The sequence below is a fragment of the Cobetia sp. BMC6 genome (assembly GCF_029991385.1).
In the GTDB taxonomy this organism is placed as follows: Bacteria; Pseudomonadota; Gammaproteobacteria; order Pseudomonadales; family Halomonadaceae; genus Cobetia.
The window spans coordinates 113,585-170,762 of sequence record NZ_JAKUMF010000004.1; the positions used below are offsets into that span (position 1 = coordinate 113,585).

At 59.8% G+C, this 57,178-nt stretch carries 51 protein-coding genes and 3 pseudogenes (1 of these 54 only partly in view); 17 read left to right on the forward strand and 37 right to left on the reverse strand.

Features of this window, described 5'->3' with window-relative positions; all coding sequences use genetic code 11:
- On the forward strand, positions 1-230 hold the end of the coding sequence (locus MKZ40_RS10020; protein WP_175088991.1) for an aminotransferase class I/II-fold pyridoxal phosphate-dependent enzyme. The gene continues 922 nt to the left of window position 1, outside the view; 230 of the gene's 1,152 nt are visible here — the last part of the coding sequence; its start codon lies off the left edge, out of view; it ends in the stop codon at positions 228-230.
- Positions 231-254: 24 nt separating this feature from the next.
- A complete protein-coding gene (locus MKZ40_RS10025) occupies positions 255-1,340 on the forward strand; it encodes a DUF4105 domain-containing protein (protein WP_175088990.1) in 1,086 nt (361 codons plus the stop codon).
- 34 nt (positions 1,341-1,374) lie between these two features.
- On the opposite strand, the pseudogene MKZ40_RS10030 reads toward MKZ40_RS10025, so the two are convergent.
- A pseudogene (locus tag MKZ40_RS10030) lies at positions 1,375-2,076 on the reverse strand (ATP-binding protein); the annotation flags it as partial.
- Positions 2,077-2,265: 189 nt separating this feature from the next.
- On the opposite strand from MKZ40_RS10030, the gene MKZ40_RS10035 reads away from it, so the two are divergent.
- The 4 genes from MKZ40_RS10035 (at position 2,266) to MKZ40_RS10050 (ending at position 8,212) form a co-directional block, all read left to right on the forward strand.
- On the forward strand, positions 2,266-2,898 hold the full coding sequence (locus MKZ40_RS10035) for a TnsA endonuclease N-terminal domain-containing protein (protein WP_225347472.1): 633 nt from the start codon (positions 2,266-2,268) through the stop codon (positions 2,896-2,898).
- Positions 2,891-4,819 (forward strand): Mu transposase C-terminal domain-containing protein, encoded by a 1,929-nt coding sequence (locus MKZ40_RS10040; protein WP_175088988.1) that lies wholly within the window; start codon positions 2,891-2,893, stop codon positions 4,817-4,819. The genes MKZ40_RS10035 and MKZ40_RS10040 overlap by 8 nt, the downstream gene beginning before the upstream one ends.
- Complete coding sequence (locus MKZ40_RS10045) at positions 4,816-5,700, forward strand: TniB family NTP-binding protein (protein WP_175088987.1); 885 nt, start codon at positions 4,816-4,818, stop codon at positions 5,698-5,700. The genes MKZ40_RS10040 and MKZ40_RS10045 overlap by 4 nt, the downstream gene beginning before the upstream one ends.
- Positions 5,701-7,306: 1,606 nt before the next feature.
- Complete coding sequence (locus MKZ40_RS10050; protein WP_175089071.1) at positions 7,307-8,212, forward strand: hypothetical protein; 906 nt, start codon at positions 7,307-7,309, stop codon at positions 8,210-8,212.
- A 136-nt stretch (positions 8,213-8,348) separates the two neighbouring features.
- Here the strand turns inward: MKZ40_RS10050 and MKZ40_RS10055 are convergent, their stop codons facing one another.
- The 4 genes from MKZ40_RS10055 to MKZ40_RS10070 all read right to left on the reverse strand — a co-directional run bounded on the left by MKZ40_RS10055 (position 8,349) and on the right by MKZ40_RS10070 (position 13,676).
- Entirely contained in the window at positions 8,349-9,206 is an 858-nt protein-coding gene (locus MKZ40_RS10055) for a L,D-transpeptidase family protein (protein WP_345947313.1), read from the reverse strand.
- A gap of 252 nt (positions 9,207-9,458) precedes the next feature.
- Entirely contained in the window at positions 9,459-10,985 is a 1,527-nt protein-coding gene (gene lnt, locus MKZ40_RS10060) for an apolipoprotein N-acyltransferase (RefSeq protein ID WP_175088984.1), read from the reverse strand.
- 4 nt (positions 10,986-10,989) lie between these two features.
- Positions 10,990-11,493, reverse strand: a complete 504-nt coding sequence (gene lspA / locus MKZ40_RS10065) for a signal peptidase II (protein ID WP_175088983.1) — start codon at positions 11,491-11,493, stop codon at positions 10,990-10,992.
- Entirely contained in the window at positions 11,490-13,676 is a 2,187-nt protein-coding gene (locus MKZ40_RS10070) for a heavy metal translocating P-type ATPase (protein WP_175088982.1), read from the reverse strand. Before MKZ40_RS10070 ends, lspA begins: the two co-directional genes overlap by 4 nt.
- 86 nt (positions 13,677-13,762) lie before the next feature.
- On the opposite strand from MKZ40_RS10070, the gene MKZ40_RS10075 reads away from it, so the two are divergent.
- Positions 13,763-14,221 carry a helix-turn-helix domain-containing protein gene (locus MKZ40_RS10075; protein ID WP_175088981.1) on the forward strand — a complete coding sequence of 153 codons (459 nt, stop codon included), beginning with the start codon at positions 13,763-13,765 and terminating at the stop codon, positions 14,219-14,221.
- A 28-nt stretch (positions 14,222-14,249) separates the two neighbouring features.
- On the opposite strand, the pseudogene MKZ40_RS17215 reads toward MKZ40_RS10075, so the two are convergent.
- The 4 genes and pseudogenes from MKZ40_RS17215 to MKZ40_RS10100 form a co-directional block, all read right to left on the reverse strand.
- A pseudogene (locus MKZ40_RS17215) lies at positions 14,250-15,032 on the reverse strand (ZIP family metal transporter).
- Positions 15,033-15,143: 111 nt separating this feature from the next.
- Complete coding sequence (locus tag MKZ40_RS10090; RefSeq protein ID WP_175088980.1) at positions 15,144-16,133, reverse strand: M23 family metallopeptidase; 990 nt, start codon at positions 16,131-16,133, stop codon at positions 15,144-15,146.
- The gene (locus MKZ40_RS10095) at positions 16,133-16,810 is read right to left on the reverse strand and encodes a thioredoxin domain-containing protein (RefSeq protein ID WP_175088979.1); all 678 of its coding nucleotides are present in this window, start codon (positions 16,808-16,810) and stop codon (positions 16,133-16,135) included. Before MKZ40_RS10095 ends, MKZ40_RS10090 begins: the two co-directional genes overlap by 1 nt.
- A gap of 113 nt (positions 16,811-16,923) precedes the next feature.
- Complete coding sequence (locus MKZ40_RS10100) at positions 16,924-17,838, reverse strand: cation diffusion facilitator family transporter (protein ID WP_175088978.1); 915 nt, start codon at positions 17,836-17,838, stop codon at positions 16,924-16,926.
- A 204-nt stretch (positions 17,839-18,042) separates the two neighbouring features.
- On the opposite strand from MKZ40_RS10100, the gene MKZ40_RS10105 reads away from it, so the two are divergent.
- A complete protein-coding gene (locus tag MKZ40_RS10105) occupies positions 18,043-18,963 on the forward strand; it encodes a bile acid:sodium symporter family protein (RefSeq protein ID WP_175088977.1) in 921 nt (306 codons plus the stop codon).
- A gap of 110 nt (positions 18,964-19,073) precedes the next feature.
- Here MKZ40_RS10105 and MKZ40_RS10110 read toward each other — a convergent pair whose 3' ends face one another.
- The 3 genes and pseudogenes from MKZ40_RS10110 to MKZ40_RS10120 all read right to left on the reverse strand — a co-directional run.
- Positions 19,074-19,763, reverse strand: coding sequence for a hypothetical protein (locus tag MKZ40_RS10110; RefSeq protein WP_175088976.1), 690 nt, complete (start codon positions 19,761-19,763; stop codon positions 19,074-19,076).
- Between the two features lie 113 nt (positions 19,764-19,876).
- Positions 19,877-20,848 (reverse strand): hypothetical protein, encoded by a 972-nt coding sequence (locus MKZ40_RS10115; RefSeq protein WP_175088975.1) that lies wholly within the window; start codon positions 20,846-20,848, stop codon positions 19,877-19,879.
- An 80-nt stretch (positions 20,849-20,928) separates the two neighbouring features.
- A pseudogene (locus MKZ40_RS10120) lies at positions 20,929-21,774 on the reverse strand (magnesium chelatase domain-containing protein); the annotation flags it as partial.
- A 1,137-nt stretch (positions 21,775-22,911) separates the two neighbouring features.
- On the opposite strand from MKZ40_RS10120, the gene MKZ40_RS10125 reads away from it, so the two are divergent.
- A complete protein-coding gene (locus MKZ40_RS10125; RefSeq protein ID WP_217485823.1) occupies positions 22,912-23,190 on the forward strand; it encodes a hypothetical protein in 279 nt (92 codons plus the stop codon).
- A gap of 92 nt (positions 23,191-23,282) precedes the next feature.
- Here the strand turns inward: MKZ40_RS10125 and MKZ40_RS10130 are convergent, their stop codons facing one another.
- Complete coding sequence (locus MKZ40_RS10130) at positions 23,283-23,657, reverse strand: accessory factor UbiK family protein (RefSeq protein WP_175088973.1); 375 nt, start codon at positions 23,655-23,657, stop codon at positions 23,283-23,285.
- A gap of 437 nt (positions 23,658-24,094) precedes the next feature.
- Between MKZ40_RS10130 and MKZ40_RS10135 the strand changes: the two genes are divergently transcribed.
- The 3 genes from MKZ40_RS10135 to glnK all read left to right on the forward strand — a co-directional run bounded on the left by MKZ40_RS10135 (position 24,095) and on the right by glnK (position 26,200).
- Positions 24,095-24,433 (forward strand): P-II family nitrogen regulator, encoded by a 339-nt coding sequence (locus tag MKZ40_RS10135; protein WP_175088972.1) that lies wholly within the window; start codon positions 24,095-24,097, stop codon positions 24,431-24,433.
- A 31-nt stretch (positions 24,434-24,464) separates the two neighbouring features.
- Positions 24,465-25,712: an ammonium transporter gene (locus MKZ40_RS10140; RefSeq protein WP_175088971.1), complete on the forward strand. Its 1,248-nt coding sequence runs from the start codon at positions 24,465-24,467 to the stop codon at positions 25,710-25,712.
- A gap of 149 nt (positions 25,713-25,861) precedes the next feature.
- Positions 25,862-26,200, forward strand: coding sequence for a P-II family nitrogen regulator (gene glnK, locus MKZ40_RS10145; protein WP_024951507.1), 339 nt, complete (start codon positions 25,862-25,864; stop codon positions 26,198-26,200).
- 126 nt (positions 26,201-26,326) lie between these two features.
- On the opposite strand, the gene MKZ40_RS10150 is transcribed toward glnK, so the two are convergent.
- Positions 26,327-27,103 (reverse strand): ferredoxin--NADP reductase, encoded by a 777-nt coding sequence (locus MKZ40_RS10150; RefSeq protein ID WP_043331585.1) that lies wholly within the window; start codon positions 27,101-27,103, stop codon positions 26,327-26,329.
- A gap of 286 nt (positions 27,104-27,389) precedes the next feature.
- Here MKZ40_RS10150 and MKZ40_RS10155 point away from each other — a divergent pair, with 286 nt between their 5' ends.
- Positions 27,390-28,337: a LysR family transcriptional regulator gene (locus MKZ40_RS10155; protein WP_175088970.1), complete on the forward strand. Its 948-nt coding sequence runs from the start codon at positions 27,390-27,392 to the stop codon at positions 28,335-28,337.
- 162 nt (positions 28,338-28,499) lie between these two features.
- Here the strand turns inward: MKZ40_RS10155 and MKZ40_RS10160 are convergent, their stop codons facing one another.
- Both MKZ40_RS10160 and MKZ40_RS10165 read right to left on the reverse strand, forming a co-directional pair.
- Positions 28,500-28,928 carry a host attachment protein gene (locus MKZ40_RS10160; protein WP_175088969.1) on the reverse strand — a complete coding sequence of 143 codons (429 nt, stop codon included), beginning with the start codon at positions 28,926-28,928 and terminating at the stop codon, positions 28,500-28,502.
- 255 nt (positions 28,929-29,183) lie between these two features.
- Positions 29,184-31,127, reverse strand: coding sequence for a methyl-accepting chemotaxis protein (locus tag MKZ40_RS10165; protein ID WP_254627026.1), 1,944 nt, complete (start codon positions 31,125-31,127; stop codon positions 29,184-29,186).
- Positions 31,128-31,461: 334 nt separating this feature from the next.
- On the opposite strand from MKZ40_RS10165, the gene MKZ40_RS10170 reads away from it, so the two are divergent.
- A complete protein-coding gene (locus MKZ40_RS10170; RefSeq protein ID WP_175088968.1) occupies positions 31,462-32,010 on the forward strand; it encodes a hypothetical protein in 549 nt (182 codons plus the stop codon).
- A 144-nt stretch (positions 32,011-32,154) separates the two neighbouring features.
- Here MKZ40_RS10170 and MKZ40_RS10175 read toward each other — a convergent pair whose 3' ends face one another.
- From MKZ40_RS10175 to hemE, 7 genes are all read right to left on the reverse strand, one after another.
- Positions 32,155-32,883: an amino acid ABC transporter ATP-binding protein gene (locus MKZ40_RS10175; protein WP_043331784.1), complete on the reverse strand. Its 729-nt coding sequence runs from the start codon at positions 32,881-32,883 to the stop codon at positions 32,155-32,157.
- Positions 32,884-32,961: 78 nt separating this feature from the next.
- Positions 32,962-34,086, reverse strand: a complete 1,125-nt coding sequence (locus MKZ40_RS10180) for an amino acid ABC transporter permease (RefSeq protein WP_175088967.1) — start codon at positions 34,084-34,086, stop codon at positions 32,962-32,964.
- A 10-nt stretch (positions 34,087-34,096) separates the two neighbouring features.
- Entirely contained in the window at positions 34,097-35,287 is a 1,191-nt protein-coding gene (locus MKZ40_RS10185; RefSeq protein ID WP_175088966.1) for an amino acid ABC transporter permease, read from the reverse strand.
- A gap of 256 nt (positions 35,288-35,543) precedes the next feature.
- A complete protein-coding gene (locus MKZ40_RS10190; protein WP_166019078.1) occupies positions 35,544-36,569 on the reverse strand; it encodes an amino acid ABC transporter substrate-binding protein in 1,026 nt (341 codons plus the stop codon).
- Between the two features lie 430 nt (positions 36,570-36,999).
- Entirely contained in the window at positions 37,000-37,863 is an 864-nt protein-coding gene (speE, locus tag MKZ40_RS10195) for a polyamine aminopropyltransferase (protein ID WP_175088965.1), read from the reverse strand.
- A 279-nt stretch (positions 37,864-38,142) separates the two neighbouring features.
- On the reverse strand, positions 38,143-38,529 hold the full coding sequence (locus MKZ40_RS10200) for a VanZ family protein (protein ID WP_175088964.1): 387 nt from the start codon (positions 38,527-38,529) through the stop codon (positions 38,143-38,145).
- A gap of 154 nt (positions 38,530-38,683) precedes the next feature.
- Complete coding sequence (hemE, locus tag MKZ40_RS10205; protein ID WP_043331592.1) at positions 38,684-39,781, reverse strand: uroporphyrinogen decarboxylase; 1,098 nt, start codon at positions 39,779-39,781, stop codon at positions 38,684-38,686.
- 323 nt (positions 39,782-40,104) lie between these two features.
- Between hemE and ribA the strand changes: the two genes are divergently transcribed.
- The gene (ribA, locus tag MKZ40_RS10210; RefSeq protein ID WP_043331593.1) at positions 40,105-40,740 is read left to right on the forward strand and encodes a GTP cyclohydrolase II; all 636 of its coding nucleotides are present in this window, start codon (positions 40,105-40,107) and stop codon (positions 40,738-40,740) included.
- Between the two features lie 132 nt (positions 40,741-40,872).
- Positions 40,873-41,682 carry a hemolysin III family protein gene (locus MKZ40_RS10215; protein ID WP_254627024.1) on the forward strand — a complete coding sequence of 270 codons (810 nt, stop codon included), beginning with the start codon at positions 40,873-40,875 and terminating at the stop codon, positions 41,680-41,682.
- Positions 41,683-41,894: 212 nt separating this feature from the next.
- On the opposite strand, the gene MKZ40_RS10220 is transcribed toward MKZ40_RS10215, so the two are convergent.
- The 5 genes from MKZ40_RS10220 to xseB all read right to left on the reverse strand — a co-directional run bounded on the left by MKZ40_RS10220 (position 41,895) and on the right by xseB (position 47,909).
- Positions 41,895-43,190, reverse strand: a complete 1,296-nt coding sequence (locus MKZ40_RS10220) for a DUF4172 domain-containing protein (RefSeq protein ID WP_282627856.1) — start codon at positions 43,188-43,190, stop codon at positions 41,895-41,897.
- 698 nt (positions 43,191-43,888) lie between these two features.
- Complete coding sequence (locus MKZ40_RS10225; RefSeq protein WP_175088962.1) at positions 43,889-44,518, reverse strand: glutathione S-transferase family protein; 630 nt, start codon at positions 44,516-44,518, stop codon at positions 43,889-43,891.
- 239 nt (positions 44,519-44,757) lie between these two features.
- On the reverse strand, positions 44,758-46,680 hold the full coding sequence (gene dxs, locus MKZ40_RS10230) for a 1-deoxy-D-xylulose-5-phosphate synthase (RefSeq protein WP_175088961.1): 1,923 nt from the start codon (positions 46,678-46,680) through the stop codon (positions 44,758-44,760).
- A 12-nt stretch (positions 46,681-46,692) separates the two neighbouring features.
- Entirely contained in the window at positions 46,693-47,625 is a 933-nt protein-coding gene (locus MKZ40_RS10235; RefSeq protein ID WP_175088960.1) for a farnesyl diphosphate synthase, read from the reverse strand.
- Positions 47,625-47,909 (reverse strand): exodeoxyribonuclease VII small subunit, encoded by a 285-nt coding sequence (xseB, locus tag MKZ40_RS10240; RefSeq protein ID WP_175088959.1) that lies wholly within the window; start codon positions 47,907-47,909, stop codon positions 47,625-47,627. Before xseB ends, MKZ40_RS10235 begins: the two co-directional genes overlap by 1 nt.
- A gap of 321 nt (positions 47,910-48,230) precedes the next feature.
- On the opposite strand from xseB, the gene serA reads away from it, so the two are divergent.
- On the forward strand, positions 48,231-49,481 hold the full coding sequence (gene serA, locus MKZ40_RS10245) for a phosphoglycerate dehydrogenase (RefSeq protein WP_043331602.1): 1,251 nt from the start codon (positions 48,231-48,233) through the stop codon (positions 49,479-49,481).
- A gap of 288 nt (positions 49,482-49,769) precedes the next feature.
- On the opposite strand, the gene MKZ40_RS10250 is transcribed toward serA, so the two are convergent.
- The 9 genes from MKZ40_RS10250 to MKZ40_RS10290 form a co-directional block, all read right to left on the reverse strand.
- Positions 49,770-49,955 carry a tautomerase family protein gene (locus tag MKZ40_RS10250; RefSeq protein ID WP_043331603.1) on the reverse strand — a complete coding sequence of 62 codons (186 nt, stop codon included), beginning with the start codon at positions 49,953-49,955 and terminating at the stop codon, positions 49,770-49,772.
- A 295-nt stretch (positions 49,956-50,250) separates the two neighbouring features.
- A complete protein-coding gene (locus tag MKZ40_RS10255; RefSeq protein WP_175088958.1) occupies positions 50,251-51,516 on the reverse strand; it encodes a dihydroorotase in 1,266 nt (421 codons plus the stop codon).
- Entirely contained in the window at positions 51,513-52,565 is a 1,053-nt protein-coding gene (locus tag MKZ40_RS10260) for an aspartate carbamoyltransferase catalytic subunit (protein ID WP_175088957.1), read from the reverse strand. The genes MKZ40_RS10255 and MKZ40_RS10260 overlap by 4 nt, the downstream gene beginning before the upstream one ends.
- Complete coding sequence (gene pyrR, locus MKZ40_RS10265) at positions 52,562-53,110, reverse strand: bifunctional pyr operon transcriptional regulator/uracil phosphoribosyltransferase PyrR (RefSeq protein ID WP_282627857.1); 549 nt, start codon at positions 53,108-53,110, stop codon at positions 52,562-52,564. The genes MKZ40_RS10260 and pyrR overlap by 4 nt, the downstream gene beginning before the upstream one ends.
- Positions 53,111-53,193: 83 nt before the next feature.
- Positions 53,194-53,649 (reverse strand): Holliday junction resolvase RuvX, encoded by a 456-nt coding sequence (ruvX, locus tag MKZ40_RS10270; protein WP_175088955.1) that lies wholly within the window; start codon positions 53,647-53,649, stop codon positions 53,194-53,196.
- Entirely contained in the window at positions 53,642-54,199 is a 558-nt protein-coding gene (locus tag MKZ40_RS10275; RefSeq protein ID WP_043331610.1) for a YqgE/AlgH family protein, read from the reverse strand. Before MKZ40_RS10275 ends, ruvX begins: the two co-directional genes overlap by 8 nt.
- 15 nt (positions 54,200-54,214) lie before the next feature.
- Positions 54,215-55,129 carry a TonB family protein gene (locus tag MKZ40_RS10280; RefSeq protein WP_175088954.1) on the reverse strand — a complete coding sequence of 305 codons (915 nt, stop codon included), beginning with the start codon at positions 55,127-55,129 and terminating at the stop codon, positions 54,215-54,217.
- 107 nt (positions 55,130-55,236) lie between these two features.
- Positions 55,237-56,208: a glutathione synthase gene (gshB, locus tag MKZ40_RS10285; protein WP_175088953.1), complete on the reverse strand. Its 972-nt coding sequence runs from the start codon at positions 56,206-56,208 to the stop codon at positions 55,237-55,239.
- Between the two features lie 212 nt (positions 56,209-56,420).
- The gene (locus tag MKZ40_RS10290; protein ID WP_175088952.1) at positions 56,421-57,167 is read right to left on the reverse strand and encodes a 16S rRNA (uracil(1498)-N(3))-methyltransferase; all 747 of its coding nucleotides are present in this window, start codon (positions 57,165-57,167) and stop codon (positions 56,421-56,423) included.
- Positions 57,168-57,178: the final 11 nt, after the last annotated feature.

The following is a 57,178-nucleotide window of genomic DNA, read 5'->3' on the forward strand; positions in this document are numbered from 1 at the left end:
TGGGTGCGGAAGTGCTACCCAGCGCAACCAACTTCCTCTGCGTGCGCCTCAAGAGCGCCGAGCTGGCAGCGCAGGTGCAGCAGCAGCTGATGGCTCAGGGCGTGCTGATCACTCGCTCCCCGCACCCTTCGCTTGGCCACATCCTGCGTATCTCGACACTCGAGGACAGTCTGGTGCCGGGCCGTCTCGCGCGTCTCGAGCAGGCCATCGCCGAAGAGCGCCGCTCATGAACGATTTATCGTGAGGGCCTCGCGATGACGCTGGTCAGCCTCGCGGCCCGCGCCTTGAGCAGTCTCGCCGTGGCGGGCGCGAGCCTCTGGCTGGTGCCCGCACTGTGGTTCCGCCTGCCGGGGCCGGAAGGGCTGCGCACCACCGTGGCTGCTCTCGCAGCGGTGCTGGGCCTCGTGTGCGTGATTGCCCTGTGGTGGCCGCAGGCCAGCACGATTCGCTGGCGGCTGATGGGCAGCTACCTGATGCTGCTGGTCGCAAGCCTTGCCTGGTGGGCCAGCATCACGCCACGGGCGGACCGCGACTGGGCGCCGGAGGTGGCACATCTGGTCGAGGGGCAGGTGATCACACCGGCACGGGACGAGGCATCACCGGCAAGCGCCAGGGACGAGGCTGCCACGCGGGGTGGAGTGCTGCATCTCGAGCAGGTACGCAACTTCGTGTGGCACAGCGCAGAGGATTACAAGCCGCACTGGGAAAGCCGCGACTACCCGCTGGAGGAGCTGACCTCGGTGGATCTGCTGACCAGTCACTGGATGGGGCCGCAGATCGCCCACACACTGGTCAGCTTCGGCTTTGCCGATGGCCGCTATCTGGCCTTCTCGGTGGAGATCCGCAAGGAGCGCCACGAGCAGTTCTCGACCCTCGGCGGCATGTTCAAGCAGTACGAACTGGCGGTGATCGCCGCCGACGAACGCGACATCATCCGCGTGCGCAGCAACATGCGCGGCGAACAGGTACACCTCTACCGCGTGCAGATGCCGCGCGAGATGATCCGCGAGCTGTTGCTGGCCTACGTCGACGAAGCCGAGACATTGCGCACTCAGCCACGCTTCTACAACACCGCCACCAGCAACTGCACCACCCTTGTCTACGCGATGATGACGCGCCTGACCGACGGCCTGCCGCTGGACTACCGTCTGCTGCTCTCCGGCTATCTGCCGGAATATGTCGCGGACCAGGGCGCCCTGAGTGACGCTGCGCCCTTCGCGGAGCTCAAGGCCAGCAGCCTGATCAACCCCGCCGCCATCGCCGCCGACGATCACCCGGACGGCGACTTCTCACGCCTGATTCGTGAGGGCATCCCCGGCGCGGACAGACCCTCCTACTGAGCTCGAGCAGGGCTGACGTCCTGATCCGCCGGCATCAGGCGCTGCGCTGCTGGGTGCCGGCACCCGGGCGAGCCGGGTCCCTGCCCATCATGCGGTCCAGTTGCCGATAGCCGATAGCCTCCATCAGCTGCGGCCGCTGCACGCCATCCTGGTCGATCAGATCACTCAGTGTCAGCGCGACACGCAGCACCCGGTGATAGGCGCGCGCCGAGAGATTGAGGCGTGACAGCACGCCGGCCAGCCACTGACGCTCGCCGTCTTCCAGCTGGCAGGCGGCTTCCAGCGCGTGAGTATCAAGATGAGCATTCAGGCCACCGCGTGCCAATTGGCGCGCGCGAGCGGCCAGCACTCGTTCGCGCACGCCGGCCGAGGCCTCGCCGGGAGTAGCGGATGTCAGCTCCTCGGCGGGCAGGCCAGGTACCTCGACCTGCAGGTCGATGCGGTCCAGCAACGGGCCGGACAGGCGCGCCTGATAGCGCTGGATCTGCGCCGGGGTACAGCTGCAATTGCGGCGACTGTCGCCGAGGTAGCCGCAGGGGCAGGGATTCATCGCCGCGACCAGCTGGAAGCGCGCCGGGAAGCGGCGTTGATGGCTGGCCCGCGAGATCAGGATACGACCGCTCTCCAGCGGCTCGCGCATCACTTCCAGCACGCCACGGTCGAACTCCGCCAGCTCATCCAGAAACAGCACGCCATGATGCGCCAGCGACACCTCGCCCGGGCGCGGCTTGGAGCCACTGTCATTTTCAGCAATTGATGCGACCCTCAGCGCGTAATATCGGGCTATTATGGTAGTCTGTACAGGATTGAGTGCGACAGAATTAATAGCAATTGATGCGACAGGCCTTGTTTTATTCAACATTTGGTGCGACTGCCCATGCCACTGCCTACATCCGTTCGTAAAATCGGCCCTACGCGACGAAGTGTGTCTGGCTACTATGCCTTTCGCGGGGAGGAGTCTATTGCGTTCGAGTCGACGCTCGAACGTGATTTCCTCATCAAGGCTGACTTTGATGTGAGCGTCCTTGGTGTGATTTCCCAGCCGTGCGAGATCCCGTTTCATCATCCCGTGACCGGTAGGCGCTACACCTACACACCTGACTATTTGGTGTATTACCGTCTCGGTAACCGTCATTACAGGGATTACCCAAAACCTCTCCTGGTGGAGGTCAAACCACGGGAAAAGTGGCAAGCACATTGGCGTGAATGGTCGCCTAAATGGAAGGCGGCGATACGGCATGCCAACAACGAGGGCTGGGCGTTTCGCATTCATGATGAAAGCCGCATTCGTGATAAGACCTTGGACAACATTACCTTCCTAGCGCGCTATAAGCGGATGGTGTTTCCTTCTGTCGAAAGCCAGGCAGTCCTCAACACCGTGAGGGAGATGGGGGTGGCGACTTTGGATTACCTGCTGTCTCGGCACTTCATGGGCGATATTTATCGGGCAGAGGGGATTGCGCATTTATGGCATCTGCTGGCGACCCGACAGCTAGATTGCGATATGGCTCAATCTTTCAGTCCTCTATCAGAGGTGTGGGTACCCGATTATGAATAATCATCGTGGCAACACAACTGAGCCCAATAGCGGCGTCGCTCAAACACGCCAACACTTGCAGATCATGGTGGGTGAGCAGGTTCAGAAAGATGGCACCGTTTACCGAATTTCCCAGGTGCTTGATTTTGAGACAGTCATTGGCATTGCCGTTGAGTCCGGGCGTAGTTGCCCGCTTCGCATCAAAGAACTAGCGCCTCTCAATAGCGGGTCTGTGCTCCCTGATCAGGATATATCCGAGATTGGGGATGCCGATTGGCAAGAGGCCGAGCATCGCTTTTCGATCATTAAGCCCTTGGTGGATCGCCGTACGGTGGGGCGGGATGCAGCGGAGGAGCGTGCGAAACAAACGGGGGTTGATACGGCTACGATTTACCGTTGGTTAAAGCGGTATAAAGCGACGGGCTCGGTGCTCGCATTGATTCCTCAAAAGCCAGGGTGGAAGAAGGGAAAGTCGCGTATTCCCGCGCATGCCGAGGCAGTGATTCAGGAAGTCATCAAAGAGGTGTATTTGACGCTGCAGCGTCCGTCCGCACAAAAGGCGGTACAGGAAGTGATGCGGCGTTGCCATGAACGGCGCATCGACCCGCCGAGCCCTGGTACCGTTCGTGCTCGTCTGCGTGATATCCCAGAGCGTGACCGGTTGCGTGGCCATGGTTTTAGAGACAAAGCCATTAACAAGTTCCAGCCAGCAGCCGGGAAGTTTCCCAATGCTGACTATCCGCTAGCGGTCATGCAGATTGACCACACGCCTGCCGATATTATTTTGGTCGATGACGTGTATCGCAAGCCGATTGGTCGCCCATGGATTACGTTGGCCATGGACGTGTTTACCCGTGTGGTCACGGGGTATTACTTGTCGTTTGACCCGCCCTCTGAAACATCTGTCGGCATGTGTGTGGCGCACTCCATGCTTCCTAAAGATGAGTGGTTGCTACTGCATAATGTGGAGGCTGAGTGGCCGGTATGGGGCACACCCGCCACGATTCATGTCGATAACGGCCCAGATTTTCGCTCAGAGACGTTTCGGCGCTCATGCCTAGCCTATGGGATCAACCTTGAGTTTCGGCCTGTTAAGCAGCCTCGTTATGGTGGCCATATTGAGCGGGTGCTGGGCTCTATTCTCAAAGAAATCCATAACCTGCCTGGGACGACCTTCTCCTCCATTAAAGAGAAAGAGGGGTACGATCCAGAGAAGCACGCGGCCATGACGAAAAGCGAGTTTGAAGAGTGGCTGGTGACGTTGATTTGTAAGGTTTACCACCAGCGTCTTCATTCTGGAATTGGTATGTCACCGGTGCGGAAATGGGAAATCGGTGTGTTTGGCAATGCTGACGTGCAGGGAGTTGGCTTAGCGCCACGGCCTGCTGATAGACTTTCTGTATTGCTCGATTTTTTGCCCAGCTTTCAGCGCACGATCCAGACCTTTGGTGTGACCATCGATGGCATGAACTATTACGATGAGGCGCTAAGGCCATGGATCAATGCCAAAGATCCAGATACGCCAAGCAAGAAACGCACCTTTGTGTTTCGGCGTGACCCTCGTGACATTAGCGTCGTTTGGTTCAAAGACCCGGAGCTCGGGCACTATTTTCGCGTGCCCTTTGCAAATCTCGCCCTCCCCTCGATGAGTGTTTGGGAGCATGCCCAGGCCAAAGCGCGCCTTCGCCAGGAAGGCAGGAGTTCGGTCAATGAGTCTGAAATCCTACGCGCTATTAGTGAACTGCGAACTCATGTGGAGGAGTCGCAAGCACGTACCAAGCGAAGTCGCCGTCAGGCACAACGACGTAAAGAGCATGAGAAGAAGGTGACGCCTGCAGATCCCCTTTTACATGCGCCCTCAACCGCGGCCCCCCAAGAGTCACCCACTCAGGAAGATGGTCTCTTATCGGGTGATATCGATGTGAACTGGGACATATCATGAGCACACACCTTCATCCTGATCTTCGTCATGTCTTGGGGCTGTCCGCTAGAGAGCGAATGGAGTTTATGGATCAACCGCGATGGTTGGGGTATCCATTGGCCAATCGTGTCATTGAGGTCATGCGTGGGCTGATGGAGAAGCCTAGTCGTCCTCGTATGCCTAACCTCTTGCTCGTGGGTGACTCCAACAACGGAAAGACAACCATCGTTCAACGGTTTCGTAAACAGTACGGTGAGGGCTACGTGAATGAAGACGTAGAACCGGTGAAACCAGTGATCGTCACTCAAGCCCCACCGAGTGCCGATGAGAAAAGTCTGTATATCGCAGTGTTAGAGAGCTTTTGGGCTCCCTATCGGCCTTCAGACCCGGTACCTAAGCTGCGCTACCAAGTGATTCATCAACTGCGGGCTTGCCATACCCGCTTGTTGATCATTGATGAGTTCCACTCACTGTTAACCGGTGGTGCCGTCAAGCAGCGCGAAACGATGAATGCCATTAAGCTCCTATGCAATGAGTTAATGATTCCCATCGTTGGTGTGGGTACGCAGGATGCTGTGCGTGTACTGCATTCAGATCCGCAGCATGCGAGTCGCTTTGATGTGGTTGCATTACCGAAGTGGGAGCTCAATCAGGAGTTTCAGAAGCTGCTCGCTGGCTTTGAGAAGATATTACCGCTCAAACATCCTTCCCAACTGCATGAGCCACAATTGGCGACCCAGCTTCACGCGATCTCTGGCGGCAATTTTGGCGACCTGCACCGGCTGCTGATTGAGTGTGCCAATGCCGCTATTTTGTCCGGGGCTGAACGTATCGATGAGAAAATTATTCAGAGTAAATCATGGGTGCGACCTACCCGTGGCATTAGGGAGGTGATGCTGTAATGCCTTGGGCGCTGAGTGTGCCTCTGTTGCCTGAAGAGTCGCTTTCTTCATGGCTGGTACGGGCGGCGTTGAGACAGGGGTGTGATCCTTTGTCGCTCACCGGGGCTATCTGGCCAACATGGCGTATATGGACAAGGGATATTGATAGGGAAATTCCCCTCGTAAGAATGCGCCCATTAGTCAATGCATCGGGGATATCGTCCGCTGAGTTTCAGAAAGCTGGGATGCGGGACGATTGTGAGAAAGTGGCCGGTTACTCATTACCGGAAACGCGGACTTGGCCCTGGTTGTTAGCCCTTGGTAGCCGAAATCGAACTCGCCATGGAGGACAACAGATTTGTGCATTGTGTTTGGCAGAGGACTCAGCCCCCTACTTGCGCCGACACTGGCGATTCGCTTGGCACACTGGGTGCCGCTTTCATGGGGTGCAACTGATAGATGAGTGCCCGGTATGCAAGGCCCCTATAGAGCCTCATCGCCTGTCAGCAGAAGATCAACATTTAGCTCAGTGCAGCCGGTGTTATAACGATTTTAGAAAGGCGGTATGCACGTCGCCTTTACCAGAAGCGTTCAGTTTCCAAGTGATGGCTGATCGTGCTTTAACAAGAAGCAACGTGACGTTTAGGGAGGCCCCTATCGCACCCGCCGATTGGTTTTCTATGGTGACTTTCTTTGTTGGCGTTGTTCGGCGTGCAAGTCGGCGGCCTGCGTCACCCCTCGCAGATGCGCTTCTAACATTGGGCATTTCGATTACGGATAGCCGAATGCCTGTGTCTGGGTTGGCGTTTGAGCTTCTGCCTGTCAACGAGCGTTGTGCTTTATTAGCGGCGGTGGAGCGTTTGCTAAGTATAGGCCTTGAAGAAACGTTTAGCGCTCTGGTCGCTTGTAATGTCAAAACGAGTGCGCTTCATGATTCCCGAAAGTCACCCCCCGTTATATTGTTGCCGTTGTTATCACGGTTATCTCATCACCCTCATGGGCCGCATCGCCGCCGTGCTCTACCGGCTCATCGCCCCATGTCGGAACGCGCAGTGAGAGCCTCATGGGCGCGTTTAAAACGGAGAATGAAAGCGGAGCCAACCTCTTGAAGCAACACAAAACGGTAGACTGCGATGAGTGTGGTCGAGAAGTCTCCAAATTGTGGCGACGCCATAAGGGGCATGGTTACTGCTCAACTTGCTATGCTCGTGAGTTTAAGCAGCGGATGTGCCCACGATGTGGTGAGTTAGCTCGTTTGCCTAAGAATGACCCAGACGCCGTCTGTCGTCAGTGCGAAGTCGACAAACCGTGTGCACGATGTGGAAAAGCCAGTTCAGACTACAACATCGGCAAGGTCACTCCCTACGGCCCTGTCTGTATCGCCTGCGCTCCCTATTTCAGAGAGTCAGAGTCCTGCGAGGAGTGTGGGGAACCCTCTCAACGTCTTACCCGAGTGACGCGTATGGGGCATGATCATCGCTTATGTCCACGCTGTGCGACGGCAGATCACGGTACCTGTTCCGCGTGTCGTCGACATCGCTTATTGGTCATGACATCCAGCGGTGACGCATTGTGCAACGTCTGTTATGAGCAAGGGAAAATTGCCTGTCCATTGTGTGGCAATCCCATGCCAGCGGGTCGAGGCGATGCCTGTGAGCCCTGCTATTGGACGCGAACATGCCGTAAACGCATCACCATTGGCCAAGCCGGTATCACTACCCAAGCGTTAAGTGAGGCCTTTGGGGAATTTGGTGAATGGCTGATTCGTACCACAGGGCCGCATAAGGCTGCCCTCAAGATCAATCATTTCTTCTCGTTCTTCCTTGAGATCGACCAGGCATGGTCACGGATACCGAGCTATTCGGAGCTGCTTCATCACTTCGGGGCGGAGGGGTTGCGGCGTGTAAGACTTCTTATGCGATGGCTGCATGAAGAGCAAGGGGTAGAGCCGGATCACCAAGCAAAGAAGATCGACTCAGAGAAACGACGTATCAAAGCGTGTCTCAGGTCTATGCCGTCCGCTTCTTTATCAGAAAAAGCGCTGCATGCTTATTGGCAGCAATTAGAAACCCGTATAGAGGCGGGCAAAACGTCCCACACCTCCGCACGACTTGCACTAAGAGCGGCAGCCGCATTGCTACTCGCTACTGACCGGGAGGGGCAGCGACTGCCTCAACAGGGCGATGTGGACAACTATTTGCAGGCGGTGCCTGGACAAGCAGCCTCGGTGACGGGGTTTACTAATTTCTTGAATCGCCAACATGCCACCACGTTGGCTCCTCGGGTGGATGTAAAACGGGCAAGAAAGCGGCGAAAAGAAACACTAGCCCGCACCCTGATGACGATGGCCCGGTGTGCTGATCAAGGAGAGGCCTGGAGGGAGGCATGGATCGTTGCTGCCATGGAGTATTTCCATGACACAAAAGTAACGCAGAAAATGCTTCGACAACAGACCGTAGAGCGGACGACAGACGGGATACAGGTGGTAATGAGTGACGTTACCTACTGGCTGCCTCTGGATATTGAGTGCTAAGACACTGATAGCGCGCAGTCACTTGGAGGGCTCCGCGCGAATGTCGCCCCGCCGTTTGGACGGGGCTATGGCTCTCTACCTATATGCCAGGGCTCAACGGTGTGCCAGAAGGCGTGTCATGACCGTTGAGATGACATCAGATCCAGGTCTTCATAAATGCCTTGATAGACTTCTCTTCTGGGCTGTGGCGCTGTGGTTCCTGTTCCTGTTCCTGTTCCTGTTCCTGATTTGGATGTAGGGGGGTTATAAGCCCGTTAGAGAGTGACAGGACATCGCTGAGCTGCTCGTAATCGAGGTTTACGTTATCGACATTGTATTGGTTTAGGCGTGTCATGGTCTCTGTGAGTGCGGTCATACTGTGCTCTTCTTCTCCAAGCGGCGGAAAGGCTTGAATCAGCGGCTGACCGCCTTCCCAACCTATCTTGATCGGCTGATTGATGATGTTGACTTGGGTGCCGGGTGGAATGCGGTCAAATATAGATTCGATGTCTTTGGGTAACATGCGGATACAGCCTCGGCTTGCGCGCATGCCAATGCCATCGGGCTGGTTGGTGCCGTGAATCAAATAGCCATCGAAGCCTAGGATGATGGCATGGTCTCCTAGCGGGTTATCGGGGCCGGGTGGCACAACGCTGGGCGCGGTTTCACCGCGTGCTTCCGCTTCGCGTTTTACCGACTCAGGCGGGTACCACGCGGGGTTTTTAATGTTCATGGTGGTCTCGGTCACGCCTAGAGGAGTATCAAACCCTTCGCGACCAATGCCAATAGGATAGGTCTCAACACGCGGTGTCTCACCGTTTTTGACATCTGGGTAGTAGTAAAGCCGCAGCTCGGCGATATTGATAACGATCCCAGTACGCTCCACATTCGGCAGAATAAAACGTCCCGGAATAGTCACTTCCGTGCCCACCCCTGGAACCCAGATGCTAACCTCTGGGTTTGCACGGATCATCTCCAAATAGCCAAGGTTGTGACGCCTGGCAATATCTATCAAGGTATCGTCGTAATCCTTTACGATAAAGGTGTCAGCCTCTCCGATAATATTACCTTCCTCTGGTAGCGGGTAATGCCCTTTGGGCCATTCCGTCTCCTGGGTCGTGTCGGGTTGTGTCGGGTTGTGTCTCCATGGCGACAGTGGGCCATGCCAGAAACGAAACCACCACACTCACGATGAAGCCGATCTGCATTGGCCATGGGAGGAATCTCTTAAGTATTACTGCGTTCTTTGCCAGGAGTATCGCTAGGTTCATTTTTCATCTAATGCGTCGTTTTTTGATCGAGATAAGTTCAGTTGTAACCCGAGCAGTGTCAGCAAGGCAGCGAGTATCCAAGCGGGGCCACTACCGGTGCGTGTGAAAGGAGTTAGGCCCTGCATCGGGGTCACCTCGCCAGTTAAACTGGCCTGTTCAAACTGTGGGGCACGGGCTGTGACGTGACCTTGTGAATCGATGATGGCCGTCACGCCATTACTGGTAGCTCGAAGTAGGTGACGACCATTTTCTAAGGCACGTAAACGCGCCATTTGAAGATGTTGGTGTGGGCCAATGGAACGCCCAAACCACGTATCGTTGGAAACCGTTAATAGCAGCTCGGCATTACGCGCCTGTTGGGCGACATGATCGGCGAAAATGATCTCGTAACAGATGGCAGTGCCAATGGTAGTGCCAGCCACGTGTAACGGAGCCTGTACGTCTGAACCAGGGGTCAGCCGGGGTGTTGGCAAGTCGAAAAAAGCAAGGGTGTCAGCGAGGAGGCTTTGGAATGGCAAATACTCGCCAAAGGGTACTAAATGCGCTTTTTGGTATTCGCCTTGCACATCATTTAGCCCTATGACGCTGTTATAAGAGCGCCCTTCACTGTCGCGTTGCAAAATGCCGGTCAACAAGGCGGTGTTAGGCCCCAGGTCGGACGCTACTTGCTCCAGTATTCGCTGTGCTTCCTGCTCAAGCATGGGAAGGGCTGCCTCGGGCCAAACGATGAGATCGATGTCCCTTGCTTGCTCTTGTGTCATTGTTGTGTAGATATTGACCGCCTCGCGCTGCCCTTGGGCAGTCCACTTAATGCGTTGGTCAAGATTCCCTTGCAGCAATGCCACCCGGATGGGCTTGCCAGCCGGGGTTGTCCATTGGGCGGGCAATAAGAATGGAACGACCCACAAGGCGGCCATTGGGACAAGGCAACTCCAGCGGCGACGCAGTACCTCTACCCCTAACGTACCTGTCAGCGCGGTCATAAGTGACAGCAAGTACACACCACCAACGGGTGCCCATGGGGCTAGTGGAGAATCTATCTGAGAGGTGCCTAACAATAACCAGGGGAAGCCGGTGAGCAACCAGGTGCGTAGCCATTCGCTCACCACCCACATACCGGCAAAGCTAAGAAAGGCGAACCGTGGCCCCGTGATGCGTCGATAGAGCCCAAAGGGGACTGCAAAGAAGAGCGCCAGGACGCTGACAAAAAGAGTGGTGAGGAACATCGCCACCAAGGCCCCGGTGCCACTGAAATCGTGAATAGCAACGAAGACCCACGACGTGCCTGAACCGAACAGGCCTACCCCATAGCACCACCCACGCAGGGTGGCCATGACGGGCGTTAGCGACTGTATCTTCCAATAGACCAGTGCCACGGCCACTGGGCCAAGCCACCATAGGGAAAAGGGGGCGGCACTCAAGGTGGTCAGTACCCCAGCGGCGAGCGCTACAACGCAATCGATTATTGGTGAGAGTCGCCCAGCAAAAAGCGTATATTCTTTATCTTGATCGACCACATCCATAGCGTTACTCAGAGCGCTTAAAAACAGGACTTTCACGCCATAACGCCACCGCGAACATCAATACACCGGCAAATAGCGCGATATCGGCCATGTTAAAGGCGGGCCAATGCCATTCGCCCCAGTAAATGTCCAGATAGTCGACGACGTACCCTCGCGCTAAGCGATCAACGGTATTACCGAGCGCGCCGCCAAGAATCAGACTGTACGCACAGGCTTCCAAACGCGGCAGGGGTTTGCATAGCTGCACCATCAATACAATGGCGACCACCAACGCTAAACCTAGAAAGAGGTAGCGCTGCCACCCCCCTGCTTCTGCGAGAAAGCTGAAAGCGGCTCCTGTATTCCCGGTATAAACCCAGTTAAAAAACGGCGTTAGCGGAATGACTTGGCCAAACGACATCTGGGCATGCACAATTTCCTTGACCAGTTGATCGGCTAGAGCCATCACGCAAGCTAATATGAACCATGGCCAGCGACGTGAAGGGCTATCGTGTTGCACTGTTCTCATGAGGTTACTTTTCCTTGTGACAGGCCTGTCATTGCGGTACTGGGCGAAAAGCGGTAACCCAGCAGTCGCATGGCGTTCAACGTCACCAGGACGGTAGCACCGGTATCGGCCATCACCGCAATCCACATGCCGGTAATACCCAGAGCTGTGGTGACCAGGAAAATGGCTTTTAAGCCGAGCGCGAGAACAACGTTGGTTTTCACATTGCGCAGCGTGGCACGAGAGAGGTCTATCAGCTCAGCGATGCCGGTAACGCGGTTCTTGAGCAAGGCTGCATCGGCGGTTTCCAACGCCACATCCGTGCCGCCTCCCATCGCGATACCGACATCGGCTGCCGCGAGTGCCGGTGCATCGTTGATGCCATCGCCTACTTTACCGACGGGGCCACGGCCTGCCGCTTGCCAGTCTCGAACATACGCTGCCTTGTCTTCAGGCATTAGTTCGCCGTACGCTTCAATGCCTAAGCGCCCCCCCGTGGCAGCGACGGTGCGGGCATTATCACCGCTGAGCATGACCGCCTGTACGCCTAAACGGGATAGCGCCGCTAGGCCTTCAATGGCATCTTCGCGTGGCTCATCGCGAACCGCGATCAAGCCCAACAAATGCTCGCCTTCGACGAGGAGAGCGAGGCTCTTACCGGCTTCTTCTAACGCGACAATCCGAGCACTGAGACTTTCCTCAAGGATGACCTGCTCGTGAAGGTGGCGAGGCGTCATTAAGCTCAGCTCGCGACCCTCCACCTGGCCGGAAACACCGCGCCCCGCCAGAGCGCGGCTGCCGGTGACGGTGGGGAGGTTGATGCCCGACTGTCGAGCATGCTCAACGATAGCCGTGGCGATAGGGTGACTGGAATCCCGCTCTATTGCGGCGGCGAGCCGCAATACGCTGTTATCGTCTTCCTCAGCAATCCAAGACTCCACATCTGTGACTCTTGGGGTACCCGCAGTGAGGGTGCCCGTTTTGTCTAATGCCACCAAGCGAAGCTTACCTAACTGTTCAAGAACGGCTCCCCCTTTGATCAGTAGGCCGCGCCGAGCGCCCGCCGAGAGACCGGCGGCGATGGCGGCTGGGGTGGAAATGACCAACGCGCAGGGGCATGCGATTAACAGCAATGCTAACGCACGGTAAATCGACTCCGACCATGCCATGGTCGATACCAGCGGTGGCACTATCGCCATCAGTAGGGCGAGTAAGACGACGGCGGGCATATAGTAATACGCAAAACGATCAATAAAGCGTGCTATGGGTGCCTTGGCGGCTTGTGCTTCTTCAACCAGGCGAATAACGCGTGCGATTGTATTGTCATCAGCGCCTCGTGTTACCTCCACCTCCAGGGCGGCATCAAGATTCACTGTGCCAGCAAAAATGTCATCACCAGGCGAGCGCGAACGGGGGATGGACTCGCCGTTTACCGGCGACTCATCAAGGTCGGACGTGCCCACCAGGATACGTCCATCGCAAGGAACGCGATCACCGGGCCGCACCAGCACACGCTGACCGAGTTTAAGTGACTCCGCCGAGACGTCACGCAGATGGCCATTGTCCATCAGCCTTGCCGTTGAGGGTGTTAAATTTTCCAAGGCTGAGATACTGCGGCGCGCCCGTGACGCAGCTACCCCTTCGAGTAGCTCACCTACGGCGAACAAGAATACGACCATCGCGGCTTCAGCAGCAGCATCGATAGCCAATGCACCAAGCGCAGCGATGCACATCAGCATTTCGATAGTAAAGGGGTTGCGCATTTTGAGGGCGCCCCAGGCACTCTGCGCAATGGGCATTAAGCCGACCAGCGTGGCCAGAATGAACGGCACATTACCCAGCGCAGGCCATGCTAAACGAAGCGCGAAGGCTACGATCAGCAGATTGCCTGTGATAATGACCAAGCGCCCTTTAGCGGTTTGCCACCAAGGGGATGAAGCATCAGATGCGCGTGTTTGGCCAGCAGGGGAAGTCACTTGATAGCCTAGTTCGTTCAGGATGCCCTCAATGGTCTGTTGAGAGGGGCCACCCTGATCGCGGTGGTGAATCTTCACCGATCCCGTGACCGAGCTTGCTGTGACTTCCTCAATGCCGTCCAGCCGCTCTAGCGCCGACACAACCTTGCGCTCACAACCGCCGCAGTCCATGCCTTCAACACGCAGCGTCAAGACGGTAGGCGCTGTTGTCGGCGTCGATGTTTTCATGGTGCCTCTCCTGCCAATGGGCTATGGTTTTGAAGTGTAAACCTTGTAGCAACTACAGCTTCAAGCCCTGCCTAAGGAGTTTTACCATGTCGATGATCGGCCAAAGTATCAGCATTGGTGAGTTAGCACGACGAGCTGATTGCAAACCTGAAACAGTTCGTTATTACGAGCGTATTGGGTTGCTGCGCGATGCGACCCGAACCGGCGGAGGACAGCGCCGCTATGGAGACGACGCTGTGCGGCGTTTGACCTTTATTCGTCATGCCCGAGACTTTGGCTTTTCGGTGGAGTCAGTGCGAGAGCTTTTGGCCATGTCAGATCAACCTGATATGCCTTGCCAAGAAGTCGATGCCATCGCCACGCATCACCTAAAGCAAGTGGAGTCTCGCCTTCAACGACTCTCCGCACTGCGTGAGGAGCTTCAACGGATGGTCACGCAGTGTGCCGGTGGCAAAGTGGAAAGCTGTCGAATCATTGAGGTCATTAGTGATCATCAGCTCTGTATCACTGAAAACTCGCATGGAGGGGCTCACGACTTGGGTTAGCACTAACGCTACGCCCCACGCCCCATGGTTAGCCCAGCGAGACATCCAAAAACAGCATGAGCACCAATCCGATGGAGAGGCCCAGCGTGGCCTTTTTTTGGTGCCCGCTACGATGAGTTTCGGGAATAATCTCATGACTGATCACATACAACATCGCCCCCACTGCAAAGGCCAACCCCCAGGGCAGTAGCGCTTGTGACATGCTGATGACTCCAGCGCCTAATAAGCCACCCAACGGCTCAACAAGCCCCGTAAGGGCGGCAATCGTCCATGACCGCCAACGTGAATAGCCCACGCTTAGCAGTGATACTGCTACGGCCAGTCCTTCTGGGGCATTCTGAAGTCCAATGCCAATCGCTAGCGGCATGCCTCCTTCGCTTCCCCCTGCGCCAAAGGCCACGCCAACGGCCAGCCCTTCTGGCAGGTTGTGTATCGTAATGGCAATAATAAACAACCAGATACGGCGTAGTGAGGCAGCCTCTGGCCCTTCTCGCCCCTATTCGAAGTGCTCATGAGGTAAGAGCTCGTTCAGTAGTGCGACCATTCCAATCCCTAGCAAAATGGCCGCACAAGCAATGGCAGCCGGCACAACGCTACCGCCATAACGCAGCTCCGAGGCTTCTAAGGAGGGTATGATCAGTGAGAAGAAAGAGGCCGCTAGCATGACACCAGCGGCGAACCCCAACGCTAAATCGCGAACACCACGATTCGGTGTTTTGGTAAACAAGACAGGAAGCGCCCCTACAGCCGTCATCAAGCCCGCCGCAAGGCTTGCCAATACCCCCATGGTGACGGGAGAAACCTCTTCCATACCGATTACCTGTGTTGTGATAGATGAGTGATTACACGGCTTGGGTTCCATAACGAGACAAGCGCACTTTCACGTTACTAACCCCCATGCAACGTTGTTAAGCACGAGTGGTTACGGCTCGTTAAACGAGATCAAGTCATAAAGTGACGCCGTACCGATAGCTTGTTCTAAGCGATCTCTTGCCTCGTAAAGTGACGCTTGATATTCACTTTGAGTCGGCTGTTCGCCTAGCATGATGCGTTGACCTTGACCAAGGGGGTCAACAGGCTGGTTATTGACTCTCACTTCGTAATGCAGGTTGGGCCCCGTGGCGACCCCAGAGGCACCTACCTCTCCGAGCGACTCTCCCGCATTGACTAAATTCCCAACCACTAACTGTGGGGAAAATCGGCTAAGGTGTGTGTAGCGACTGATTGCCCCTGTGTCGTGCTCCACCTCGATCACCTGCCCATATCCCCCTTGGCGACCCATAAAGGATACGCGCCCAGGTGCGGTGGCAATGACCGGCGTTCCTGTCGGCGCAGCCAAGTCAATTCCATTATGAGGACGCATCCCTCCATACACAGGATGTCGCCGATTCCCAAAGCGAGACGTTAAGCGGGCACTAAGCACGGGCAACCGCAACGTGCCTAGCAGGGTGTCGCTTTTGAAAAGAGCTACGTCCCCCTTTTGGGTGACCGGCCAAATGACCTCCAAGGGCTCTGCCTGATCAGGCAGAGCGGCATAACTGAGGCGTGGTGGCCCAACACGGGTGCCGTCCTGGCGTCGATCTTCCTCCCACACTAATTGAATACGTTCACTGCCAGAAAACTCCAACGGCGCTTCGATAAACTCGCTGAGCAGTGTTTCCAGTTTAGTGGCGAAACGCGTTGGGACACCTTCTGCAGCCAAGGCCTCGTAGAGGGTGGTATCAATGACGACATCACGCCCAAAGGTTAGGGTATCAACGCTATCGAGCGGTAATGTGCCTTCTTGCTCGCTAGCCGCCTGTAACTTGACAGGGCTAAGTTCAGACGGCGGCAATGGCAGATGCGTTTGCCAATTGGCTTCGGCTAGCAAGGGGTAAAAGCCCACCAAGCCTAATAACCACCAGCGCTGCATCACTGGCCATCCCCTTCCCCAGAGATCTCCGCTACTTCACTCTCGACGGCATCAATCAGCTCTTGCATACCAAAGGGGTCTAAAGGCTCGCCATTGACAAAAAAGGTGGGTGTTTGGCGAATCTGATTGGCTCTGACATCCGCCATGTCTTGGTCAATCACCGCCTGCACCTCAGCAGAAGTCAGTTGCTCTTCGGCAGCCGCTAAATCAAGGCCTCCTTGGCTCGCGATATCGAGGATGGCGGATTCATCAAAACTGCCATGTGAAGCCCATTGATCCTGGCGAGCCAGCAGCCTCTCCAGTACCGGTTCAAAGACGCCCTGACGACGAGCAACTTCTAATACCCGAATGGCCTTGTCCGATACGTCGCCGTGGAAAGGAGTGTAGCGCACGATGAGCCGCACTTTTTCTGGGTAGGTTTCCAGAATACTTTTTGTCAGTGGGTAGAAGGCACGGCAGGCTTCGCAAGCCGGATCGAAGAATTCCACAATCGTCACCGGCGCGTCTTCTCGTCCCAAGATGGGGGAGTGTGGACGCACCAAGGAGTCCTCGGCCTGGACACCGCTCTCTTTTGCTGCCTGAGCTTGCATGTCTAAGAGGGCAGGCTTCGATACGGCGACGATTGCAGCGGTCAGCATTAACGTACCAGCTAATATAAAAGACGCTTTTTTGAACATGTTTCTCTCTCTGTCTCAACGATGGGGTGGAAAAGTAGGGTTGAAAAATAAGCCAATCGCTATGGGAGTAAGTCGATCGCTACCTACCTGAGCCGGGAGTCGGCCTCGGTCTGTCACTCGTGCCCATATAGATTGGCATTTTGATGCGCGTGATCACTATGCTCAAACTCTAGGCTAGAATGAGCAATACTGAAGCGCATTTTAAGCTGCTCCTTGATCTCTGCTTTGACGGATTCAAGCTGCTGCCAGCCGGTTTCTGTCAGAACCACGTGGCAGTCAAGGGCTGCCATGTTTTCCTGCATCTGCCATAGATGCACATGGTGAATATCCTGGACTCCCTCGATATTTCGGACGGTATCAACGACTGCCTGCCCGTCAATTTCCGGGGGAGACCCCAGCATTAGCGTACGGATAGGGCCACCAATTTCAGAGAAGGCAAGGTAAAGAATATATAGCGCAATCCCTATCGTGATGGCGGGGTCTACCCAGCGCATGTCGTACAGTAAAATAAGCGAACCACCGATAATCACAGCGATGGAGGCAAACGCATCCGATAAGTTATGCAGAAAAAGGGCGCGGATATTGACACTCTCTTTTTGCATTGACCACGTGAGCATGGCGGTAAGGGCATCGACGACGAGCGCGACGCCACCAATAATCACGATCGTCCATCCCTCCATCTCAGGGGGATCGATCATCCGCATAGCGCCTTCGTAAATCAGGTAGACGCCGACAATAATGAGGGTGGTGTAATTGATGAGTGCTGCCACTATCTCGATGCGGCCATAGCCAAAGGTCATATGCGCATCGGCGGGCCGTCTGGCGATTTTACGAGCGGAAAAAGCAATGACTAACGCTGCCATGTCTGAAAAGTTATGTAACGCATCAGCGATCAGCGATAAGCTTCCCGCCATAATGCCACCGACGATTTGAGCGATGGTTAAGAGCCCATTGGCCCATATGGAGATGCTGACGCGCCGGTCGCCAGAGGCAGGATCAATGTGAGGATGATCATGATGATGTCCCATCTGTTACCTTCTCTCGAATTATCTGTTCTTGGTACTATAAAACCTCTAGCAACTAAAGCTTCAACCCTTGAGCATTGTCTATTTGCATCGCTGGATTGGGAAGAGCGTCCCTTGCTCCCAAGCAAGTCATGGCGTGCTGGGCCGAAGTGATCATGTTTTAGGTGCGGGGCTCAATCCACTTCAACCGGTAACGTCCAATCCACCATGAGTAGATTCATTTATTTTGTCGAGGCGCACCTTGTCTGGTTTGTAATCGTCGTCGCGGGGGTAGGCTTACTCTTTCCGGCCACCGGAATAATGCTTGAGTTCGCGATTGGGCCATTACTGGCATTACTGATGTTGATCATCAGCCTCACATTCGATGCGCATGCAGTGCGCATCGTGTTCCGTAAGCCGTCACGGCAGTTGTTGGCATTGGGGCTGGTCTATGGGCCGATGTCGATTGCCGGGTGGCTAACGGGCCGTCTATTTTTTGGAAGCGGCCCACTGGCTGCTGGCCAAATCTTGCTCGGCACTCTGCCGACGGATGTGTCCTCTCCTCTTTTGGTACTGATGGCGAAAGGCAATGTGGCGCTTGCCGCTGTTTTCAACGCAGTCAACACCGCGTTATGTCCGTTCATTGTCCCCTTCCTGTTTTTATGGCTCACCGGCCTCCAGTTGGACGTGCCGCTTGGTTCAATTATTCTTGAATTAACACTAATCGTGCTTGTTCCTACCGTGATTGGGGTCAGCTTGCGGACAAAGTTTTCGGCTTTCTTTGCACGGCATGATTCAGCGTATGCAGGGATAGGGTCAATTCTGTATCTGCTGATCCTACTCGCCGTGGTCGGGCCGAATGCCACCACGATCATTGGCTATGGCTGGTATGCGTTTGTGATTGCGGGCGCGGCCCTGTGCCTCAATTTGATTGGCTACCTGGTAGGTATGTCCTCACGGTTACTCACCTCTGATCGCAAAGAGGTGATTACCTATCTTTTCACGGTCAGTAAAAAGGAATTCAGCATTGCCGCAGCGTTTGTCGCTGCTTCCGGTTTGCCATCAGAAATCGCGATTCCAGCCGCTTTTTTTGCCGTGATTCAAATGATCACTTCGCCCATCGCAGCGAAGATTCTCGCCCGTCACTGAAGGGATGGCCGTATCGGTTCTCCGTCAGAAGAGCAACCTGCACACGGTGTGTACTGGTTGCTCTTACCGACAAAACAGATACCGCCTACTTATAAGGTTACAAATAGTACCTACGCTAAGTCACTGCGACCAATACTGACCTTGCTAAAAGCATTTAACACAGAGGCTTCGCAGGGTATCTGTTCCTTTTTGGATTTAGGGTGCTTAAACGTATCGGCGAATCCTGGGCAGTGACGAACTAGTTTTTGGACAACACCTTCTACGTGCCGCACGTTAGACAGCACTTGGCGTAACCACTGCTCGAAGCTGCCTTGGTGGCTCAGCGTGAAGACCAAACCTTTATAGGAAGGAGGCTTGGATGCCTCCTCGCTACCGCCAGCTCTGGGTTTTGGAGGGCGTCGTTGAATCTCCATGAGATAGAGTGTTTGATCTAACACATGCACCCTAATGACGAGCACCCCGCGAGGTAGCTTGGTCTGAGTATCAATGTAAACCCAATTAGCGACTGTCGTTTTCACCTCCTCGTCTATTTCGAAAGGTTCGAGGCTGATCAACCGAGGGTCGGGGGAAGTGCTAAAGCCGTCTTCAAAGGTAAACCAGCTAACGCCACGAATCGTTGCGGGATAGGCCGATTGTAAATAGAGAAGCGCATTCCACATATCACGTAGAAAGCCCTGTGATTCCAGTGTAATAGGAGCATGAATAGAGGCCTGTCCGACCCCTTTTCCTGATCCATGTGGCTCCCCAGTGGAGAAAATGGTTTCGTCACCCGGAACGGGGACGCCTCGTGTATCGGGCACATTTTTTCGAGTATATCGTTTATCCAAGACAGCGCGAGGCTTACCTAAAATAACGAATTCGTCCTCAGGAAGGTCTAGCCAAGAAGAGCCATGGTCGGGCTCTTCATCATCCGTCAGGTCAATGACATCGGGGATGTCTTGAAGCTGATGATAGGGAAATTGAGTGGGAGCATCATCGCCATCGGTGGCTGGTACTGTCGTTGACTTGACTTCTCTCTTTCGCGGTGGATCGTGGCACCGTCGGGCTGCGTACAGCCTAATATCTGCAATCCTAGAAATGTGTTGCCACCATCAATCGGAACGCCAGAAACAGAGATTTCCCCGCTGCCCTGGAACCAAGGCGTGACCTCAAAAAGTATCCTATCTGCGGGGAAGCGGGCTTCAATCTGTGAGTAAATGCTTCTGGCAGCCTGTTCAGCATAGGGATCGTACAGCATATGCGCGAGCAAAATAGCATCGTGTTTATGAACACGATACGTAAATTTGACAGGCCACGTACCTGGGGATGCAGGCGCGTTAAGCGGTCGATAAAGACGCTCTTTTACTTCTTCCCAAGGGTAAGTGGCGAGCACCCGCTTGATTTCAGATGATCGACCGTAAACGCGTGCAAAAAATTCGGTGCAAGGGATGAGCAGATGTTTGCCACCTGGGAGGTAAAATTCAATCAGGTACGATTTGTGTTTTCTGTCCAGCGGTAAATAGCTTGCCTCATGAAAGGAGGTATAGAGGCTGCGCCCTGCTTTGTGTAAGTCGTCTAAGGAGACAATCCGCCAGCCGCCCGGAGAGAACGAAACAGGGAATGTTTTCTCCTCAAATGCGATGCGGGAGTTGCTCACGCCCTTTTCCCAGACGGAGCCGATTCTCAATAGCCCGACATGCGTTAAGACCGTCGTTCGCTTAATCACATCTCCTAATTTGTTCTCCTGATCAATAGGTCTTAAAAATACATAAATTTTAGGGACGCTTTGTGAGCGGATATTTTTGAAGATAGGCCCGTACCACCAAACGACCAAGCGCTCAGTTTCGTCTTTAAGGGTGCCATCTTGAAAGCTAAAGGTTCTGCATTGTTTGAGAGAAACGGTCACAAGGGCGTGCTCTATGTAAACTCAACATAGAGATTGTCGCAGTAATTATTGTTTAGTCGCAACAATTGTTGGAAATGACAGCCACCGCCCACCAGCGCGACCCCACTGGCCGTGTGGTGCGGAGCACGAAAAGGCCGCTGACCCCAGCGCTCCATGATCGGCAGGCCACATACCGAGCGCACCGCCGCGACTTCCAGTGCCTCCCCTTCGCCCAGTGGCGGCAAGATGCCGGACAGGCGACTGGCCAGCATCGTCTTGCCGGTGCCCGGCGGACCAGCGAATAGCAGGTTGTGGCCGCCCGCCGCGGCGATCTCCAGTGCCCTGCGTGCCTGATGCTGGCCACGCACCTCGCTCAGGTCGGGCTCTGGCAGGCGCGCCTGGGGAATGATCGAGCACACATGCGCTGTGAGGCGCTCGCGCCCCAGCAGGTGGGCCACCAGCTCCAGCAGGTGGCCCACCGCCAGGACTTCCAACTCCTCGGCGAGTGCCGCCTCGTCGGCATTGCCGCGCGGCACCACCAGCGTCCGCCCCGCCTTGCGACAGCAGAGTGCGGCTGGCAGCACGCCAGTCACGGCGCGGATGCTGCCATCGAGCGCCAGCTCACCCAGGCACTCCATCGCAGCTACGGCTTCTTCCGGTATCTGCCCTGAGGCAACCAGAATCCCCAGCGCAATGGGCAGATCGAAGCGTCCGCCTTCCTTGGGGAGGTCCGCTGGCGCCAGATTGAGGGTGATACGGCGCGCCGGAAACTCGAAGCCGGCATTGAGCAGCGCACTGCGCACCCGCTCACGACTCTCCTTCACCGCCGCTTCCGGCAAGCCGACGATGGACAGCCCCGGCAAGCCGTTGGAAAGGTGTACCTCCACCTGAACTTCCGGCGCTTCGAGACCAAGTGACGCGCGCGTGCGCAACATTGCCAATGACATGAGTCTTCCCTGCGTGATGCCGCCTCTCAGTTGCACGGCGCAATCGGAGCAGGCCCTGGCCTGCCATGAGCACGAAGGCACACACCGCTGCCAACCCTCCCAGCATGGCAAACCTCATACCCCCCAGACGGCGAGCGCCTCAACGCTCGGGCGCTCGACAATTGCCGCAAGGCTTCGCATCCCCCCACGACACTGCCATGCATCACCTGAAAATGTGTGTTCAGATGACGATTCTCGCGCATATAACGTAAACCTCTTTACGCCCCAGGATACCGAAATTACTGGATGCGTAACTAATAGACAGGCTGTGGACAAGATTACATAATCATCGCGTGTGGACATTTTTTGAGCGCTCAAAACTTCATCAGTCAACACGCTGATACCATCGATGATCAAACGTGCCAACGTCAGACCAGGCAATCCACAGCCTTCACATCTCCAGTCAACAGAAATTAAACTCAATAAGCACAGACAGGTTCTTGGACACTCGACTCAGTCGAGTGATGAAAGCCATGTCAGAGATCAGGTTGAATCAGAGAAGGCGCATGCGCTGCGCTCGAGGAATTTGCACGAGTATCGGGTTGTTGATGCCTAGGGATTGGCGCCTGAGGACCTGGCACTGGGTGACGACTTGTTGCTGCCTGGTAGTTGAGAGCATCTGGCGCCCTGCGGCTGCGGCTGCGACTGCGGCTGCGGCTGCGACTGCGACTGCGACTGCCATTTCAGCTTCACGCGTCGCAACGCACCCGGGTGCTGACGATGCGGGTCGCTCGCCAGCATTGCCGACAAGCGCTCACGGCGGATTAAAAGTAGCGGTTTCGCCAGCACTTTCCACGCAAAAGCGCCTGTTTTGGCGCATTTCAGCGCCACCAGGCGCCACACGGGAATGGCGAGAGGCCGACTTGATACCTGCCTGCACCAAGAAAGTGCTCATACAGGGGCCATGGCGCCCTCGAGAGAACCACAAGAGTGCCGCCGGACGGGGACTGCTGTATATTTGATCGGTTGTCCCGGCCTTGCCGGGATGACCGCCAAGCTGTCTCACGGAACGCCGCCGATGCGCGGCAGAGAATCGTCCAACCCACGGAAAGGGCCAGCCATTCAGGACGACTTCGGCTTGTTTCAGGAGCACTACCCATGCAAGACATGCTTGCCCCGCTGGCATCCCTGGCGGATGTGATCGGCATGCTAGGCACCACTCTGGTCGTCGGCGCCTTCTTCCTGCTGCAGCTCGGCAGACTCGATGCCCGCAGCCTGACCTACAACCTGATGAATCTGAGCGGGGCGATCCTGCTGTTGATCAGCCTGTGCATCAATTTCAACCTCGCCAGCTTCGTGATCGAGATCTTCTGGATCATCGCCTCAGTGGTAGGTCTGGTGCGCTGGATGCTGGGCACTCGTCCCCAGACTGCCTGAGGCTTCCCCCGGAATCAGCGGCGCCCATGACGCAAAAAACCGCCACGCCCCGAAAGGGCGTGGCGGTTTTGGTTCAGCCGTCACCTGACGAGTCAGGCGTCGCGCTGGCGCTCGATCTCCGCGGCGTGGCTGGCGGCTTCACGCTTCGCCACCGCGGCTTCCCCCTCGTCATCCACTGGCATGGCGGGCTCGGCAGCCGGTGCATTGCCCGCTACCAGCCCTTGCTTTTCCAGCAGTGCCTCAAGAGCGATGACCTGCTTTTCCAGCGACTCGACGCGGCTGCGCGTACGCGTCAGCACATCCATCATGATGTCGAAGTCTTCACGCGAGACCAGTTCCATGCGGTCGAAGGCACCGCGCATCACCCCTTGCACGGACTTCTGCAGCTCTTCCGGGCCATGCGAGGCATCCTGCAGGCGCTCACCGATCTGCTGGGCCATACGCCCGATGACGTCATTCTTGAACATGCTGCACCTCAGCCGTTGCGGGCCGGCAGCCGCGTCGTGCGGACTGCCGGTCAGAAAATGATGACACCCCTGTACATGGGGCCGTCGTGTCCTGCTGCAAGGATACGCAACCCTGGAGTCGGGTGCATGCCCCGCATCGTCCTGCACCAGACAATCCTCATCGGCAGGCACACACCTGCACCACATTAGCACTTGCCCCCACACCCAAAGGCGCAGAAGCAGCACCATTACGGTGCATGCCAGGTGACCTCCGGATTCAGCCATCTTTGCACAGGCCGAAAGACGGTCAGCCATCTGGCGATAACCAGATGAGTTACAAGGATTTTCAGCCTCATGGCACATCTCGTGCGATGCACTTGTCAGGAACAGGCCGCCAGCTCATCTGACTGGCCATGCTTAACAAGAATGATCATTCCGGTAGCGAACGGGGGCAGCACATGAAACTGATCACCGCCATCATCAAACCCTTCAAGTTGGACGACGTACGAGAAGCACTGGCCGACAACGGCGTGCAGGGGATTACCGTCACCGAAGTGAAGGGCTTCGGACGTCAGAAGGGGCACACCGAGCTGTATCGCGGTGCCGAGTACGTCGTCGACTTCCTTCCCAAGGTCAAGATTGAAGTGGCTATCGATGACAGCAGTGTGGAATCGGTACTGGACGCCATCACCCAGGCGGCCAACAGCGGCAAGATCGGCGACGGCAAGCTGTTCGTCACTCCGCTGGACGATGTCATCCGTATCCGCACCGGTGAACGCGGCGCCGACGCTGTCTGAGCCCCGCGCACAATAACAAGGAGAACCCCGCATGAACGAGATCATCGAGGTCAAGTACGCACTTGATACCTTCTACTTCCTGGTCTGTGGCGCCCTGGTGCTATGGATGGCAGCCGGCTTTGCCATGCTCGAGGCCGGTCTGGTCCGCGCCAAGAACACCACCGAGATCCTGACCAAGAACGTGGCGCTGTTCGCCATCGCCTGCACCATGTACATGGTCGTCGGTTACCACATCATGTACTCGAGCGCCGAAGGCGGCTTCCTGCCGAGCCTGGGCTTCCTGATCGGTGCCGAGAATACCGCTGAGGAAGCGCTCGCTTCCGGTGGCGACATCTACTACAGCGCTCGTTCCGACTTCTTCTTCCAGGTGGTGTTCGTGGCAACCGCCATGTCCATCGTCTCCGGTGCGGTCGCCGAGCGCATGAAGCTGTGGGCCTTCCTGGCCTTCGCCGTGGTCATGACTGGCGTCATCTACCCGGTGCAGGGTTACTGGACCTGGGGTGGCGGCTTCCTGAGCGCAGCGGGCTTCAGCGACTTCGCCGGCTCCGGCATCGTGCACATGGCCGGCGCTTCCGCCGCTCTGGCAGGTGTGCTGCTGCTGGGCGCTCGCAAGGGCAAGTACGGCAAGAACGGTGAGATCAATGCCATCCCGGGCGCCAACCTGCCGCTGGCCACGCTGGGTACCTTCATCCTGTGGCTGGGATGGTTGGGCTTCAACGGCGGCTCCGAGCTGGTGCTGTCCAACATCGATGAAGCCAACGCGGTCGCTCAGGTCTTCGTCAACACCAATGCCGCTGCCTGTGGTGGTGTCATCGCCGCGCTGATCCTCGCCCGTCTGTGGTTCCGCAAGGCTGACCTGACCATGGCCCTCAACGGCGCGCTGGCTGGCCTGGTCGCCATCACTGCGGGTCCGCTGGCACCGAGCGTCGGTGCTGCCACCCTGATCGGCGCCGTCGGCGGTCTGCTGGTCGTGTTCTCCATCGTCGGTCTCGACAAGCTGAAGATCGATGATCCGGTCGGTGCCATCTCCGTGCACGGTGTGGTCGGTCTCTGGGGTCTGCTGGCCGTGCCGCTGACCAATGACGATGCCACCTTCTCCGCACAGCTGCTGGGCGCCGCCTCCATCTTCGCCTGGGTGTTCATCGCAAGCCTCGTGGTGTGGCTGATCATCAAGGCCATCATGGGGATCCGCGTCAGCGAGGAAGAAGAGTACGAAGGTGTGGATCTGGCCGAATGTGGCATGGAGGCCTACCCGGAATTCACCTCCAGCCGCAAGTAAGCCTGGACGTGACAGCATCTGCAGCCTCAAGACTCCCGCCACCTGGCGGGAGTCTTTTTTCCTGACTGGATAAGCGGTGTATGCTTGAGTTAGAGACCGGCGTGACGAGCAGGCCTCGTTACCCGCACCATCACCCAAGGAGAGACACGATGAAACTGGTCACTGCCATCATCAAGCCATTCAAGCTCGACGACGTGCGCGAATCCCTGTCGGAGATTGGCGTGCAGGGTATCACCGTGACCGAGGTCAAGGGATTCGGCCGCCAGAAGGGCCACACCGAGCTGTATCGGGGTGCCGAGTACGTGGTCGACTTCCTTCCCAAGGTGAAGCTGGAAGTCGCGGTGGATGACGCCATGATCGATTCCGTGATCGAGGCGATCACCAATGTCGCCAACACCGGCAAGATCGGCGACGGCAAGATCTTCGTCTCACCACTGGAGCAGGTCATTCGCATCCGTACCGGCGAGACCGGCAAGGACGCCGTCTGAGCCTCTGGCGCAAGCCCCTGGCTGACGTGCTGCCCCGACCGCTGACATGAGCACACAAAAAACCGCAGGCCATCGGCCTGCGGTTTTTTGTTTCAGCACTTGCCGTTCATGCGTGATGCTCGCGGATCACTTCTCGACGAAGGCGCGCTCGATCACATAGTCACCCGGCACGCCCATCTTCGGCGAGATGGCGAAGCCACGCGCATCCAGCATGGCGCTGATGTCGTCGAGCATCGCCGGGCTGCCGCAGATCATGGCGCGGTCGCGCTTCGGATCCAGCGGCGGCAGGCCGATGTCCTCGAACAGCTTGCCGTTCTCGACCAGGTCCGTGATGCGGCCCTGGTTGCGGAACTCCTCGCGCGTCACGGTCGGGTAGTAGATCAGCTTCTCGGCGATCTCTTCGCCCAGATACTCGTGCTTGGGCAGCTCTTCCGCGATCATGTCGGCATAGGCCAGCTCGGAGACATGGCGCACACCGTGCATCAGGATGATCTTGTCATAGCGCTCATAGGTTTCCGGGTCCTGGATGACACTCAAGAACGGCGCCAGGCCGGTGCCTGTGGAGAACAGGTAAAGATTCTCGCCCGGCAGCAGATCGTCCAGTACCAGCGTGCCTGTCGGCTTGCGAGAGACCATGATCTGATCGCCCGGCTGCAGGTGCTGCAGGCGTGAGGTCAGCGGGCCGTCCTGCACCTTGATGGAGAAGAACTCGAGGTGCTCCTCGTAGTTCGGGCTGGCGATCGAGTAGGCGCGCATCAGCGGCTTGCCTTCGACTTCCAGGCCGATCATCACGAACTGGCCGTTCTTGAAGCGCAGGCTGTCTTCACGCTGAGTGCGGAAACTGAACAGCGAATCGTTCCAGTGATGGACGTCGATGACTTCGGTTGTGGTCAGACTGCTCACCTGATGGCCTCCCGGGGCGTGACCCCTCGAATTCAATATTCTATCTTGGCATAAACAAATAACAGCTTATGACCCAATGAACTATGCAGCGATTGTAGTCACTGCAGGGTTATGCGTTAAATGGTTTATCTGGATATAGGTTATCTAGTTTACCAATATTGGTTGCGAATGAATCGCATTTCAACCTCGATCGTGCAGGATCCGTCCGCTCTGACGGCGAATCCTGCGTTGCGTTCACTTTCGCCTCCTCACCTCTGCCCCTTCACTGCATGCCCCGGGAGGTCGAATGCGCTACAGTCTTCGCCAGCTGGCCGTCTTCGTGGCGGTGGCGCGGCATGACAATGTCTCTCTGGCCGCCGACAGTCTGGCCATGTCGCAATCAGCGGCCAGCACGGCACTGGCCGAGCTGGAACGTCAGTTCGATTGCCGGCTGTTCGATCGCCATGGCAAGCGCCTGCGACTCAATGGCCTGGGGCGTGAGCTGCTGCCCAAGGCGATCGCACTGCTGGACCAGGCCGAGGAGCTGGAGCAGCTGCTTGGTCAGCAGGACGCCACCGGCTCGCTGGAAATCGGCGCGACGCTGACCATCGGCAACTACCTGGCGCCTCAGATCATCGGTGACTTTCTGCACCATCATCCCGCCAGCCGTGTCGAGCTGCACGTGCACAACACCCATCAGCTGATCGACAAGCTGGTGCACTTCGAACTGGACATCGGGCTGGTGGAAGGCGAGGTGGAGCATCCGCTGCTGGAGGCGACCCACTGGGTCAGTGATCGGCTGAGCATCTTCTGTGCGCCGTCACACCCGCTGGCACAGGGTGAGGTAACGCTTGAGCGTCTGCTGGCGGCACGCTGGATCATGCGCGAGCGTGGCTCCGGCACACGCGGCACCTTCGAGCAGGCATTGCGCCCGCACCTGGAAGGGCCTTCGACCAGCGTTTCCCAGCGCCTCGACATCATGCTGGAGCTGGAACACACCGAAGCCATCAAGCGCGCCGTGGAAGCGGGGCTCGGCATCGGCTGCATCTCGCGCCTCGCGCTGAGAGATGCGTTTCGGCGCGGCAGCCTCGTCGAGCTGCCCACTCCATGGCTGGAGCTGACCCGCGCCTATCGCTTCGTCCACCATCGTGATCGCTTCATCACCCAGGCGATGCGCGAATTCGTCGCCGGTTGCCGCAACCTGAGCGGCAGCGCCTCACGCAGTGACGAGATCATCCTGCCGCAGGTACCGTGATTCGCACATGCACGGCCTTCAGCAACCGAGCCTGATGGCACAGAGCATCAAGGCACCATCCCTCTTGTCACGGGAATCACAATAATAGTGACCACTTACACACAGACGCCGCCAACGTTACCGCTGGCGGCGTCCTGGTCTCTGGATGACGGGGGGGTGTGATCAGTGAGTCAGGCCGGTGAAACGTGCCTTGATCTCATCAGCGCTCTCGTGGGAGAGGTCCTTGTCGAAGGTTTCCGTCACCAGCTTGGCGACCGGCTTGTCGAGCTTGTCGCGCAGCGCCCCCAGGAACTTGGGCGCAGCGGCGATGATCAATTCATCGAACTTGCCGTCATTGGCCGTCTGCTTGAGGTATTGCGCGACTTCCTTGGCGAAGAAGTCCTGATGCTTGTCAGAGGTCGCGCCATCATCGCCAGTCTGATGCAGGCTGCCGTGACCGCCGCTGGATTCACCCTTGCCACCGGTTCTCAGGTCACCGGTATGCTGGCGGCTTTCAGGATGTACGAGGCTTTCCACTTCGGTGACCTTGCCAGCGGCACGGGCAAAGATACGTGCACGGGCGGCGTCGGCAGCAACGATGTAAGTAACCATTTACACACTCCCTGTCTCTCGTAAGGCGTCGTTGATGAGGAATGACGATCATCGCTTCGCTTTCAATTGACTACATGCTGGCACCCTTGCGCACATTCAACCCTTGCCGCTCATTTCCCGCTCACCACCCCGCCAGCCCGACGCCGGAAGATCGACAGGAAAGCAGATAATCAAAAACGCCAGGGCCGCCCCGAAGGGCGGCCCTGGCGTCTGATGCCTGTCACTGGCGACTGACTGGCTTGCGTGCTGCTGGTCTTACCAAGCTTGCCAATCCAGCTCCTCCGATGCAACGGGTCTGGCAGCGCGGGGGCTGGAGTCCTGTGCGGAGAGAGTGCCAGCGCTGCGTGTCGCCATTGCGGGCGGCTGCGCAGGGCCATCCAGACGGAAGCGTCCCACCATCTCGGCCAGACGCGCCGACTGCTCGGAAAGCGCATCCGCTGCCGCGGCGGATTCCTCGACCAGCGCCGCATTCTGCTGTGTCACCTGGTCCAGCTCGGCTACGGCGCTGGAGACCTGTCCGACACCGTGATTCTGCTCCTGGGTGGCATGGCTGATCTCGCCGATCACCTCACTGACGCGCATGACGCTGGCGACGATTTCGTTCATGGTGCTGCCGGCCACCCTGACCTGTTCGGCACCATTGCGCGTGCGCTCGTTGGCGGAGCTGATCAACGTGGCGATTTCCCGCGAGGCCTCGGAAGAGCGCTGGGCGAGGGTACGCACCTCACCGGCCACCACCGCGAAGCCACGCCCCTGCTCGCCGGCACGGGCCGCCTCGACGGAGGCATTCAATGCCAGCAGGTTGGTCTGGAAGGCGATGGAGTCCATGACACTGACGATCTCGGTGATCTTGCGCGAATCATCATCGATGCCCTGCATGGTGGTGACGACCTCTCCAATCACCTCACCGCCGCGACGCGCGACCTCACTGGCCGACTTGGCCAGCCCGTCAGCTTCATGTGCGGAGTCCGCGGACTGGGCGACGGTGCCGGAAATCTGCTCCATCGAGGCCGAGGTTTCCTGCAGATTGGCCGCCGCCTGCTCGGTGCGTGACGACAGATCCTGGCTGCCCTGGCTGATCTCGGCGGCGGCGGTCTGCACCGCACCGCTGGCGAGGCGAATCTCGCTGAGCACGCCATTGAGGGTCGAGACGAAGCGGTTGAAGGCATTACCGATCTCGGCGACTTCATCACGCCCGCTGACCTGAATGCGCCGCGTGAGATCGCCCTCCCCCGCGGCGATATCCACCAGCGCATCACGCACCAGCGCCAGGCCGCGCAGACTGCGACTGGCGATCCACGACATCACGGCAGCGGCTCCCAGCAACACCAGCAGCGTCATGGCCAGCGTGGTCCACAGCTGGGCATAAAGCGGTGCATTCGAGTCGGCCACATCCAGGGCCAGCGCCAGACGCCAACCGGCATCACCCAGCCCTGTCGAATCAAGCTCGGCACTGAACATGCGGTACTCACGCTGCTGGATATCGACCACCAGTGCCGACTGGCCAGCGGCCACCAGGCGACTGCTGCTGGTCAGGGTCTCGGGCGTCAGGGCCGATGCGAGTGCACTCATCGGCTTGAGCACCAGGGCATCATCCGGGTGGGCGATCAGCGTGCCGGTATCGTCGATCAGGAAGGCGAAACTGTTGGGCGTCGGCGAGAGTTCGGCGACCGTTCGAGTGATGAACGCCAGCGGCAGATCACCACTGACCACGGCGACCAGCCGTGAGCCACGATAGACCGGCGCCGCCACACTGATTTCCAGTTCGCCACTGGTAGCTCCGACATAGGGCGCCGTGATGACGGGCTTGCCGGCCGCCACCGCCGCCTGGTACCAGCCGCGTTGGCGCGGGTCATAACCTGCCCGCCCCGGGCGCCCATCGAAGTAACGGAAACGACCATCCGGGAAGCCGACATAGGTCTTGCTGAAGTCGCCCTGCTTCATCGCCTGGGTCAAGGCGGCATCGGGGAAGTTCTCGAGGCTACTGGCCGCGATTCCGCTCACCGCATTGATATGTACGCTGAACCACTGGCTCAACTGGGCGGCGTTCGATCTCAGCAACTGTTGCTGGTAGTCGCTCTCATCGGCATGCGTATTGCGGAACGTGGTCCAGGCATTCAGGCTGCTGACGACCACCAGCGCCACCAGCACTATCGCCACACAGGCTAACGTGATGCGCGCACGTAACGAGGCAAACATCGCCACTCCTTGGTTCGAATCCATCGGGAAGGGGGCCGGGGGCCGCCAGCGCAGAGCGCGTCGGTCTGCCCTCGGTGGCAAGGCATGCGGGCATGCGGTGTACCGCCGTCATCATCGGCACGTGCCGCCCTCTGTATCGGCATGCCCGGCCTTTCCTTTACCCCGCCAGCCACATGCAACGCTCCTCCATCGTTGCCGGAACCGACACTGGCGTCGCGACTCCCGGACATGACGTCGATAGCGAAGTGCGTGCTAACATCCGCCCAACGCGGGGTACCGCCTGCCCGTCTGCCACCGCTCCCCTCATCCTGTGGTCTTTTTCGGAGAAGTTTCGATGCGCAATCTACTCCTGATGCGCCGCCCGCTGCCCCGGCGCGTGCTGGTCACCGCTCACCTGATGCTGCAGCTGGGATTGCTGGCGGCTGCCTGCGGCTGGACGCTGCAGCACTTGACGCCCATCGGGCCTGACAATTCGCTGGTCGCGCAGTGGCCGGTACTGGCGCAGGGTGCCGGCGGCTTCCTGCTCGCCTTCGTGATGACGCGCCTGCTGTTCGAGTTGCTGATGGCGCCGCATCACCTGCTGAGCATTCGCGGGGCCAATCACACCCTGGATGCCGCGGCGCTGGTGACGCGCTCCATCTCGCGCCGCCCGGCGGTGCACGACAATGACGACAGCTGGGTCGGCAAGCCGCGCAGCGTCACCTGGCCGCGCGAAGGCGAAGAAGCCCCCGCTGCCACAGCGGCGACGGCGACATCTGCCAATGCTCCTGCCGCTGCATCGCCCAAGGCCGCGGCCAAGCCGCAGGAGCCAAGTCTGGGTAGCGATGAAGAGCTGCCAGACACCCGCAGCAGCAAAGTACGCCGCACCGAGCCCAGCCTCTAGGCAAGCCTCTTTATTCAGAGGAACGAATTGATAGTGATCACCCACTAACTACTTTGCGACTCACACACGAAAACGCCCCGCGTGATGGAAATCACGCGGGGCGTTGTCTTTTGACGGCTTACAGCATCCGATCAGTCCGTGGCCTCAATGCCCCAGAATCTGGCTGAGGAACAGCTGAGTCCGCTCGGACTGCGGGTTGTTGAAGAACGGCTCCGGCGCGTTCTCTTCGATGATCTGGCCCTGATCCATGAAGATGACGCGATCGGCGACGGTCTTGGCGAAGCCCATCTCGTGGGTCACGCACAGCATGGTCATGCCCTCATTGGCCAGTTCGACCATGACATCCAGCACTTCCTTGATCATCTCCGGGTCCAGCGCCGACGTCGGCTCATCGAACAGCATCACCTCCGGGCTCAGGCACAGCGAGCGCGCGATCGCCACACGCTGCTGCTGGCCGCCGGACAGCTGACCGGGGAACTTGTGGGCCTGATCGGCGATGCGCACGCGCTCCAGGTACTTCATGGCTTCCGCTTCCGCCTCGCGGCGCGGCCGCTTCTGCACCCAGATAGGCGCCAGACAGCAGTTCTCGAGCACCGTCAGATGCGGGAACAGGTTGAAGTGCTGGAATACCATGCCGACGTTGCGACGGATCGCCTCGATCTGCTTGATGTCCTGGGTCAGCGGCATGCCGTTGACCACGATATCGCCTTCCTGATGCTCCTCGAGATGATTGATGCAGCGGATCATCGTCGACTTGCCGGACCCCGAAGGGCCACAGATGACGATACGTTCGCCCTTGCGCACGCTCAGGTTGATGTCGCGCAGCACGTGGAAGTCGCCGTACCACTTGTTGAGGCCCTTGAGCTCGATCATCGGGCGCTCATCGGCGCCGGTGTTGCCCTGCGAGGCGGATGTTGTCGTTGTCATGATGAAGATTCCTTGGCGCCGTGATCAGCGCTTCTTGTGACCGGTATGCAGCAGGCGCTCGAGATACTGGCTGTAGCGCGACATGCTGAAGCAGAAGACCCAGAAGACCAGCGCCACGAAGGCATAGCCCTCGATGGAGTAGCCCAGCCATTTGGGGTCGGCGAGACCGGCCTGCACGATGGCGAGCAGATCGAAGAGCCCGATGATCAGTACCAGCGAGGTGTCCTTGAACAGGGCGATGAAGGTATTCACGATGCCGGGAATCATCAGCTTGAGCGCCTGGGGCAGCACGATCAGCCCCATGTTGCGCCAGTAGCCCAGTCCCAGCGCCATGCCAGCCTCGGTCTGCCCCTTCGGGATCGCCTGCAGGCCACCACGCACCACTTCCGCCATGTAGGCACTCTGGAACAGGGTGATGCCGATCAGCGCACGCACCAGCTTGTCGAGATTGACCTCACCGGGCACGAACAGCGGCAGCATCACCGAGGCCATGAACAGCACCGTGATGAGCGGCACACCGCGCCAGAACTCGATGAACACCACACAGATGCTCTTCACGATCGGCATTTCGGAGCGACGCCCCAGCGCCAGCAGGATCCCCAGTGGCAGTGCCGCTACGATACCCACCACCGCCAGCACCAGCGTCAGCATCAGACCGCCCCACTCGTGGGTGCCGACGATCTCGAGGCCGAAGCTGCCGCCATGCAGCAGGAAGTAGGCAATGAAGGGGAACACCGCCAGGCTGACGATGGCGACCCAGCCCTTGGCCGGCAGCTTCGGAATCGCCAGCCAGGCGATCAGAGCCGCAAAGACGGCGAAGACGATATCGACCCGCCAGGTTTCCTCACTCGGGTAGAAGCCGTAGATGAACTGATCGAGACGCGCACTGATGAACACCCAGCAGGCGCCCTCCCCCGTGCAGTCCTCTCGTGAGGTACCGCTCCAGCTGGCATCGATCAGCGCCCATTGCAGGCTGGGCACCACCAGCAGGTAGACCAGATACAGCGCGAACAGCGTGAACAATGTATTGATCGGTCCGGCGAACAGATTGGCTCGCAGCCAGGCCACCGCGCCGATGCTGTCGCTCGGCGCCGGACGGGAATCGATCATCTTCTCGGTGACCCGTGACAGGGTCTTTTCAATCGACATGGGCAGACCCTCAGCGCTCGACCAACGCCATGCGGGCGTTGAACCAGTTCATGAACATGGAGACCAGCAGACTGATGGTCAGATAGACCAGCATCGTCATGGCGATCACCTCGATGGCCTGACCGGTCTGGTTGAGCGTGGTACCCGCGAAGACCGAGACCAGATCGGGGTAGCCGATGGCCGTGGCCAGCGACGAGTTCTTGATCAGGTTCAGGTACTGGCTGGTCAGCGGCGGGATGATGACGCGCAGCGCCTGCGGCACCACCACCAGACGCAGTGTCATGCCACCGGACAGCGACAACGCCCGTGAGGCTTCGGTCTGGCCGTGCGGTACCGCTTCGATGCCGGAACGCACGATCTCGGCGATGAAGGCTGCGGTATAGACCGACAGCGCGACCCACAGGGCGAGGAACTCGGGAACGACCGTGATGCCGCCACGGAAGTTGAACCCCTTGAGTTCCGGCAGCTCCCAGCTCAGCGGCATGCCCATCGCGAAGTAGGCCAGCAGCGGCGCCACGATGATCAGACCGAGCGAGATCCAGCCCGCCGGCAGGCGCTGACCGGTACGTGCCTGCCGCTGTCGGTTCCAGTAGCTGAAGATGCCGCTGGCGACGATGGCCAGCACGAACACGGCGATCACCACCGAGAAACCGCTGGAGGTGATGGGGGCCGGCACGAACAGACCACGCACGTTGAGGAAGAATGCCTCGCCCAGCGACAGCGAGCCACGCGGACTCGGCAGGGTTCTCAAAACGGCGAAATACCAGAAGAAGATCTGCAGCAGCAGCGGGATGTTGCGGAAGACTTCGATATAGACCGCCGCCAGTCGCGAGATCAGCCAGTTGGGGGACAGACGCGCGACCCCCATGATGAAGCCGATCACGGTCGCGGCAATGACACCCAGTGCGGATATCAACAAGGTATTGAGCAGGCCGACGATGAAGGTATCGCCATAGGTGGATTGCTCGGAATAGTCGATCAGGCTCTGCAGGATGCCAAAGCCTGCGGTGTTGTCCAGAAAGGCAAAGCCGGTGGTGATGCCACGGCTTTCGAGGTTGGTCAGGGTATTGCTGACGATGATCGCCAACACACCGAACACGCCTGCCAGCATCAATAGCTGGAAGATCAGTGCCCGCTTGGCCGGGTCACGCCAGAATGGCGGCTTGACCGTGGCCGGCGGGCGAGAAGCAGGTTGTGTCATACAGGCAATCTCCGCCGGAAAGCTATGCGACTTCCGCCTGCCGTCCTATCGAACGGCAGGTCAGTTATCTCTCGGCACTCGATGAATGGGTCACGAGGAACAGGCTGGGCCTCACAGGCCAGGCCTCATCAACTGGGGGCCCACATGACGCTGGCCAGAGGAAGTGGAGCAAGACGCTCACTTCCCCTGGCCAGCGTCCTTGCTCAGCCTGTCATGAGGGGCAAGGCCCACCCGCAGTACAGGGCGAGCCCGCGCATCAGCGAACCGGCGGGGCGTACTGGACGCCGCCATCGGTCCACAGTGCGTTCAAGCCACGCTCGATACCCAGTGCGGAGCCGGTACCCACATTGCGCTCGAACATCTGGCCGTAGTTACCGACCTGCTTGATGACCTGGTAGGCCCAGTCAGCCGGCAGCCCCATGGCTTCGCCGTAGTTGCCATCGGCACCGACCAGACGCGCGACGTTCGGGTTGGTATCTGCCTTCTTCTCTTCGATGTTGTCGGAGGTCAGCCCCATCTCCTCGGCATTGATCTGCGCGAACAGGGTCCATTTGACGATGTTGAACCACTGGTCATCGCCCTGACGGACGACGGGGCCCAGCGGTTCCTTGGAGATGACTTCCGGCAGCACCATCGCGGACGCCGGATCGGAGAGCTTGATACGCAGCGCGTAGAGCTGGGACTGGTCGGAGGTCAGAACATCACAACGGCCAGCCTCAAAGCCCTTGACGGTCTGATCGGAGGTATCGAAGACGACCGGTTCGAAGGACATGTCGTTGAGGCGGAAGTAGTCCGCCAGGTTCAGCTCGGTGGTGGTACCGGACTGGATGCAGACTGCCGCGCCGTCCAGTTCCTTGGCACTGGAGACGCCCAGGTCCTTGCTGACCATGAAGCCCTGACCGTCGTAATAGTTCACGCCAGCGAAGTTGAGGCCCAGTGAGGTGTCACGGGTCGCCGTCCAGGTGGTGTTGCGGGACAGGACATCAATCTCGCCGGACTGCAGCGCGGTGAAACGCTCCTTGGCCGTCAGCGGTACATAGCGCACCTTGCTGGCATCGCCCAGCACGGCTGCCGCGACGCCGCGGCAGACGTCGACATCGAGGCCCTGCCAGTTACCGGCGTCATCCGGTGCCGAGAAGCCCGGCAAGCCGGTGCTGACGCCACACTGGACAAAGCCCTTTTCCTTGACGCTATCCAGGGTCGCGGCACTGGCGCCTGTCGCCATGGAGGCGGCCAGGACAGCGGCGCTAGCGATCAGCAGTGGCTTCTTGTTGTTATGCATCGTGATTCCCTCGCGAAAGTCTGGAGTCCGCTCGATCAGCCTCGAGTCAGAAGTGGTGCAATGCATTGCATGGCACCTATCGACAATAGCAAGCCGCGTTCCAATTTCCGCCTGTCGCGTGATCCGCTGCGTTCAACGCTGAAAAAAGCATTGAAGCCCAGTGATATAGGCCAAATCCTCGGGGTGGGGCGGCGGATCATTCCGCACGAATGGCGCTCAGTTAGGCTCATGGTGGGACCAGTTCGCCTCATATCGGTGCAAAATAAAAACGGCCGTTTCATTGCGAAACGGCCGTTGGCGGTGCAGCGATGTAGCGCGAGTGTCAGATTGCGACCAATGTCTCGGTCTGTCTGACTCAACGCTTGTTCATCCCATCAGTCACGTTTTCGTGCCTGATGGGGCTTGCTTGCCACCGCAAGGTGCATGCGGATCACTTCTCCAGCAGGCGCTGCATGAAGGGCGGTAGCACCAGGGCGGCGCGATGGGCTTCGACGGTATAGAAGTCACGCGCGAAGGTGGCGGCAGCGGCGTCTTCCTCGCGGAAGGACTTCACATCACAGCCCTTGCCCGCCAGGGTGCAGCTCCACCAGCCGGACGGATACACCGGCTGCGGGAACGGCAGGGTCGCGACGCTATCAAAGCCCGCTTCGCCCATGTCGTTGCGCAGGTCCTTGATGATGGAATCGGTGTGATAGAGCGGAGACTCGCTCTGCTGCACCATCAGGCCGCCCTGCTTGAGGATACGATGGCAACGCTTGAGGAAGTCGGTCTTGAACAGACCTTCCGCCGGGCCGACCGGATCGGTGGAATCGACGATCAGCACATCGATGCTCTCGTCCGGGCAGTTGTCGACCCACTTGACGCCATCCTCGAACAGCAGCTCGGCGCGCGGGTCGTCATTGGACTCGACCAGCGCCGGGAAGAATTGCTCGGAGGCACGCGTGACCGCCGGATCGATATCGATCTGGGTGACCTTCTCCACGCCCGGGTGCTTGAGCACCTCACGCAGGGTCCCGCAATCGCCACCGCCGATGATGACGACACGCTTGGGGTCTGCATGAGCGAACAGCGCCGGATGCGACATCATCTCGTGATAGAGGAAGTTGTCACGGTCAGTCAGCATCACGCAGCCGTCCAGCACCATCAGATTGCCGTAGGTCTCGGTGGCATAGACTTCGAGATGCTGATAAGGAGTCTGCTCGTCATGCAGCTTGTGGCTGACCTTGAGCGAGAAGGCGCTGCCGTGGCGATCGAAGATTTCGGTAAACCAGGAGCCATCGAGACGTTCGGTCATGGGGGACCCTCGCATTGGATATCACAGACGGGATATCAAGGTATGGATAGAGACGGCACGATGGCCATCGGAAATTGCGCCAACCAGCACTGCGCCAGCATCAAGCCGGCAGTTCACGGCCCGCATGACGATCACGTGTCGTGATGCGTTACATGCCGGGCAAGCGCCAACATGGCGCAGGCGCTGCACCATAGCCAAAGACGGGCGGAGTGGAAAGTGTTGATGCATGACAATTTCAGTCAGGCCGCGTATCGGTGACACGCGGCCCGGGGGAGAGGCTCAGCGAGAGGCCGGGCCGAGGCGGGCCAGATGGAGAATCAGCCTGACGCCCTGAAACACTCCCAGCCCGATGAGGATGCCGGCGAGGTCCGCCAGCGCATCCAGTACTTCAGCGCCGCGATAGGGGATCGCCAGCTGCAGACATTCGATGGCGACGCCCAGCAGCAGCAGGACCGGCAGGATGATCAAGCTGGTCAAGCCCGCCAGCCGCGTAGTCAGCGCCAGCAACGCGAAGGCAGAGAAATGCTGCAGCTTGTCCCAGGGGAAGGTCTGCTCCGGATGCGGCACGCCCGGGGAGAGCGTGCCGAACAGGATCAGCAACAGACACAGCAGCGCCACGAGGGCCCAACCGCGGCGCGGGATGAGACGCTGCTCGACCGGCGTCACGCTGACGCCCCCGCTTTGCGGCCATCGCGGTGCCCGGCCTGCCATGGCGCCGGGTGCACTGCCCGGCGCCCTTCTGCTGGCAGCCCTGCTGCTTGCCACCTTCTACAGGCAGCTACAGGGGTGACAGCAGAAAAGACCATTAAGGGCATCCCCATCAACCGCGGGCAACCGGTGTCGCATTGGCGGCGTCATCCTGATGGTAGGCCGGGCTCAGCTCGTGCAGCGCATCCATCAGGGCATTGACGTTACCCGGGTCGGTGAACTGGCTGATGCCGTGACCCAGATTGAAGATATGGCCCGGCCCCTGGCCGTAGCTGTCGAGGATACGCCCGACTTCGGCACGAATGGCGGCCGGCGTACCGAACAGCGCATTCGGGTCCAGGTTGCCCTGCAGGGCCACACGGTGGCCGACACGCTCACGCGCATTGGACATCTCGGTGGTCCAGTCGAGGCCGACGGCATCACAGCCGGTGGCGGCGATGTGCTCGAGCCATTGGCCACCATTCTTGGTGAACAGGATCACCGGCACACGGTTGCCTTCGCTGTCCGGCTTGAGGCCGGCGACGATCTGCTCCATGTAGCGCAGCGAGAACTCGAGGTAGGCCGGCGTGGACAGGGTGCCGCCCCAGGTATCGAAGATCTGCACCGCCTGAGCACCCGCAGCAATCTGGGCATTCAGGTAGTCGGTAACGGCCTGCGCCAGGGTGTCGAGCAGCTGATGCATGGCTTCCGGATTGGAATACATCAGGCCCTTCACGTGACGGAAGTCCTTGCTGGAACCGCCCTCGACCATATAGGTAGCCAGTGTCCACGGGCTGCCGGAGAAACCGATCAGCGGCACGCGACCGTTCAGCTCACGGCGGATGGTGGACACGGCACGCATGACGTAGTCGAGATCACGCTCGACATTCGGCACGCTCAGCGCCGCGATTTCCTCGGCAGTCCGCACTGTCTTGCGGAATTTCGGGCCTTCGCCAGTCTCGAAGTAAAGGCCCAGCCCCATGGCATCCGGGATGGTCAGGATGTCGGAGAACAGGATGGCGGCATCCAGCGGGAAGCGCTCCAGCGGCTGCAGCGTCACCTCGCAGGCACGCGCGGTGTCCATGCACAGGTCCATGAAGCCACCGGCCTGACCACGGACTTCGCGATATTCCGGCAGATAGCGGCCAGCCTGGCGCATCATCCAGACGGGAGTACGGTCGACCGGCTGACGGGCCAGCGCGCGCAGGAAGCGATCATTCTTCAAGGTCATCGGAATCACACATCAGCTCGGGGAATGTCTCGGCATTCTATCAGAGCCTGAGAAAAATCCCGCCCATCGTGGTGATGCAACAAATACATTGGCAAATCGCCCCACCTTATAGTCCCTTTGCTGGCGTCATCCGGCCATTGTGGTGGTGGCGGCAACAACGCTTTTCCATACAGAGCGATGAGTCATCGGCCACAGACTGGTAAACTCGCCACATGACTGCATGCTGGCCGCAGGTATCTCGAGCGACTCATCGAGACATTGCCGGACTGCCGCATGCCCGCGCTTTTTCAGCCCGGCGATTGTCCGGGCGTTCGAGGTGAACAGTGACCATTCGATTCATCGCCGCCTCGCGGCTGCCAACGCCCTGGGCGACCTTCACCATGCACGGTTTCGAGGATGAGACCACCGGCAAGGACCACATCGCCCTGACCCTGGGCGACATCGATGACGGCGCGCCGGTGCTGGGCCGCGTGCATTCCGAGTGCCTGACCGGCGACGCCCTCTTCTCGATGCGCTGTGACTGCGGCTATCAGCTGCAGGAAGCGCTCAAGCGCATTGCCGCCGAAGGCCGCGGCGTGTTGCTCTATCTACGCCAGGAGGGCCGCGGTATCGGTCTGCTCAACAAGATTCGCGCCTATGAGCTGCAGGATGGCGGCGCCGATACCGTCGAGGCCAATGAGCGCCTCGGCTTCGGGGCTGACATGCGCCGCTATGATATCTGTGTGCCGATGCTGGAGCATCTCGGCGTCAGCACGCTCAAGCTGATGACCAACAACCCGCGCAAGGTCGATGCCCTGACCCGTGATGGTGTCACCATCAGTGAGCGCCAGCCGATCACCACCGGCCTGAATCCGCACAACGAGCACTATCTCTCGACCAAGGCGGGCAAGCTGGGCCACATGATGGCACTGGATGATTTCACCCAGGCAAGCGACGTAGATATCGAGCGCAGCGAGTAGCCACGCGCGGGGGGAGCCTGATTGGCTCCCCCTTCCTTTATAGGCAGATGACTGGCTGGCACAGCGAGCGTGACATGACGACGTCACCCGCCAGGAGTAGGCTGGAGTCGAACCCGCGCCGGAGACACCGCCATGCGCAAAGACTCAATGGCTGAATCATCACAGCCTTCTTCATCGCAACCTCAGTCATCACAGCCTTCGTCAACACGGCCCGCCTCGACACCTCCTCAGGCATCACCCTCTTCCAGCGCATCGCCTGCCGATGACGCAGATTCACGCGACACCTCCGCAACGCCTGCTCTCTATACCTGGCTGGAGGAATGGCTGCACAGCGCCAGCCACGGCATCGGCGCCGTCATGGGCCTCGTCGGCATGATCGTGCTGATCGTGATGGCCAGCCTCGCCGCCGAAGTCGACCCCTGGAAGATCGTCAGCGTCAGCCTCTACGGCCTGACCCTGGTGGTGCTGTATGCGGCCTCGACGCTCTATCACGGTATCCGTCACCCACGCCTGAAATATGCCTTCCAGCTGCTGGATCACTGTGCCATCTATCTACTGATCGCCGGCACCTATACGCCATTCCTGCTGGTCAATCTTCGCGGCCCGACCGGCTGGACGCTATTCGCCATCATCTGGTCGCTCGCGCTGGGCGGCATCTTCCTCAAGCTGCGCTGGCCTGAACGCTTCAGCGCCCTGCGCGTGAGCGTCTATCTGCTGATGGGCTGGTTGATCGTGTTCGCCTCACCGATGCTGGTCGAGAAGCTCTCCGAGACGGGGCTCGTCCTGCTGGTCGCCGGCGGCATCACCTATACCCTGGGCGTGATCTTCTTTCTGATGACGCGCCTGCGCTATCACCACGCCATATGGCACCTGTTCGTGCTTGGTGGCAGTACCTGCCACTTCTTTGCCATCTATACCGCAGTGCTGCCGTATTCCGTGTGACGTAGTCGGGGGCCGCCACGCTGGCCAGCGCTCTTGAGCACATCGGCTTGAAAGCACAGGTTTGAGAACACGGCACTGAGAACACGGGCAAGCCACCTCAAAAAAGCGGGGAGGGTCGTCATGACCCTCCCCGCTTTTTTTCGCGATTTTTTGACCCTTCAAGACTCATCCCTCACAGCACTGTTTCCTTGAGGCGCTATTTTCTTGAAGAGCTATTTCCCTGTGGCGCTATCTTCCTGAGGAACGAAGACCGGCAAGCGATACCGGGTTCCGCGCCCGACACCGTAACTTTCCAGTACCTGCTTGGCGGTCAGATCGGCGAGATCGCGGGCGGCGGTAGGGTCGGAGGTATCAACCAGGGCTCGGTATTCGGCGCGACCCACGCCCTCTTCGTCATCTCGCTCCAACAATGTCAGTACCAGCTCGCGCTGGCGGGCATTCAGCGGCGTACGCGCGTGCTCCAGCCACAGACGCTCGGCGCGCTGGACGCGCTGGTAATGGAAGGCCGTCCGACGACCGGCGTCGCGCAGGCGCAAAAGCCACCACTCGGCCCAGACATTCATGTCACCGGGCGCTGCATCCTCCACCTCACCATTGAGCGCGCGGTCCAGCTGCGGCGGCAGCTGATGGCCGCTGGCAGAGGTCTGAGGCTTGCCGAGATAACGCTGCTCCAGCTCGCGCAATTCATCCTGATGCTCGATCACCACCGAGAACAGCGCCTGGCGGCGCCAGCAGAGTTGCTCCAGCGCTTCCGGCTCCCAGCGCTCGGCGACCTTGCCGACAAACTCGCCCTGCTGCTGCAACGCGGCCAGGGCATCGATTCGTGTCAGCCAACGCATCAGCAGCAAGCGCCCGATCAAGCCGTTGCCCAAGGCCAGCGGTGCGAGCGCCTGCCAGTGCGCATGCAGCTGCAGGGCATTCAATACTCCTGAGTTATCCACATCCGGTTCTTCCGTCGCCAGACGCTGCCAGAAGACATCCAGCTCCCGGTCCAGCGCATCGGGGTTCTCCGCCGGAGCGCGATAACGCAAGCGCTTGAGACCGTAACGACCGCTGACCGCTTCGTAGCGCGCCTCGCGCCATGTACCGAGTGGCTGACCACTACTACGCGGCAGGAAAGGCCCCAGACGCCGATGCCACTCGAGCACCTGTTGGCGGGTCAGCGGCTGAAATGCCGTGCGCACGACTTCCAGCGTCACATCCACGAAGACTTCGACACCAGGCGCCGGTCCGCGCGGTGACTCCTGATGGCCGGACTCCAGCCCCAGCGCCTGATACAGCGCATCACGCAACGCCGCCCGCCCGAGCACCACACCGGACAGCTGGGCACTGGCTTCCATCTCTTCGCTGAGGAGCGTCGCCTCGAGACGCAGGCGTTGTCGGGGATAGAGATTCTGCCCCTGAGCGACCAGCGGCGACATCACCGCCTGGGTCGCCGCCAACTGCCCCATCAAGGGCATGACCTCCAACCGACCTCGTGGCCAGTCAGGCTGCTGCCAGATCCACATAAGTTGTTACTCCCATTGAGGTTTTCATCAACATCCTATCAAAAAGATCCGCAATAAACCATATATCGAATCAATAAATGATTCGAAAAATAGACAATATACGATCACTGATCTCGAATTGATCGATTGCATGTCATGAAAATCTAATAAACCTCTCAACCCCATGATTTTCATCGGATATGTCGCCGCTCATATCGCATGAGTGCTGCCTAATCCCTCATAACGATCAATAGTTGACCATCATGACGAAATAGGCCAATCATCGAATCATTAATAGATACGAAAAAGAATAAACAGCGCATCATTCAGCGCCTGATGGCTGAAACCCATCCTCGATCGATGGCTTGCCTCGCGCCGCCCTGGCGCACCGCACTGTCTCGAACTGACCTGACTCGAACTGACTGCCTCGAGCCGACCTGAGTCAGCCGTCACCAGACAGCCAGGGGTGCCCCCGGGCGGCTGACGTCGCTGAACGCGCAAGGCGACCTCTCAACCTCGCCAGGCATCCTGCAAGCGCCTCCAAGGCCCAGAAACGCAAAAGGCGCCACCCTGATATCAGGATGGCGCCTCGTAGCGTGTACTCGCTCTCAGAGCGCTCTCATGGCTTCATTGCAGGACATGCAGGACAGATCAGCCCGTCAGCTTGGCCTGTGGCGGCGTTCCATGACGGCTTTCGACATCAGTTCTGGCAACAGGGCTCAGTGCTGCTGACGCTCCTCGGCGGCCTGTTGCTCTCGCTGACGGGCCCGCTCGCAGGCCGGACGCGCCCGCACCTCTTCGCCCCACTGCTCAAGCACGGCCGGCAGAGGTTGCCCGGCCATCTGCGCCCAGCTGAGGGTCTGGGCGAGGAAGATATCGGCGACACTGAATTCATCGGCCACCAGCCAACCCTGACCACCGAAGCGGCGCTGAAGTGCCTTGAGAGCACGCTGGAATTCCCATTGGGCTGTCTGCTTGATGGCATCACAGCGTTGGTCCACCGGCAGCGCGAAGGTGTGCTTGGCCAATGTCCACAGCGGCTGCTCAAGCTCGGTGGTGAGGAAACTGAGCCATTGATCCATCTGTGCCTGTCCAGCCAGCGATTGTGGCAGCAGTCGCCCTTCTCGCGCTGCCAGGTAGCGGCAGATGGCGCTGGACTCGAACAGGACCAGCTCACCATCCACCAGGGCTGGCGCCTTGCCATCGGGATGAATGGCCAGGTATTCAGGGCTGTACCCCTCACCGGCCTTCAGATCCAGACCATGAATCCGGTATTCGAGTCCCAGTTCCTCGAGTGTCCAGGCGACCCGCAGCGAGCGGGAATTCGGGTAGCTGTAGAGAGTCAACATGGTCGGGCGCACTCCGTGGCGTTGCGGTGGTGACTGGCGCAGGTGACGGCTTTCGCGCCGGCCAGGCCCTGGCTGCTTGAGCATAGGGCTTGATGGTCATCCAGCATGGGCGGGAAGTCGCGGAGATTCCATGCATCCTTCGCCGTCTCGGCGCAGGCAGTCACGCAACGAAAAACGCCTGTGGACAACTCGAACGCTCGAGTCATCCACAGGCGTTTCGGTATTGCATGCCACCAGGATCAGCTGGCGAGGCGAGCCTCGATACTGGCGCGAATGCCGGCGGCATCCAGACCGCAATCACGCAGCAGCTCGACCGGCTTGCCATGCTCGACGAAGCCATCCGGCAGCCCCAGCAGCAGCATGGGCTGGGCCAGTCCCGCGTTCAGGTAGAGCTCGGCCACGCCGGCTCCCGCGCCACCCGCGATGGCATTCTCTTCGACGGTCACGACCAGGTCGTGCTCCGCGGCGATCTCGAGCAATGCCTCACGGTCCAGCGGCTTGATGGAGCGCAGGTTGAAGTGGGTCGCGTCCAGCGCCTCGGCGACCTCGGCCACCGGCGTATTCATGCTGCCCACGGCGACGATGGCGACACGCACCTCGGGGCTGCCACTGATACGACGACGGTATTCCCCCTGGCCGATGGCCATTGGCGTCAGGTCGGCATCGGTGGCCACCCCCGGCCCGGTACCGCGCGGATAGCGCACCGCGGCCGGCCCGGGATGCGCCAGTGCCGCGCTCAGCATGCCACGGCACTCAGCTTCATCGGCCGGCGCCATCAGCACCAGCTCCGGCACACAGCGCAGGAAGGACATGTCCAGGCTGCCGTGATGCGTCGGGCCGTCCTCGCCGACCAGACCGGCACGATCGATGGCAAAGGTCACGTCCAGTTTCTGCACCGCAACATCGTGGATCAGCTGATCATAGCCACGCTGCAGGAAGGTGGAATAGATCGCCACCACCGGCTTCATGCCCTCACAGGCCATGCCCGCTGCCACTGTCACCGCGTGCTGCTCCGCGATGGCGACATCGTAGTAGCGATCAGGATATTCCTTCGAGAAACGTACCAGATCCGAGCCTTCCCGCATGGCCGGCGTGATGCCGATGACGCGCGCATCAGCGCTAGCGGCATCACACAGCCAGTTGCCGAAGACACTGCAGTATTTCTGCGGCTTGGGAGCCGGCGCGTCGGTGACGGCAGGCGCCTGCTCGGCTGCCTGGGGCGCGGCCTTCTCGAGCTTGGTGATGGCGTGATAGCCGATCGGGTCACGCTCCGCCGGCAGGAAGCCCTTGCCCTTGCGCGTCACCACATGCAGGAACTGCGGGCCATCCAGATCACGCATGTTGCGCAACGTCTGCACCAGCGCCGGCAGGTCATGGCCGTCGATGGGGCCGATGTAGTTGAAACCCATCTCCTCGAACAGTGTCGCCGGGCTGATGAAGCCCTTCATGTGCTCTTCGGTACGCTTGGCAAGCTCCAGCGCGCCCGGCAAGGGCGACAGCAGTCGCTTGCCGTTGGCACGCATCTGGGTATACGGCTTGCTGGCCAGAATACGTGCCAGGTAACTTGCCAGGCCGCCGACATTCTCGGAGATCGACATCTCGTTGTCGTTGAGCACGACCAGCATATTGGCCTTCACGTGCCCGGCATGCGCCAGCGCCTCGAACGCCATGCCAGCCGTCAGGGCACCATCGCCGATCACCGCACAGGCACGCCGTGACTCACCCGCCGTGCGGGCGCCGAGCGCCATGCCCAGCGCCGCACTGATCGAGGTGCTGGAATGGCCCACCCCGAAGGTGTCGAACTCGCTCTCGGCACGCTTGGGGAAGGCAGACAGGCCATTGTACTGGCGCATGCTGTACATGGCTTCACGACGGCCGGTCAGAATCTTGTGCGGATAGGCCTGATGACCCACGTCCCACACCAGACGGTCATGGGGCGTTTCCAGCGCATGATGGAGCGCCACGGTCAGCTCGACCACACCGAGCCCGGCACCGAAGTGCCCGCCGGTACAGCCGACGCTGTACAACAGGTAGGCGCGCAGTTCGTCAGCCAATTGGCGCAGCTGTGCCGCGCTCATGGCGCGCAGCGCTTGAGGTGTCTCGACCGCATCGAGCAGTGGCGTCGCGGGGCGCGCCTGAGGTATCTCGTCAAACAGCTTCATAGGCGTCAGGAATCAGTGGTCTCGCTCGATCATGTAGCGCGCCAGCACCGCGAGTGGCTCTGCGGCCTCTCCCAACGGTGCCAGGGCATCCAGGGCCTCTTGCAGTAGCTGACCTGCTCGCTCTTGAGCACCTTCGAGTCCAAGCAGCGAGGGATAGGTCGGCTTGTCGCGCGCAGCGTCAGCACCGGCCGTCTTGCCAAGCGTTGCGGTGTCGCCCGTCACGTCCAGAATGTCATCCTGGATCTGGAAGGCCAGGCCGATAGCCGAAGCGTAGCGCTCCAGGGCAGCAAGACGCGAATCCTGCTCGTCGACTGCCACCAATCCGCCCAGACGGACCGCGGCGCGAATCAGTGCGCCGGTCTTGTAGGCATGCATGCGTGACAGCGCCTCTACCTCGCGGAACTGCCCGACCGCCTCGAGATCCAGCGCCTGACCGGCCACCATGCCGCGCCGCCCGGAGGCCTCGGCCAGGGTACGCACCAGGGCAGGGGTGCGTACATGGCCGGTCGTCGCCATCACTTCGAAGGAGAGCGTCAACAGGGCATCGCCCGCGAGAATGGCAGTCGCCTCATCAAAGGCGCGATGCACGGTGGGACGGCCACGCCGCAGATCGTCATCGTCCATGGCCGGCAGGTCATCATGGACCAGCGAATAGGCATGCACCAATTCGAGCGCTGCTGCCGCCGCGTCCAGCGCAGCGCTGTCAGCAGCCTCTTCATCGCAACCCAGGGCACGCCCCACCGCATACAGCAGCACGGGGCGCAGACGCTTGCCGCCACCCAGCACGCTGTAGCGCATGGCGTCCTCGAGACGCTCACTCACCGCCGCACTGCCGGGTGTCAACAACGCCTCAAGCACGGCCTCACTGCGGGCCTGTCCAGAGCGGATCAGCTCGCTGGCCTGCGATGCAGTCGGCGTGACTTGCGTATTCAATCCACCTGACATCACCAGTCCTTCTCCTCGTCCGCGTCACCCGCCATGCTGCCTGCGGCATCGGGCGCCGTAAACGCCGTGGGCGTCAGCGCTCCCTCCGGGCCTTCCACCAATGCCTGCAGGCGCAACTCGGCGCTGTCTAGCCGCTGCTGCGCCTCGCGCGCCAGACTCACGCCCTCTTCAAAAGCGCCCAGTGACGCTTCCAGCGACATGTCGCCAGCCTCGAGCCGCGTCACCAACCCTTCAAGACGGGCCAGGGTGGCGGCGAAATCCTGTGGCACTTCCTTTTCGGCCATGGGTGCTCTCGCTCATCCGACCGGGCGGGCCCGGTGTCTCTGTGTGGAGCGCCAGTATAACCCGAAGGGCTTCACGACGCTGCCCACCCCCTGCGCGTGCAGCAAGAGTCACATCAAACGGCTGTGCTGTGAATTTTTCATGCCCGGCACGCGGACATTTCATCCGGAGGCCCCGTCGGCTGTGATATTCTTTGCTCCCCTGTTGACAGCACGCCCCGCTGTTTCTCTGGCATTTTCTTGAGGTGTGACACGCCAGCAGGTCATGAAAAAGACCAAACGAACAGAAACGCCGGCATGACCGGCGAGAGGGTTGATCCGACAATGGCCAAGACGTCCCTGGACAAGAGCAAGATCAAGATTCTATTGCTCGAGGGTGTCCACCAATCCGCCGTGGATAATTTCCTCAACGCGGGTTACACCAACATCGAACTGCTTCAGACCTCGCTGGCCGAGGAAGAACTGATCGAGAAGATCCGCGATGTGCACTTCATCGGCATTCGTTCCCGCACTCAGCTCAACGAGCGCGTGATCTCCGCTGCCGAGAAGCTCACCGCCATCGGCTGCTTCTGCATCGGCACCAACCAGGTTGACCTGGAAGCCGCACTGAAGCGCGGTATCCCCGTGTTCAACGCGCCCTACTCCAACACTCGCTCGGTCGCCGAGCTGGTTCTGGCCGAAGCCATCATGCTGATGCGCGGCGTACCGGAGAAGAGCGCCAAGGCACATCGTGGCCAGTGGATGAAATCCGCCAAGAACAGCCATGAAGTCCGCGGCAAGACGCTGGGCATCGTGGGCTACGGCAGCATCGGCTCCCAGCTGTCCGTGCTCAGCGAATCCCTGGGCCTGGACGTCATCTACTACGATGCCGTCACCAAGCTCGGGATGGGCAATGCCCGTCAGGTGGCAAGCCTGGAAGAGCTGCTGGCACGCGCTGACATCGTCACGCTGCATGTGCCGGAAATCCCCTCCACCAAGTGGATGATGGGCAAGCAGCAATTCGCGCTGATGAAGCAGAACAGCGTCTTCATCAATGCGGCACGCGGCACCACCGTCGTCATCGAAGACCTGGCCGAAGCCCTCTCCAGCGGCAAGCTGCTGGGCGCCGCCATCGATGTCTTCCCGGTAGAGCCGAAAGGCAACGGCGAAGAGTTCGTGTCTCCGCTGCGCGAGTTTGACAATGTCATCCTGACGCCGCACGTCGGTGGCTCCACCATGGAAGCCCAGGAGAACATCGGTGTTGAAGTCGCCGAGAAGCTGGTGACCTACTCCGACAACGGCACCACCATCGGCTCGGTCAACTTCCCGGAAGTCGCCCTGCCGGCGCACCCGGAAAAGCATCGTCTGCTGCATATCCACGACAACGTTCCGGGCGTGCTGTCACGCATCAACCAGGTGCTGTCCGAGGAAGGTATCAACATCTCTGGCCAGTACCTGCAGACCAACAACACGGTCGGCTATGTGGTCATCGATGTCGACAAGGCCTACGGCAAGAAAGCGCTCGAAGCGCTCAAGACCGTCGACCATACCCTGCGTATCCGGACTCTCTACTCGGAAGCTGATTTCGAGAACTGAGTCCGTGCTCTGCTTCATGGCCGTGGAGCAGAGGGCAGGCAAATGAAAACGCCGCAGCCAGAAATGGCTGCGGCGTTTTTTCGTTGCGGATTATCAGGCGCGTTGGCTCTTCGCGTGTCTTGCTTCCCACTCCCCTCCTTCATGCCTCTGCCATCCATCAGCCGACTTCCCATACTCTGACACTGCCGACCAGGACCAAGGGTGTGTTTCACGTGGAACATCTTTATTCCTCGCAAAACACCTTTTGAATCAAATAGATGAAAAAAGCGCCCGATTGAAAATTTTCTCTCACCGCTCTGACAATGGCGTACCAGCGACGGCCCAGTTTTCCGGCTCCACTTCCTGCAGCACCACCCAGACGGACTGCTCACGCACGCCCAGCACGCGAGCCGTCTCGCGCGTCAACGCCTCCACCAGCTCTCGCTTCTGTTCCTGTGTCTTGCCAGTCAGAAATTCCGCACGAATCATCGGCATGGTTGTCTCTCCTTGTTATTCATGTCTCTTTTTCAGCGTGCCTGGCCAGCCTCGGCTCGCGATTGCCATAGTCGCCTTATGGCGCTGCGGCCTATGTTCCACGTGAAACATCAACCAGCAGCAATAAGCGCAGCCCAGCGGTGTCACTCTGCGGCATAGGCTGGTAAAGAAATTGGCTGCTTTACGATAAAGCAGCCAATCCTCACCACACACCATCCAGGAATTGCTTTTATATCAGCCTGTTGGCGAGCTTGAGCCAGATATCTCAAGCATCATGTTCCACGTGAAACACTGCTTAGACGTAGCAGGTATCGCCCAGCAGCACTTCCTCGACGCGACCCTTCAACAGCATGCCAAGCAGTGGTGTGTTATGGCCGGCACTGACCAGCGTCTCGCTTGAGACATGCCATTCCTGCTCCATATCGATCACCGCCAGATCACAGTACTCACCCACTTTCAGCATGCCGCCCTTGAGCCCGAAGCGTCTGGCACTGAACGTCAATGTCTCGATCAGGCGAGGCAGGCTGAGCAGCTCGGCCTTCACCAGCGCCAGCCCCAGCGGCAGCATGGTTTCCAGGCTGGTCATGCCGGGCTCGGATACTGCGAAGGGTGCGCTCTTGGCAGCGGCTTCATGGGGCAGATGATCACTGACGATGGCATCGATGGTGCCATCGATCACACCGGCCCGCAGCGCATCCCGGTCTGCCGCGCTACGCAGTGGCGGCTCCAGATGGAAGTTGGCATTGAAGCCTTCCAGTTGCTCATCGGTCCAGTGCAATTGCGCCATCGACACATCCGCACTGATATCCAGCCCTCTGGCCTTGGCATCACGTACCAGCTCGACGGCCCGTGCGCTGGAGAGCAGCGACACATGCGCCCGCACGCCGGTCTGCTCGATCAACAGCAGCCACTGGGTCAGAGCGACCGTTTCGGCAGATTCCGGGATGCCGGCCAGCCCGAGACGCGAGGCTATGGCGCCCTCATGGGCGCAGCCCTGCCCGGCCAAGGCGGCCTCCTGGGCCTGGAACACGACGGTGATATCAAAGGTCCGCGCGTATTCCAGACAACGCCGCAGTACACCGAGATCGCGTATCGGCTGGCGCAGGTTGGTCAGTGCCACACAGCCTGCGGATTTGAGCGCGGCCATATTGGCAAGCAGCTCACCTTCCAGCCCCTGCGTCAGCGCTCCCAAGGGCGCAAGACGCACCCCCGCCACATCACGCGCGCGGTCCAGCAGCGTACGAATATGCGAGGCGCTGTCGAGCACCGGGCTGGTGTCGGGGCGCGGCAGGATGGTCGCGTAACCACCCGCCAGAGCGGCGGCCGACTCACTGACCAGGCTGCCCTTGTAGCGCGGGCCCGGGTCGCGCAGGTGCGCGCCAAGATCGATGAAGGCCGGCGTGACCAGCTTGCCCGCCAGCTCATCACGCTGCTCGGCACTGAAATCCGCCGGTGCTTCGCCGATCGCGATCAGACGGCCGCCATCGAGATGCAGGTCGTACTGGCCATCGCGGCCGTTGGTCGGGTCGATCACCCGTGCATTGATCAGGCTGCGTTTCATGCGCCAGCTCCTCGTGAACGTTCACCCCTGCGCTCGGCGCGCGCCTTCATCTGTCCGGAGACCGCCATCGACAGCACCGCCATGCGCACCGCGATACCGTTGGTGACCTGATCGAGTATCAGCGAGCGCGGGCCATCCGCGACGGCGGATTCGATCTCGACACCCCGGTTGATCGGCCCCGGATGCATTACCACGGCGTCAGGATGCGCGTGTGCCAGGCTTTCGCGGGTCAGACCATAGCGACGGTAGTATTCCGATTCCGAGGGCAACAGTGCGCCATCCATGCGCTCCTTCTGCAGGCGCAGCATGATGACGACATCGACATCCTTCAGCCCTGCTGACAGCTCAGTGAAGACCTGACATCCCAGCGTCTCGACCCCGATGGGCAGCAGCGTCTGCGGCGCGACCACACGCACCTCCGCTGCGCCCAGCGTATTGAGCGCCTGAATCTGCGAGCGAGCGACGCGCGAATGCAGGATGTCACCGACGATCGCGACGCGTAGATTGGCGAACTCGCCCTTGTGACGGCGGATGGTCAACATGTCGAGCATCGCCTGAGTCGGGTGTGCATGGCGACCATCGCCGGCATTGATGATCGCCACATGCGGGGTGATCTGGCTGGCGATGAAGTGCGCCGCGCCGGAGTCGCCATGACGCACCACGAAGGCGTCCGCCTGCATGGCCTCGAGATTGACCAGGGTGTCCATCAGCGACTCGCCCTTGGCGGCCGACGAGGTCTTGATGTCCAGATTGAGCACATCCGCCGACAGACGCTTGGCGGCCAGCTCGAAGGTGGCACGCGTCCGGGTCGAGTTCTCGAAGAACAGGTTGGCCACCGTACGCCCGCGCAGCAACGGCACCTTCTTGACCTCGGCATCGCCGATGCCACGGAAGTGATCGGCGGTGTCGAGAATCTCGGTCAGCACGCTGCGCGGCAGGCCTTCGATATCCAGAAAGTGGCGCAGTCTACCCTGCTCATCCAGCTGGACCTGTGCCGGCGAGGCAGCCCGCACCTCCGCGCTGGCCTGCGAGAGATCAAACAGGTTCATGCCGTCACCTCTGTGGTATCGACCAGCGTCAGGCGCAGGTTGTCGGGGCCCTCCAGCTTGATGCGCTTGCCGGGCGCCAGCGCCAGGTTGGCTCCCAGGGCGTCCGGCTGCACCGGTAGCTCACGCCCTGGCAGCTCTACCAGGCAGGCCAGCAGCACGCGGCGCGGACGGCCGTAGTCGAACAGCTCATTGAGCGCCGCGCGCACGGTACGCCCGCTCATCAGCACATCGTCCACCAGCAGCAGATCGCGATTCTCGATATCCGGCAGCTGTGATCCCTGGCCGCCATCCGGCAGGCCCTTGTGGCCGAAGTCGTCGCGCCAGAAACCGATATCCAGTGTCGCGAGGGGCTCCTCAAGCCCCAGCCGCTTACGCAGTGCCTGGGCGACCCAGACACCGCCGGTATGAATGCCGACCGGAATCAGACGTTCACGATCGAGTTCACGGCGCTCGAACAGCAATTCGAGCTCTTCGGTCATGGCCTCGAGCAATGCCTCGACCTCTGGCAGCGTTTCATGTTCTTCGTGCATCTCAGACTCTTGCATGGATATCGCTTCCTATCTTCCCTGCCGGATGGCGGCAAACAGACAAAAAAAACCCGCTTCCGGAAAGGAAGCGGGTGGAGTATTCAGTAACCGACAAGGTCGCCCTCGCCTCGCTGGCTTGCAAACCAGCTTTCGAGAATCAGCTGAGCGGCGAGGCCGTCCACGCCATCATCGCGATAATTGCCGCGGTGGCCGCGCTCACGCGCCAAGCCCTTGGCCGCCTTGGTGGAGCCGCGCTCGTCCCACATTTCCAGCGGCTTGCCGTAGCGGCCATACAGGCGCTTGCCGAACTTGCGGGCTCGGCTGCACATCAGTGTCTCGCTGCCGTCCAGCTCGAGGGGCAGGCCGACCACGAACAGATCGGGCTGCCATTCCTCGATCAGGCGATTGACGACATTCCAGTCCGGAATGCCGTCCCGCACATGCAGCGGTACCAGAGGCGTCGCGGTGCCGAGCATCTCGGTGCCCACCGCGACACCGATACGGCGCGTGCCGAAGTCGAACGCCAGCGCCGTACGGCTGACTTTCCGCTCAGCCATGCCCGATCTCCCGCGACATCAGATTCATGTCGACGCCCAGCTTGCTGGCAGCCGCTTCGAGACGGGACTCACTGTCGGCATCGAAGAGGATGCCACTGTCGCCTTCGACGATCAGCCAGCTGTTCTCCTTCAGCTCGTTGGTGAGCTGGTCCGGCTCCCAGCCAGCGCAGCCGAGGCAGACCATGAAATCATCAGGGCCTTCGTTGCCGGCTATCGCCTTCAAGATGTCCAACGAAGTGGTCAGCGCCAGCTCGTCGGTCACCTGCAGGCTGGAATCCCACTCGCTGGCCTTGCCGCGATGCAGGATGAAGCCGCGGTCCTTGTGGACGGGGCCGCCGTAATAGACCACCTCATCGAGGCGTTCACAGCTGTCGGCAGCGATCTCGAGCTGCTCGAACAGACCGCGCATGGTCAGCTTGATCGGCTTGTTGACGATGACACCGAGGGTGCCCTTGTCATCATGATCACAGAGGTAACTGAGCGAGCCGGAAAAATTGTCATCATCGAGATGCGGCATCGCCAGCAGGAAATAGTCTCGCAGACTTTGCATGGTCCTCCCGAGGCGTCAGGGCGCGCCAGAATCGTTGCCGGGGCCGAATCGCCAGATGCGGGTGATGGTCAGCTGGCTCATCCCCTTGAGACTTTCATCAAAGGGCGCATAAGGAGCCGCGCCGTAGACCGTATCCAGAGCCGCCTGGTCGAGTTCAGCATGTCCCGAGGATTGTAACACTTCCGCGAACTCAAGCTGACCGCTGGGCAGCACGACGGCGCGAATCCGCAGCTCGCCGCTCAGATGAGCAGGCGCCGGATAGTGCTGGTTGCCGAACGTTTGCACCGTGCCGGTCCAGTCGTTGATATAGCGCGCACGGGCCGAGGCACGCGCCGCCTTGCGTGAGGCGGTGTCACCCACCACCTCACGTGACTGGCCGGAGGCCTGGATTCGCTGGACGTCCTGCTCGCTGGCCTGCTGTTCGTTGTCCGGCGTATCCGGCAGCAGTTCGGAACGCGCCACCTGCTGTGACGATGCCTGTTGGGTCGCGATGACCTCGGGGATGCGCTCCGGCAGCACCAGCGCCTGCGTAGCCGGAGCCTGGGCTTCCGCCACGGCCGGCTCGCTGGCCTCGGACGCACTCTGCTCGCCCGGCTGCGGGGGCGCCAGATTGACTGGCCCGGCCTGCACCGCTGCCTCGCGCCCGCTGCCACTGGCCTGCTGGTCCTGCTCGGCCACCACCTGCGAGTCGACGGCAGTGGCGCTGGCCTGACTGACCAGCGTCACATCGAGCATCACCGGCTTGGGCATCGGCGGCACCTCGGGCGGCGTGAGCAGGCCGCTGCCCAGTAACCACCAGCCGATGACGGCATGAACGGCCAGTGCCGCGCCCCATGCCACCACACGGCGATGCCCCCGCGTCACCGGAACATAGGTGATCGGGTCGGTGACGCCATGATTGCCTGCCCACCACTCGACGGGTGCTGCCATACCCCACTCCCTGTCCACGGAACCTCATTGGCAGCTTCGGCTTCCCTGCCGTTTACTGCGAATCCATTGCGGGTCAGCCACTGGCGCCGACCTCACCGCGATATTGCTCAGGCGGGGGGCTGCGCCGCCAGACGCGCTTCGATGGCATCCATCAACAGACCGGCGATATCAGTGCCGCGCTGGGTATCGATCTCGCGCACGCAGGTCGGGCTGGTGACGTTGATCTCGGTGATGTAGTCGCCGATCACGTCCAGGCCGACGAACATCAGACCCAATGATTTCACCACCGGCTTGACCTGCTCGATCAGCCAGTAATCGCGGTCGGTCAGCTCACGCGATTCGCCACGTCCGCCAGCCGCCAGGTTGCCGCGTGTCTCGCCGGCGCTCGGAATGCGCGCCAGACCGAACGGTACCGGTTCGCCATCCACCAGCAGAATGCGCGTATCGCCGGCACTGATTTCCGGCACATAACGCTGGGCCATGATCTGACGGGTGCCCTGCAGCGTCAGCTGCTCGATCACCGAGCCGAGATTGCGGCCATCTTCGGCGACGTGGAAGATACCACTGCCTCCCATGCCATCCAGCGGCTTGAAGATCACGTTGCCATGCTCGGCATGGAAGGCACGCAGCACCTTGGCGTTGGCCGACACGGTAGTCGGCGGGATGCACTGCGGGAACTGCTGAGCGAAGAGCTTCTCGTTGCAGGTCTGCAGCGCAGCTGTCGGATTGACCACCAGCACGCCTTCCCGCTCGGCAAAGCCCAGCAGGTGAACGGCATTCAGGAAGTGTTCGTCGACGGGCGGATCCTTGCGCATCAGGATCACGTCAAGCTCGGCCAGCGGAGTCGCGACGACCTCGCCCAGCTGATAGAAGTTGTCCGGGTCGTGGTAGACCTCCAGATCACGCATCCGGCCCATGGCGCGACCATTCTCGAGATAGAGATCTTCCTGCTCGAGATAGTGCAGCGACCAGCCACGCTGGCTGGCGGCCCACAACATGGCCAGAGTGGTGTCCTTCTTGTAGGCGACGCTGGACATCGGGTCCATCACCACGCCGATCTTGAGCTTGCGAGCAGTCATTGAGGCAACCTTGTGACGACACTGCCAGCCCGGAACGCGGCCGGCAGCGGGGATAACGGAGACTCCCGTCGCGACATGACACCATGGCGCGGGAGCGATGGGACAAGTATGCAGCAGCGCCGTGCTGCTCACCACTGGCGAAACGCCCTTGCCGGCGCACGCTGTGTTGCCGGCAGATAAACAATTCCGCCCGGGCGCCCGATGTTGGGAGATCAGCGCGGCAGGTCACCAAATCGCTGCTGCAGCAAGGTCAGCGCCACCACCGGCGCCGTCTCGGTGCGCAGGATACGCGGCCCCAGGCCGAGCACCTCACAACCGGCGGCGGCCGCTTCTGCCACCTCCTCCTGCGTGAAGCCGCCTTCCGGTCCGATCAGCAGGCTGGCGCGGGCAACGCCGCCCTCGGCCTCGGCCACGTTCAGCGCCTCGGCACCGCCCGGCTGCAGAATCAGGCGCAGCGGCTCATCACGCTCGGCCAGCCACTGCGTCATCGCCACCGGGGCATGCACGACCGGCACGACACTTCTTCCGCACTGTTCGCAGGCGCTGGCCGCCACGCCCTGCCAGTGCGCCAGCTTCTTGTCGGCGCGCTCGCCCTTGAGCTTGACGTCGCCACGCGCGGTATAGAGTGGCGTGATGGCAGCCACGCCCATCTCACAGGCCTTCTGGATGGCGTAATCCATGCGATCGCCCTTGGAGATCGCCTGTCCCAGATGCACCGCCAGCGGCGCCTCGCGGTCATTGGGCACCGCCTCGATCACCTTCACGCTGACGCCCTTGCGGGTCACCTCCTCCAGCACCACGCGCACCTCCTGCCCACGCCCATCGAACAGCTGCGCCTCACTGCCGACCTTGGCACGCAGCACCAGCCCGAGGTGGCGTGCAGGCCCCTCGGGGAGGGCGAAGGACGCCCCGGCGCTGACATTGAGATCAAGATCGGGGCAGTGCAGACGAATGGCCATGGGCGGGGTCT

Excerpts from the sequence above, each read along its gene's own strand:
- MKZ40_RS10025 (WP_175088990.1), top strand. The coding sequence starts at position 255 with ATGACGCTGGTCAGCCTCGCGGCCCGCGCCTTGAGCAGTCTCGCCGTG.
- MKZ40_RS10040 (WP_175088988.1), top strand. The coding sequence starts at position 2,891 with ATGAATAATCATCGTGGCAACACAACTGAGCCCAATAGCGGCGTCGCT.
- MKZ40_RS10045 (WP_175088987.1), top strand. The coding sequence starts at position 4,816 with ATGAGCACACACCTTCATCCTGATCTTCGTCATGTCTTGGGGCTGTCC.
- MKZ40_RS10050 (WP_175089071.1), top strand. The coding sequence starts at position 7,307 with ATGCCAGCGGGTCGAGGCGATGCCTGTGAGCCCTGCTATTGGACGCGA.
- lnt (WP_175088984.1), bottom strand. The coding sequence starts at position 10,985 with ATGGATGTGGTCGATCAAGATAAAGAATATACGCTTTTTGCTGGGCGA.
- lspA (WP_175088983.1), bottom strand. The coding sequence starts at position 11,493 with ATGAGAACAGTGCAACACGATAGCCCTTCACGTCGCTGGCCATGGTTC.
- MKZ40_RS10070 (WP_175088982.1), bottom strand. The coding sequence starts at position 13,676 with ATGAAAACATCGACGCCGACAACAGCGCCTACCGTCTTGACGCTGCGT.
- MKZ40_RS10075 (WP_175088981.1), top strand. The coding sequence starts at position 13,763 with ATGTCGATGATCGGCCAAAGTATCAGCATTGGTGAGTTAGCACGACGA.
- MKZ40_RS10090 (WP_175088980.1), bottom strand. The coding sequence starts at position 16,133 with ATGCAGCGCTGGTGGTTATTAGGCTTGGTGGGCTTTTACCCCTTGCTA.
- MKZ40_RS10095 (WP_175088979.1), bottom strand. The coding sequence starts at position 16,810 with ATGTTCAAAAAAGCGTCTTTTATATTAGCTGGTACGTTAATGCTGACC.
- MKZ40_RS10100 (WP_175088978.1), bottom strand. The coding sequence starts at position 17,838 with ATGGGACATCATCATGATCATCCTCACATTGATCCTGCCTCTGGCGAC.
- MKZ40_RS10105 (WP_175088977.1), top strand. The coding sequence starts at position 18,043 with ATGAGTAGATTCATTTATTTTGTCGAGGCGCACCTTGTCTGGTTTGTA.
- MKZ40_RS10125 (WP_217485823.1), top strand. The coding sequence starts at position 22,912 with ATGCAAGACATGCTTGCCCCGCTGGCATCCCTGGCGGATGTGATCGGC.
- MKZ40_RS10130 (WP_175088973.1), bottom strand. The coding sequence starts at position 23,657 with ATGTTCAAGAATGACGTCATCGGGCGTATGGCCCAGCAGATCGGTGAG.
- MKZ40_RS10135 (WP_175088972.1), top strand. The coding sequence starts at position 24,095 with ATGAAACTGATCACCGCCATCATCAAACCCTTCAAGTTGGACGACGTA.
- MKZ40_RS10140 (WP_175088971.1), top strand. The coding sequence starts at position 24,465 with ATGAACGAGATCATCGAGGTCAAGTACGCACTTGATACCTTCTACTTC.
- glnK (WP_024951507.1), top strand. The coding sequence starts at position 25,862 with ATGAAACTGGTCACTGCCATCATCAAGCCATTCAAGCTCGACGACGTG.
- MKZ40_RS10155 (WP_175088970.1), top strand. The coding sequence starts at position 27,390 with ATGCGCTACAGTCTTCGCCAGCTGGCCGTCTTCGTGGCGGTGGCGCGG.
- MKZ40_RS10160 (WP_175088969.1), bottom strand. The coding sequence starts at position 28,928 with ATGGTTACTTACATCGTTGCTGCCGACGCCGCCCGTGCACGTATCTTT.
- MKZ40_RS10165 (WP_254627026.1), bottom strand. The coding sequence starts at position 31,127 with ATGTTTGCCTCGTTACGTGCGCGCATCACGTTAGCCTGTGTGGCGATA.
- MKZ40_RS10170 (WP_175088968.1), top strand. The coding sequence starts at position 31,462 with ATGCGCAATCTACTCCTGATGCGCCGCCCGCTGCCCCGGCGCGTGCTG.
- MKZ40_RS10175 (WP_043331784.1), bottom strand. The coding sequence starts at position 32,883 with ATGATCGAGCTCAAGGGCCTCAACAAGTGGTACGGCGACTTCCACGTG.
- MKZ40_RS10180 (WP_175088967.1), bottom strand. The coding sequence starts at position 34,086 with ATGTCGATTGAAAAGACCCTGTCACGGGTCACCGAGAAGATGATCGAT.
- MKZ40_RS10185 (WP_175088966.1), bottom strand. The coding sequence starts at position 35,287 with ATGACACAACCTGCTTCTCGCCCGCCGGCCACGGTCAAGCCGCCATTC.
- MKZ40_RS10190 (WP_166019078.1), bottom strand. The coding sequence starts at position 36,569 with ATGCATAACAACAAGAAGCCACTGCTGATCGCTAGCGCCGCTGTCCTG.
- speE (WP_175088965.1), bottom strand. The coding sequence starts at position 37,863 with ATGACCGAACGTCTCGATGGCTCCTGGTTTACCGAAATCTTCGATCGC.
- hemE (WP_043331592.1), bottom strand. The coding sequence starts at position 39,781 with ATGACCTTGAAGAATGATCGCTTCCTGCGCGCGCTGGCCCGTCAGCCG.
- MKZ40_RS10215 (WP_254627024.1), top strand. The coding sequence starts at position 40,873 with ATGCGCAAAGACTCAATGGCTGAATCATCACAGCCTTCTTCATCGCAA.
- MKZ40_RS10220 (WP_282627856.1), bottom strand. The coding sequence starts at position 43,190 with ATGTGGATCTGGCAGCAGCCTGACTGGCCACGAGGTCGGTTGGAGGTC.
- MKZ40_RS10225 (WP_175088962.1), bottom strand. The coding sequence starts at position 44,518 with ATGTTGACTCTCTACAGCTACCCGAATTCCCGCTCGCTGCGGGTCGCC.
- dxs (WP_175088961.1), bottom strand. The coding sequence starts at position 46,680 with ATGAAGCTGTTTGACGAGATACCTCAGGCGCGCCCCGCGACGCCACTG.
- MKZ40_RS10235 (WP_175088960.1), bottom strand. The coding sequence starts at position 47,625 with ATGTCAGGTGGATTGAATACGCAAGTCACGCCGACTGCATCGCAGGCC.
- xseB (WP_175088959.1), bottom strand. The coding sequence starts at position 47,909 with ATGGCCGAAAAGGAAGTGCCACAGGATTTCGCCGCCACCCTGGCCCGT.
- serA (WP_043331602.1), top strand. The coding sequence starts at position 48,231 with ATGGCCAAGACGTCCCTGGACAAGAGCAAGATCAAGATTCTATTGCTC.
- MKZ40_RS10250 (WP_043331603.1), bottom strand. The coding sequence starts at position 49,955 with ATGCCGATGATTCGTGCGGAATTTCTGACTGGCAAGACACAGGAACAG.
- MKZ40_RS10255 (WP_175088958.1), bottom strand. The coding sequence starts at position 51,516 with ATGAAACGCAGCCTGATCAATGCACGGGTGATCGACCCGACCAACGGC.
- MKZ40_RS10260 (WP_175088957.1), bottom strand. The coding sequence starts at position 52,565 with ATGAACCTGTTTGATCTCTCGCAGGCCAGCGCGGAGGTGCGGGCTGCC.
- pyrR (WP_282627857.1), bottom strand. The coding sequence starts at position 53,110 with ATGCAAGAGTCTGAGATGCACGAAGAACATGAAACGCTGCCAGAGGTC.
- ruvX (WP_175088955.1), bottom strand. The coding sequence starts at position 53,649 with ATGGCTGAGCGGAAAGTCAGCCGTACGGCGCTGGCGTTCGACTTCGGC.
- MKZ40_RS10275 (WP_043331610.1), bottom strand. The coding sequence starts at position 54,199 with ATGCAAAGTCTGCGAGACTATTTCCTGCTGGCGATGCCGCATCTCGAT.
- MKZ40_RS10280 (WP_175088954.1), bottom strand. The coding sequence starts at position 55,129 with ATGGCAGCACCCGTCGAGTGGTGGGCAGGCAATCATGGCGTCACCGAC.
- gshB (WP_175088953.1), bottom strand. The coding sequence starts at position 56,208 with ATGACTGCTCGCAAGCTCAAGATCGGCGTGGTGATGGACCCGATGTCC.
- MKZ40_RS10290 (WP_175088952.1), bottom strand. The coding sequence starts at position 57,167 with ATGGCCATTCGTCTGCACTGCCCCGATCTTGATCTCAATGTCAGCGCC.